Below are 57,671 nucleotides of genomic sequence, written 5' to 3'. Positions count from 1 at the left end.
AGCGGATAAGCTCAGCTTCCCAGTCATGGATAACCCCCATACCCAGGCGGGTGACATACTCTATTGCCGCACCCAGACCAATAATTCCGGTAATATTGGGCGTTCCGGCTTCAAAGCGCCACGGCGGACAGGCATACTGGGTTCCCTCCGTAAGGCTTACAGATTCAATCATTGCCCCACCACCAGACCAGGGTGGCATAGATTCCAGAATATCAGCCCGCCCATATAACACCCCGGTGCCCGATGGCCCGTACAGCTTATGGCCGGAAAACACGTAAAAATCACACCCCATTGACTGAACGTCTACCGGGCCATGAACCGCCCCTTGTGCACCATCAACCAGAACAACCACTCCCGCCTGTTTTGCTTTGGCTATCAGGGCTTCAAGTGGTGCAATAGTGCCCAGCACATTTGAAACCTGAGCAACAGCCAGCAGGCGCGTTCTGCTGTCGATAAGCGTGTCCAGCGCGTCAATCTGAAGGGTTCCATCACTATTAAGGGGAATAACGCGCACAGAGGCGCCTGTGCGCTCACAGAGCATTTGCCAGGGCACAATATTAGCGTGGTGCTCCATCTCACTAATGATGATATTGTCGCCAGCCCTCACATGCTGGTTGCCCCAACTGTTTGCCACGAGGTTAATCCCTTCGGTGGTTCCGCTGGTGAATACAATTTCACTGGGGGTTTGAGCGTGGATAAAATCAACAACCTGCTGGCGTACGGCCTCTACGCGCGACGTGGCCTCTGCACTCAGCGTATGTATGCCCCGATGTACTGCCGCATAGTGGTGCCGCTCAAAGTCGGCCTGAGCTTCTATGACAAACTGCGGTTTCTGTGCACTTGCCGCACTGTCGAGATACACCAGTGGTTTGTCATTCACCCTCTGCGCCAGTACAGGAAAATCGGACCGGGCCTGCGCTATTTGTTCATTCATAATTGCCCCTCTTCCGGCAGCCGCAACCCAATGCGCTCAAGCACTGTGCCATGCAGTGATTCATCGGTGATGGCGTCGGTCAGTTCAGCAGCAAACGCATAAATTATCATGCGCCGTGCTGCTGACCGGCTTATTCCCCGGGCTTGCAGGTAAAACAATTGCTCGTCATCTATGCGCCCGACCGTGGCGCCATGGCTGCATTTCACATCATCGGCATAAATTTCTAATTGTGGTTTGGTATCCACTTCAGCCAGACGACCAAGTAATAAATTGTTGTTGGTCATTTGCCCGTCGGTTTTGATTGCATGGGGTGCGACCGTAATCAGACCGTTAAACACCGCCCGACCAGTATCCTGAACGATTGTTTTATGCAATTGCCGGCTGTTGCCATAGCCTTTGTTATGGGCAAGCCAGCTACGGGAATCGCACACTTCACGCCCCACCGGTAATGCCAGGCTGTTTATCCGCACCGTGGCATTTTCTCCGTCAATGCGCCCACTGGTGTGATGGCGCACTAATTGCCCGCCTAACAGATAACTATTGCTGAATACGCGGCAGTCCTGGTTCACCCACAGGTCATTGTGGGCAAAGTGGCAGGCCTGTGGGTTTTCAAACCCCAGTTTAACGTGGTGCAGTTCACTGTTTTCACCGGCAACGATGCTCAGGCGTGCTCCCGTGAAATGCGCCTGGGTATGTTGACTGGCATAGTATTCAATTACCGTGGCCTTGCTGTTGCGCCCCAACGTAAGGTGACAACGCGTATGGCTGGCTGGCAGAGCGCTATGGTCATTACCACTGCTCGTGCTGATATTCATCAACACCAGTGGTTTGTCAGTAACCCGTTCTGGTGGAACGTCTATGTACAAAACACCCGGGGCCATACTTTCCGTCAGGTGCAGGAAAATTTCTGGTTGTATCGCATCAGGCACGCCTCCCGGATGGTTTTGCCACTGTACTCTGAAGCCACAGGCTGTTGGGTCATCACTTAATTCCGGCGAGTAACGGCCATTCACCAGTACCACACATATGGCATCCATGGGTAATGCCAGGCCGTCACGAACATCACGCCCGGGCAGAGCTGTTTCTGGTGGCACGAATACATAACGTGACAGCGCGTCCAGTGAGGTGTATTTCCAGTTTTCCTGCTTGCGGTCTGGCAACCCTTCTCGCAATAACTGTTGCATGTGCGCCTGTGCTTCGCCGTTTTTACTGTTATCACTGGCGGCGAATAAATGGTGCCACTGTTGCAGTGGATTATTTCCCTTCGCTAAGCCAGCCATAACCCTGCTCCTCCAGTTGTTTTACCAGACTAAAATCGCCAGATTTAACAATGCGCCCCTGGTAGAGCACATGCACTTTATCTGGCTGGATGTAGTCCAGGATCCGTTGGTAATGGGTAACAATAATGAAGGCACGTTGCCCGTCACGCAGTGCATTAACACCTGCCGCGACAATTTTCAGCGCATCAATATCCAGCCCGGAGTCAGTCTCATCGAGGATACATAAACTCGGTGCAAGAACGGCCATTTGCAGAATATCGTTACGTTTTTTCTCCCCCCCGGAAAAACCGACATTTACCGGGCGAGTCAGCAAATCTTCCGGCATGCCCAGTTGCTGAATTTTTTCTTCCAGTAAATCCTGGAAATCAAAACGATCCAGCTTATCCTGCCCGCGGTATTCTCTGACAGCATTCAGCGCAGTTTGCAGGAAGAACTGGTTACTCACCCCCGGGATCTCAACCGGGTACTGAAAAGCCATAAAGACCCCTTCTCCGGCGCGATCCTCCGGTGACAGAGCTAATAAATCCTTTCCTTTAAACAGGACGCTTCCTTCAGTAACTTCATAATCCTCACGCCCGGCGAGAGTGGCTGACAAGGTACTCTTGCCCGAACCATTCGGGCCCATAATGGCATGGACTTCCCCAGGTCTGATGGACAAACTCAGCCCTTGCAGAATCGCTTTCCCTTCTGCGCTCACGTGGAGATCTTTAATTTGCAACATACTTTTTTCCTTACCCTTGAGTTTTAGCCAACGCTGTGTTCAAGGCTGATAGCCAGTAATTTTTGTGCTTCGACGGCAAACTCGAGAGGCAACTCGGAGAACACATCCTTACAAAAACCATTCACAATCATTGAGATAGCATCATCTTCGCTAATCCCTCTTTGGAGACAGTAAAACAACTGATCTTCGCCAATGCGTGATGTCGTCGCTTCGTGCTCAAGTTGTGCACTGTTATTGCGGCACTCCACATAAGGGAAGGTATGTGCGCCACAATCAGGGCCAATCAGCATGGAGTCGCATTGGGTGTAATTACGGGCGTTAGTGGCTGTAGGCATGATTTTCACCAGCCCCCGATAACTGTTCTGGCTCTGCCCGGCGGAAATACCTTTTGAAATAATGGTCGAACGGGTATTTTTCCCGATGTGGATCATTTTGGTACCGGTATCCGCCTGTTGGTGCCCGCTGGTCAGGGCCACAGAGAAAAATTCACCAATGGCATTGTCGCCTTTAAGAATGCAACTGGGGTATTTCCAGGTGATGGCCGAGCCCGTCTCTGACTGGGTCCATGACATTTTGCTGTTTTGGCCTTCGCACAATGCACGCTTGGTAACAAAATTCAGGATGCCACCGGTATTGTTGTCCCCGGGAAACCAGTTTTGTACCGTGGAATATTTCACTTCAGCGTCTTTGAGAATAATGACTTCCACCACAGCCGCATGCAGCTGGTAACTTTCGCGAACTGGCGCAGAGCAACCTTCGATATAGCTGACATAACTGCCTTCATCGGCAACCAGAATAGTTCGCTCAAATTGCCCGGTCTTTTCCGCATTAATGCGGAAATAGGTGGAGAGCTCCATTGGGCAACGCACACCTTTGGGTATATATATAAATGTGCCATCGGAAGCGACTGCCGCATTGAGTGCCGCAAAGAAGTTATCATTGGCCGGAACCACCGTTCCCAGGTACTGTTTTACCAGCTCCGGGTAGTGCGCGATGGCATCACCAAAAGAGCAGAAGATGATGCCCTGCTCTGCCAGCGTTTCACGGTAAGTGGTGGCTACAGACACCGAATCAAAAATGGCGTCAACCGCCACCGCCTGGCCTTCACGCACCGGAACACCCAACTGGTTAAACGCAGCTTCAACTTCCTCAGTCAGAAAATTCTCACCACTGGCCTGCTGAACAGCCCCCGGCTGGGAGGCACAGTTATCATCGCAGTGCCCGCAAGACGGGGCTGAGTAATAACTGAAATCCTGGTAATTCAGTTTGTCATAATGGGCTTTCAGCCAGTGCGGCTCTTCCATTTTCTGCCAGGCACGAAAGGCATTAAGGCGAAATTCCAGCATCCAGTCAGGTTCATTACGACGCGCTGAAATCGCCCTGACTACCTCTTCGCTCAGGCCTTTGCCCAGCTCATCGGTTGGCAACTGTGTAAAAAAACCTTCCTTGTAATTCAGTTTCCCTTGCCAGTAGCCTGTTGCTTGTGTGTCTCGTGCCATAATTACTCCGCTTCAACCCCAAAGCTTTCGCCACATCCACATTCATGCCGTGCTTTTGGGTTGTGAAATTTAAACACCTGATTCAGGCCTTCACGCACATAATCCACATGGGTACCATCGATAACAGGCAAGGCTGCCAGTTCAACCCAGAGTCTGGCGCTGCCATGCTCACACAGCAGGCAGTCTGGTGGTGGAGCCATTACCTCGGACAGTACATAAGCAAAACCCGCACAACCCGATACTTTGATACCAAGCCGCAACCCCTGAAGACCGGGGGTCACTTCAACTAAGTGCACTATCTGTTGCGCTGCAGCATTTGTCAGTGTTATGCCCTGCCAGTTCATCTCTGCAGGGTCGAATAAACCGGAGTCTGTTGCCATGTATCACCTCAACTTATCTTTAGCCTGTAAAGCTAATGTTAATGATACGTATTATCACTTCAACCCTGAAATGCCAGGGGTATTGCCGGGTTATCATTTTTTGGTGCTTTTTAATAAGCATAGACGCTCAAAAAACGTACTACCTGATGTCAGTCACGTTTTTTAATTGATTGATACTCAAGTTTTTTTTGCTTACAGAAAGGCATCAGTATGGGGGAAATAAAACATGTATAGGCAATACCTATTTATGCAATATTTTTTCAAAGTATTGTCAAAACAGAAAGTTAGCGTTAAATCAGGTTCTTCGTGGCAGTGGCATCGTAACGCCTGCAAGATCAGGCTAAATAAATATTCTCTGGCATAAGCTGGAAGGGTTTCAAATGCGCCTGTACTGATACCCGCAGCGCCCCAACAGGCGCATACTAGCTGGCATTTTCATCAGGCTACCTTACTTACCATATCTGCGTAGTAATCCGTCACCAGAGCGCTCTTCACTCTACTGAATCTTCCCAGTAATCCAGGTACATCCGTTCACTGAACACTACCTTAGCCCTGAATTGATCATGGATTGCTAATGATTACACCACAAGGTGATTTAGCCGTCTGATCTGGTTGAAAATCAATGGCCACTAAACTCAGGTATTTCTTCCCCCCGGACTGTTCCCCGACTTCGGCTTTTGCTATTCTTTCCGGCTGGACTACTTCCAGCCGCATTAGCGTTGCCGGTTAAGGAGTTTCCATGCCGCCTTTCAACAAACACCGCCCTTTCATTTCCCTTTCTCGTCGTCAGCGCCGTAAAAAAGTCATTGAGCTTAAAAACCTTATCTACCGTGAACGTTATCGCTGTGGCGGGATGTTCTATGATGATTGCGATATCCAACACTACAAAGATAACCCTGACTCTATTTGGGCATGGAGTGACATCTATTTCGTCGGCCGCAATCCTGCCGACCTCTGGAATGCTGAAATCATCACGACTAAGTTGATGTTTCAGAATATTGTGCACGATCGCGCATTCAATGAAGCCTGGGCGATGCTCAGTCAGCAGGAACAAGAAGAAGAGGCGCGATGTGAAACAACACCCAATATGAATAACAAAGGTAAAATCGTTAGCCATACTTTGGTGCACCGAAAAGAACGGGCCTATGCGATTTTTGGCGGGCTGACATTTTGGCAGTTTATTGAGAAGCGCGAACGGGAAATAGCGCAAGATGAACCACCGGAGGTTGGTTGTGGTTATCAGTTGCTGCCGGGGTACGCTTATGGGCATGGGCTACGGATGGTTGTTGATGCTGAGGCTCTTAGTGTGCCTGTTATTGAGGCAGCGATTGGGGATTTTTTGAAAAAGGTGAAGGACATGGCTTAGGGGACAGCGATTTATAGGTGGGATGATTTACAATGCGGGTGTTCATATGTATTAGTCGCGACTTGATCTGACACATGGCCTTTTTCAGGCAATCCGTATTCTTCCCGTGCATTATCAATGAACCATAACCCTCTACTGGCAAGCAAAAACTGCACCCGGTGAACGTTTTCACACCAGGTGCAGTTAAGTAAACAGCGGGTATTATCAGACGACTGCAGTTGTCAGGCGAGCAGTACAGCAGTGCTGTTTTTTATCGTTATAGATATCAATTTGCCAGACCTGGTGCCGCCCTCCCAGATGTACCGCCTGGCAGCGCCCTGTAACATCTCCATGAGTGACTGCTCGCAAATGGTTGGCGTTAACTTCAAGCCCCACGACTTTGTGCTCCCCTTCCGTACACAAGTACCCGGCTACTGAACCAAGGGTTTCAGCAAGCACAACGGATGCCCCACCATGCAGTAACCCAAAAGGTTGTTGGGTACGCGAATCAACGGGCATGGTTGCTTCGAGATAATCGTCCCCCAACTGCGTAAAACGAATCCCAAGGTGCCCGACCATATTACCCTCGCCCATGGTATTGAGCGTTTGCAAAGTTGTTGCTCGCAGCCAAATCATGAAAGTATCTCCAATAGAGCCTGTAGGGGATGACGCATACCGCTTCCTTCAATACGTTTTACCTGGCTACGGCATGAGTAACCTGTCGCCAGGCAACGCTGGCGTGGCAGACGTTCAATTGCCTGTTGCCAGGAAAGCGCATAGATATCGAGGGATTTTTGGTGATTTTTCTGTTCATGGCCATAAGTACCGGCCATACCACAGCAACCAACACTGACACCTTCCAGCCGGGCACCAAAATGCCTGAAAATCCCCGCCCACTGGCTGGTGGATGCAGGCAGTGCCGTCACTTCAGTGCAATGGCCAAACAGGTACCAGGCTTCTCCAGCGGGCTCACGAGCGCTGAGTTTATCCAGTGACTGAGACAACCACTCGTGCACGAGCAGCACAGAAAAATCGCCACGGGCATCGCCCAGTGTCTGGCGGTATTCATCGCGATACGACAACACAATCGCCGGATCCACACCCACCATCGGCATACCGAGCGCTGCAATGCGGTTGAGGAAGTCTGATGTCTTCTGCGCTGTCCGGGCAAAACGCTCCAGGAACCCTTTAATGTGCTGCGCTTTACCATTCGGGGAAAAAGGCAGGACAACCGGTTTGTAACCCAGTTTATCCACCAGGCTGACAAAATCCGCCACGACACGCGCATCATAATAGCTGGTGAATGGGTCCTGGACTACCAGCACCGTTTTTTCACGGGCCTCGGCTGGCAGCGCTTCAAGCTGTTCCAGTGTCATGTTGGCAGAACGATGCCCCACCAGTTGTTGTTGCAGTGTAGGGGTCGATAATAACGGCAGGTCAACCATGCCAATATGTTTTGCCGTCAGATCACGCACCCAGTTCTGGCGCAAGAAGAAGTTAAATGTCCTGGGGGCCCGAGCCATTAACGGCGCATAGCTTTCCACACTGGCAACCAGGTGATCCCGCACAGGACGCAGATAGCGGGTATGGTAAAGTTGCAGGAAGCGTGAACGAAATTCAGGGACATCAATTTTAATCGGGCATTGGGTGGAGCAGGCTTTACAGGCCAGGCACCCGGACATGGCTTCTTTCACTTCGTGTGAAAAATCGTACTCACCCTTGTGCGCATGCCAGGTGTGACGAACACGCTCCACCAAATTACGTAAACTGCTGTGCCCACCCGGCAACGCTTTTTCCAGTTTGTTCGGGTCTACGCCTCTGTCGGCCAGTAAGCGCAACCATTCACGTACCAGTGTTGCCCGCCCTTTTGGCGAATGGATCCGGTGCTGGCTGACTTTCATTGACGGGCACATCGGGCTTTTCGCGTCAAAATTGAAGCACAGTCCATTACCGTTACACTCCATCGCCCCACGCCATGACTGGCGCACTGCAACAGGGATCTGGCGGTCAAGAGTGCCACGCTTGGGTGCATCCACTTTCATCATGGGTGCATCCACACCCAACGGTGGGCAAATCTTCCCCGGGTTCAGGCGGTTGCCAGGGTCAAAAGCTGCTTTGATACGCCGCAGCTCATTGTAGAGAACATCACCAAAGAACGCCGGGCTGTACTCCGCACGGAAGCCTTTACCATGCTCCCCCCACAACAACCCGCCATATTTGGCAGTAAGCGCCACCACGTCATCAGAGATTTGCTTCATCAGCATTTCCTGTTGCGGGTCGCACATATCCAGTGCCGGGCGAACATGCAGTACCCCGGCATCCACATGGCCAAACATGCCATAACTCAAATTATGGCTATCAAGCAAGGCGCGGAACTCCACAATATAGTCAGCAAGGTGTTCTGGTGGCACGCAGGTATCTTCTGCAAATGGAATAGGTTTCGCTGCACCTTTGGCATTACCCAGCAAGCCAACCGCTTTTTTACGCATCGCGTAAATACGCTCAATACCGGGTAATTCACTGCATAATTGCCAGCCAATAACACCAGACTCCCCACGGGCAATCAGGCCATCCAGGCGTTCACACAATTCGCTGACCTGGCTTTCTATCAGAGCTTCGTCATCGCCGGCAAATTCAACAATGTTCAGGCCAAGCAGTGTTTTATCCGGCACATCCGTAATAAGCTCACTCACTGAATGCCAGATAATATCTTCACGAGCGAGGTTGAGTACCCGCGAATCGACGGTTTCAACCGACAAAGCACTGGCTTCTACCATGACAGGCGCACTGCGCAGCGCTGAATCGAAACTGTCATATTTCACATTCACCAGGCGGCGCACTTTAGGAATGGGCGTGATATCCAGTTTGGCTTCAGTGATAAACGCCAGCGTACCTTCTGAGCCGGTGAGAATGCGTGTCAGGTCGAACTGTTGCATGTCATCGCTGAATACATGGCGCAAGTCATACCCGGTGAGAAAACGGTTTAGCTTAGGAAATTTTTCGAGGATCAATTCACGCTGATTACGGCACTGATTCAGTACCGTACTGTAGATGCGCCCCGTTGCAGTTGTTTCTTCAGCCAGAGATTCGGCCAAAGCTACGGGCATTGGGCGGGTATCAAGAATATCGCCGCCCAGCAGAACAGCCCTGACACCTAACACATGATCAGAGGTTTTTCCGTAGACCAGTGAACCCTGGCCGGAAGCGTCTGTATTAATCATGCCTCCGAGCGTTGCCCGGTTACTGGTAGACAGCTCAGGCGCAAAAAAATAGCCGTAAGGTTTCAGAAACTGATTGAGTTGATCTTTAATTACCCCGGCTTCGACTCTGACCCAGCCTTCTTCCGGGTTAATTTCAATGATGCGGTTCATATACCGCGACAGGTCGACAATTATGCCGTGGTTCAGTGCCTGCCCATTGGTGCCGGTACCACCACCGCGCGGGGTGAACACCAGGCTCGCAAAACGTTCTTCACTGGCAATGCGGGTAATCAACGCCACATCAGCAGTGGAACGTGGAAAAAGAATGGCATCCGGGAGTAGCTGATAAATGCTGTTATCTGTCGCCATTGTCAGGCGATCAGCATAACTTGTAGCGGTATCGCCGGTAAAACCCTGTTGCTCCAGTGCTTCTAAAAAATTCACCACCAGTTGCACTAAACCTGGCGCCTGAGAAATTTGTGGGATCATTCGCACTTGACTCTGTCTGACGAAAAAAGAGATGAGTTATCGTTTGCGTTGCGCACTCATGGTTTTATCACATTTTTGTATGCCACGCTTGGGGGATTTTATTTCGCTTTTAAGTTGTAAAAAGATAGCGGAATACATCATCATTAGATCTGCAATACCTTATGGACACTTATGCTAATCACGATGCTTTTTACCGGGCATCATGGCGTAATTACCGGCTGATGACACTATTATGGAAACGATAAAGCCTCACCAGGACATTGCACGGGTCCTTATCTCTGTGCTGTTTATTTCGTTAATGATTATCGCGTGTATCTGGATAGTTCAACCGTTCATTCTGGGCTTTGCCTGGGCCGGAACTGTGGTTATTGCCACCTGGCCGGTGTTGATTCGGCTGCAAAAACTGCTGTGGGGAAAACGTATTTTGGCCGTTCTGGTCATGACACTGTTGCTGATACTGCTGTTTGTCATCCCCATTTCGTTGTTAGTCAACAGTCTGGTGGATACCAGTGCACCACTGGTTAAATCAGCCAGTTCCGGCCAACTGTCTCCACCCGATTTTGCCTGGCTGCAAAGCATCCCGTTCTTTGGGGATAAGCTTTATAGTTCCTGGCATGCCTTGCTTGATGGCGGCGGTACAACGCTGCTTGCCAAAGTAAAACCCTATATTGGTACGACAACGACCTGGTTTGTTGGGCAGGCGGCTCACCTTGGGCGTTTTCTGATGCACTGTGCTCTGATGGTGCTGTTCAGCGCATTACTCTACTGGCGTGGTGAAGATGTTGCTGGTGGTTTCCGGCGTTTCGCCCGGCGCCTTGCGTCTGAGCGTGGTGATGCGTCGGTGGTGCTGGCAGCTCAGGCCATACGTGCGGTGGCGTTAGGTGTTGTGGTAACTGCTTTGGTCCAGGGGATTCTGGGCGGTATTGGTCTGGCTATTTGTGGCATCCCTTACGCAACATTATTAACCGTAGTGATGGTGCTGTGTTGCCTGGTGCAGATTGGCCCATTATTGGTGCTGATACCGGCAATCCTTTGGCTGTACTGGAGTGGTGATAATACCTGGGGCACTGTATTGCTGGTCTGGAGTGCAGTGGTTGGTACGTTGGATAACGTGATTCGCCCTATGCTTATTCGTATGGGGGCAGACCTGCCGATGATTGTTGTTCTGTCCGGTGTTATTGGTGGGTTAATTGCATTTGGCATGATTGGCGTATTTATTGGCCCGGTAGTACTGGCGGTGTCCTACCGGTTGTTTGCCGCCTGGGTTAACGAAAAAGTGCCTCCACTGGAAGAAACTTCCACCGACACCCCGCCCTCTTCTTAAGCAGTAATATCCCTCTGAACATTCGGGTTATTTATTACCCGATTGTTCAGCAAAACTTATTGATTCGCTGGTTTTTTACCCACTCCTTGCACTCATCCTTTTTTATCACGCTGAATAACATTTTTTACTATTTATAAACATTTAACTATTGAGACGAATCCGATCGACGGCTCAGGGGTGGGATGACTACTATTAGCTCAGACTTATAAATCACATCTGGTTTATAAACATGAATCCCCTGAGTGAAACAACGAATTGCTGTGTGTAGTCTTTGCCCATCTCCCACGATGGGCTTTTTTTTGCTCTGGCAATTCATCTTACAGGGAGACGCAACACGCCACAGTCTGGTCGACAGGCATGTTGCTGTTCGTTTTACCCTGCGATTTCCTCAGTATGGCTTAACATACGCCAGTCACGCGTCAGGACAACCGGTTTATCTCCCGTAAGGCGAACCGTAACACACTGATGAATAGCTTCACTGCTGGTACCTAACATCAGTTCAAACTCACCGGGTTCAACCACCCTCTGGCCCATTTTATTGGTGAAATTCAGCATATCGGTTGGTAGCGAAATCGTTAACCGGGTAGCCGCCCCGGCAGCCAGCCTGACACGGTGGAATGCTTTTAATTCCTTCACCGGGCGTACCAGCGAGGCAACTTTGTCATGAACATAAAGTTGGATAACTTCACTACCAGTGCGCACACCGCGGTTGGTAACTGGTACAGTGATGTTAATAGTTCCTCCTTGTGCTGGCAGCGTTTCCTCACGTAACTCAGCCGGGCCCATAACAAAATCCCCCCAGCCCAGGCCGTAACCAAATGGATAACGGGCGCCAAAATGAAATGCCAGGGGTGTGCCACCACTTTTCAGCTTGTGGTTATAGTAGTACGGCATCGCTCCGGCACTTTTGGGAGCAGATAGTACCAGGCGCCCTTCAGGCTCCCGGGTTCCTGCCAGAATGTCTGCAACAGCATGCCCGCCTTCCTGGCCCGGTGCCCACGCCATTAACAAAGCCGCTACCCGGTGTTCCAGCCCGCCCAGATGGTACGGACGCCCACCGGTCATCACCACAATAACCGGTTTCCCGGTGCTGACCAGAGCTTCAAGTAATGCCTGTTGCACGCCGGGCAATGCCAGGGTATCGGTATCCGAACCCTCGCCGCAGGTGCCGCTTTGAAACAAACCAGCCAGGTCACCCACACAGGCAATCACCACATCTGCTTGCTGAGCCACCGATACAGCCTCAGGAATTAAGCGGGTATCCTGCGAAACCGGGGACGACTGGCGGGGTTTCCCATCACTTTCGCCGGGAAAGACCGGAGCACCCGCCTGGCGGTGCTCAATAATGTGGCACCCTTTGGCGTAACTTACCCGGTTTTCACCAAACTGCTGGCGAATTCCGGCAAGTAATGTCACAACCTGTTCTGCCTGTTCCTGCGCGTCACTGATTATCAGATGTACCGGGAAACTGTAGCCACTCAGCAGAGCCAAAGGATCGTTTGCAACCGGGCCAATTACCGCCAGTGAAGGGGTATCTGTGAGTGGTAAAATGCCCTTGTTCTCAAGCAGAGTGACTGAGCGTGCCGCGCATTCTCTGGCAAGGTGGCGTGTTTCCGGCGCCTGTAAAGCCAGCTTATCCAGATCTGCATAAGGGTGTTCAAACAGACCAAGCCGGAATTTTTCGGTCAACACACGAGTGACTATCTCATCAACCTTGCCCATGGTAATCAGGCCTTCAGCCACCGCTTCGGCAAGATGGCTGGCACAATCCGCTTTAGGGAGTTCAATATCCAGCCCGGCATTGAATGCCAGTGCAGCAGATTCCATGGGATTGTGGCTGACACCATGGTGCTGATGCAGCAGGCTCACACCACCGTAGTCAGCCACAATCAGCCCGTCAAAGCCCCACTGCTCACGTAACACTCTGGTAAGCAGGAAAGTATCACTGTGAGTGGGCTGGTTATCGATATCGTGGTAGGCGGGCATCACTGAACCGGCATTGGCAAGGCGTACCGCCATTTCGAAAGGCAGCAGGAAAGTGTCATTTAATTCGCAAAAACCGAGATGTACCGGCGCGTGGTTACGGGCGCCTTCGCTGAACGAGTGGCCGGCATAATGCTTCAGGGTTGCGAGCAAATCACGGTTTGGCCCCTGTAACCCCTTCACATATTGTGTCGCCATAACCCCAACTAAGTAAGGATCTTCACCAAAGGTTTCTTCTGTTCTTCCCCAGCGAACATCCCGGGAAACATCCAGAACTGGAGCAAGCCCCTGGTGGCAGCCAATAGCCCTTGCCTCCCGGCCAATAGCACTGGCAACCGCATTAATCAGTTGCGGGTCCCAGGTGGATGCGTAATTGAGCGGTGACGGAAATAACGTGGCATCTTTGCACAATACCCCCACCAGGCACTCTTCATGGAACAACGCCGGTATCCCTAACCGGCTCTCTTCCACCAGCGTTTTTTGCAGACGATTCGCCGCCATCACACCTTCTCTCGGTGAGACACTGTGGGTGCCAAGTGGGCGGGTTATTTGACCAATTCCTTTTTTCAACTGCTCTGCCAGAGCCATATGTTGCGTAGCACCTGAAAACGTGTCGCTCATATCCAGACGTTCTTTATGAAAACCTTCTGGCGATAACACCAGCCACATTGCCCCCATTTGGGCGAACTTTTCTTCGGGTGTCATCCGGGCCAGTAAGTCAGCCACCCGAGCCTCAACAGACTGGCGGGGATCAGTATAAATCGTCATGGGTTACTCCTGTATTGCCGGGTTTAAACCGGGTTCCGGGTTAGAAATATGCTGGCGTTTGGCGGCCAGTTCATTAGCGATGGCAGCAACTTTGCGGTTATTCAGTTGGTAAAAGCACAACAGTACGACGATGGAGAAAAACAGCGCGGCAGGAATGAAAGTAAATAGTGCGTTGATAGTATGCAGAACAGCCGGAGCCTGTACGGTGACATTAGCCTGGTAACTTACCAGCCCAAGGATCCAACCAACGACCGCGCCCCCCAGTGCCAGCCCCATTTTGATGGCGAACAGAGCCGTGGAGAAGACCAGGCCATCCAGCCTGCGGCCCGTGCGATGTTCTTCATAATCTACGACATCTGACAGCATGGTCCACTGCAGAGGGGTGGTAAGGTTCTGAACAAAGCTGAACACAATATTCAGGGCCAGTATCCAGCCGATATACGCCGCAGGGATAAAAAAGATAGCGATACACGGCACCATAAAGGCCAGGGTAGTACACTGATATGCTCTTACCCGGTCCACCCGGCCGAGTACCCAGCCAGACAGTAATGCCCCAGCCAAAGCAGCTACCATCCCACTGACAATAAAGGCAAACGTCATGTCCGGGCGCATCAACAGATATTTGACGTAATACATCGTGGTAGACCCGCGTACCACAACCGCCGTCAACAACAGAATATTCAGCACAAATACCAAACGCCACTGGCTGTTTTTCGCCAGCGATTTCAGGTCAGCCAGCATACTGCCTGGCGTACTGCTTTCAGGTATATAGCGTTCACGAGTCATGGCAAAACAGCAGAAAAACAAACCAATCCCCAGTAAACCCATCAGGCTCATTGCCAGAAAGAAACCTTTCTGTTGATTACCCTGGCCCAACCACTCCATCAAGGGCAAAGCCAGTACAGTGACAATTAAGCCACCGGTGAATGACAGGCCGAAACGCCAGGACTGCAACGAATGCCGTTCGCCAGGATCCAGTGTTAAGGCTCCGGGCATAGCGCAGTAAGGCACATTAATAGCGGAGTACACCAGGCTCAAAAGTGTATAGGTCACGCAGGCATAGATAATCTTGCCCGTCGGCCCCACATCCGGGACATAAAACGTTATCAGGCAACTCACACCAAAAGGAATGGCAAACCACAGTAACCACGGGCGAAAACGCCCATGCCGGGTACGTGTTCGGTCAACAATGGCGCCAATACAAGGGTCAGTAATTGCATCAATGGCCCGCACCACCAGAAACATCGTGCCCATAATCGCGGCAGGTAACCCAAACACATCGGTATAGAACCAGGCCAGAAACAGCGTTGCTGTTTGCCAGACCAGCGCGCTGGCCATATCTCCGAACCCATAGCCAATTTTATCTTTCAATGTAAGAACCGGCACAGTATTCATGATGCTCCACCTTTCGTCAGTTGAGCTCCTTAAGCCTTCATGTTGCAGGACCCTGGAGCCTGTTGTTTTTGTTGTTTGTGGGTAACACTCAGGTACGCGGTAACTATTTCGCAGCAGGCAAGAAACGACAATTGCCGAAATTTATCCGGCTATTATGTTTTTTTGCTTAAAAGGTGTAAGTGTGAAGTGGCGCGAGGTGTGGAAAAGAAAAACGCCATGCAAATGCATGGCGTTTTACATAACAAGACAACGTGGCGGTTACTTGGCAAGTTCAGCCAGATTAAGCCAGGTTTGCACCACTGTGTCCGGGTTAAGTGACAGGCTGTCTATGCCCTGTTCCATCAACCAGGCGGCAAAATCCTCGTGGTCAGAAGGCCCCTGCCCACATATACCGACATATTTACCCTGTTTCTTCGCAGCTTTAATCGCCATAGCGAGCAGCGCTTTCACTGCATCATTACGCTCATCAAACAGCTCAGAAACTACCCCGGAATCCCTGTCCAGGCCAAGAGCCAACTGAGTCATGTCATTTGAACCGATGGAGAAACCATCAAAGTGCTCAAGGAACGCCTCTGCCAGCAGTGCATTTGACGGAATTTCACACATCATTATCACTTTCAGGCCATTATCACCCCGTTTGAGCCCCTGACTTGCCAGCTCCTCAACCACAGCTTTCGCCTGGTCAACGGTGCGAACAAAGGGGATCATCACTTCAACGTTGGTCAGCCCCATCGTATTGCGTACACGCTTGACGGCCTCGCATTCAAGAGCAAAGCATGCTTTGAAATTCGGCGAAACATAGCGCCCGGCGCCACGGAAACCCAGCATCGGGTTTTCTTCATGGGGTTCATAACGTTCTCCCCCCACCAGGTTGGCATACTCATTGGATTTAAAATCAGACAAACGCACAATCACGCGTTTCGGCCAAAACGCAGCGGCAAGAGTGGCAATGCCTTCCGTTAGCCGGCCAACATAAAACTCAACCGGGGAATCATACCCTTTCATAAGCTCACGGATTTCTGCCTGCAATGCAGGTTCTTGCTGATCGAACTCAAGCAATGCCCGCGGGTGCACGCCAATCATACGGTTGATGATAAATTCCAGGCGAGCCAGACCTACACCTTCATTAGGCAGGCAGGCAAAGTCAAACGCCCGGTCCGGGTTACCAACGTTCATCATGATTTTCAAAGGTAAATCAGGCATGGTATCTACACTGGAACTGCTCACGGAGAAATCCAGCAGATCCGAATACACGTAACCGGTGTCACCTTCAGCACAGGATACCGTAACCCGCTGACCATTCTTCAGCCGCTCCGTTGCGTCGCCACAACCCACTACCGCCGGGATCCCCAGTTCACGCGCAATAATTGCTGCGTGGCAGGTCCGCCCGCCACGGTTTGTCACAATCGCGGCGGCCTTCTTCATAATGGGTTCCCAGTCCGGGTCGGTCATATCCGTTACCAGCACATCACCAGCTTCAACCCGGTTCATTTCACTGATATCGTGGATAACCTTGACACTTCCCGCACCAATACGCTGGCCAATTGCACGCCCTTCCACCAGAACATTGCCCTGGGAATGCAGCGTATAACGCTCCATCACTTTGTTACGCGAGCGAACCGTTTCAGGGCGGGCCTGGACAATAAACAATTCACCGGTGTGGCCATCTTTCGCCCATTCAATGTCCATTGGGCGGCCATAGTGCTGCTCAATCAGCAGCGCCTGATGCGCCAGCGCTTCAACTTCTTCACGGCTCAGGCAATAAACCGACTGTTGCTCTGGTGCCACATCTTCAATGCGCACCTGCTTACCATGTTCCTGCGTTTCGCCATAGACCATGCGCACTTTTTTCGACCCCAGGGTGCGGCGTACAATAGCCGGACGCCCTGCATTCAGAGTAGGTTTATGCACATAGAATTCATCAGGGTTGACCGCGCCCTGCACCACCATTTCCCCCAACCCCCAGGCGGCAGTAATAAATACCACCTGGTCGAAACCGGATTCCGTATCAATAGAGAACATCACCCCGGAGGCCGCAAGGTCTGAGCGCACCATGCGTTGCACCCCGGCAGACAAAGCAACACCACGGTGGTCATATCCCTGATGTACCCGGTAGGAAATGGCGCGGTCGTTGAACAACGATGCAAACACATGTTTTACCGCAACCATTACGGCATCAATGCCCTGCACATTCAGGAAAGTTTCTTGTTGCCCGGCAAACGAGGCATCAGGCATATCTTCTGCCGTTGCCGATGAACGAACAGCAAAAGACGCTTTATCGTTATCAGCCGCAAGCTGGGTATACGCACCGCGAATCGCCTCTTCCAGTGCGGGTGGGAAGGGTGTTTCGACAATCCACTGCCGAATTGCAGAGCCTGCTTTTGCAAGTGCCTGCACATCATCTATATCGGTTTCATCCAGCAGAGCATAGATGCGCTGGTTGACACCACTTTGATCCAAAAACTGGTTAAAAGCATCGGCCGTTGTCGCGAACCCATTAGGAACGCAAACCCCCGAACCGGAAAGGTTGGTAATCATCTCACCCAGGGAGGCGTTTTTCCCCCCAACCTTTTCTACGTCGTTCATGCCAAGCTGGTTATACCAAAGAACGAGCGGTGACACACCATGATTGGACATCGAAACAATCCTTTTTTGATTATGAACAGGTACAGAAATAATGGAAATGTTCAGGCTCATTCACTGATCTCTAATCAATCAGATGTTTCTATTGAGTTAGTGACAACACAAACAAAAACATCTTTCCAGAAATCACCAGCCGGACGCTGCTTATTTTGAATGGGCCACAAATTTAGTCTGGCACAATTATTGGAGAGTTAAAAACAGTGAATCGTTCAAGCAAATAAAAAACAATCATTTCAGAACAACCTTAAATAGATGAAATGCCTCAGCTCAGGAAAATAAACAGCCGGTATTATTTGCACGCAAATCAACAGGATAAAAAATGAAACGCATCATTCATTTTTATTAAAAATACCGTTTCTCTTTTATTAAAGCTATAATTAAATTCTCAAAAAACCAGAATAAACAACGATCTATTTATTAGTTACCCTAAGCCTCAACTGTAGCACCCGGGGCTATTCTCATTTGCCCATGACAATTTTTCACATCCCGATTATAGGGTAACCGCTATGAAAACGTTGGCAGGACTATGGTAATGCACTCACCACGCAGCTCCGTGAGGAGTACGAGGAATTTCACGGGAAAAACTCACACCCTGAGAGGTTTTCCTTTATGCTTTATCCTGTAAAAACTACCAGGATACGCAAAGAGTGAATATACCAAACCGACATGTTTTTTATATTTCAGATGGTACTGCAATTACAGCGGAAGTGCTTGGTCATGCGGTAATGTCGCAGTTCCCGGTAAGCGTACACAGTGTAACCCTGCCATTTGTTGAAACAGAACTACGGGCTCGCGCGGTGAAGGAACAAATTGATGCTATTTACCAGCAAACAGGTTGCAGGCCGTTAGTGTTCTATTCCATTGTTTTGCCAGAGATACGCACCATTATTTTGCAAAGTGCAGGCTTCTGCCAGGACATTGTCCAGGCACTCGTCGCACCGCTTCAGCAAGAACTTGAAGTTGACCCGGTGCCAATCGCTCACCGTACACACGGGCTGAACCCGGCTAATCTTGGGAAATACGATGCCCGTATTGCCGCAATTGATTACACGCTGGCTCATGATGACGGTATCTCGATGCGCAACCTCGACCAGGCACAGGTTATTTTGCTGGGCGTGTCGCGTTGTGGGAAAACCCCCACCAGTCTTTATCTGGCAATGCAGTTTGGGATTCGTGCCGCCAACTACCCTTTTATTGCCGATGATATGGATAACCTGCGCCTGCCAGCAGAATTACAGCCTCTGCGTTCGCGCCTGTTTGGCCTTACCATCAACCCCGAGCGGCTGGCCGCTATCCGAGAGGAACGCCGTGAAAACAGCCGCTATGCATCGTTGCGCCAGTGCCGTATGGAAGTCGCGGAGGTCGAAGCGCTTTATCGTAAGCATCAAATCAGGTACATCAACAGTACCAACTATTCCGTGGAAGAAATCGCAACCAAGATCCTTGATTTAATGGGACTGAACAGGCGCATGTACTAACAAGCTAGTTCACTAGTACCCATTATTGTGACATACTGTGGGTTTAACTGCACAGCCAGTTTATCGATTTTGCTGAAGGCGGTATCGCCAACCAGCCCAGTATTGAGATTGTAAATGAATAAAACAGATGAATTGCGCATAGCGCAAATTGGCTTTCTGGTCACACCGGATGAACTTAGCCAGCGTTACCCGGTAACAGAGCCCCTCGCACACCATATTACACATTCCCGCCAACGTATTGAGCGTATCCTCTCTGGTAAGGACTCCCGGTTGCTGGTGATTGTCGGCCCCTGCTCAGTACATTCCCCTGACGCCGCACTGGACTACGCTCGCAGGCTAAAAATTTTGCGTGATCAGTACCAGGATACCCTGGAAGTAGTGATGCGCACCTACTTCGAGAAACCGCGAACTGTCATTGGCTGGAAAGGGTTGATTTCAGACCCGGACCTCAATGGTAGCTGCCGCGTAAATAAAGGCCTTGAACTGGCACGCAAGTTCTTGCATGAGGTCAATCTTATTGGGTTACCTGCAGCAACGGAATTCCTTGATATGGTGGTTGGGCAATATATTGCCGATTTGATCAGTTGGGGAGCCATTGGTGCCCGCACGACAGAAAGCCAGGTACACCGTGAAATGGCTTCAGCGCTGTCCTGCCCGGTTGGTTTTAAAAATGGGACAGACGGTAATACACAAATTGCTATTGATGCCATTCGTGCCGCACGTGCCAGCCATATGTTTTTGTCCCCTGACAAACACGGCAAGATGGTAGTCTACCAAACCAGTGGTAATCCTTACGGGCACATAATTTTACGTGGTGGTAAACAACCCAACTTTTACCCTGAGGATATCGACGCGGCCAGCAGTGCACTGGGAAGTTTCGAATTGCCGCAGCGGTTAGTGGTTGATTTCAGCCATGGGAATTGCCAGAAACAACACCGCCGCCAGTTGGATGTTGCTCAGAATATTTGCCAGCAAATTCGCGACGGTTCAACGGCAATTGCAGGTGTCATGGCTGAGAGCTTTATTGAACCCGGCAACCAGGCGATTGAGCCTGGTAAACCGTTAGTTTATGGCCAGTCCATCACTGACCCGTGCCTGGGCTGGGAAGATACCGAAACACTACTGGCCATGTTGTCCGATGCGGTGAAGCACCGGTTAAACAAACCCTGAAGCCATGCTGTCAGCTTGAACAGCTGACTTCAAGCCGCCTTCCCCAGTCGGGTGGGCGTTTTACATAATCATCCCCCCGGTCAGTGAACGGGTTGCGCAACACAGCAAGCAGGCGATTCATTTCGCCTGCATCACCTTGTTCTGCTGCTTCAATAGCACGTTGTGCCAGCCAGTTACGCAGCACCACGGCCGGATTGACAGCCTGCATCCTGTTCTGGCGTTCAGCATCATCCAGTGGCTCCATCTGTAAGCGCTGCCGGTAACGGGCAAACCACGAATCAAAGGCAGCACGGTCAATAAATTCATCACGCAGTGGTGACAGAGCCGATCCTTTCTCTGTATGGCTGAGTAACCGAAAAGTTCTTGTATAGTCACTCCCTTCCCGGGTCATTAAGCTAAATAACTCCGCCAGAAGAGGGTTATCTTCGGCCTGGACATGAGTGAACCCCAGTTTGGCGCGCATCTGGCTCGCCCAGGCCTGTTGCAAGTGCTGCCCATATGTGTCCAGTACCGTATTCAGTGTATCGGCGCTAATAAAGGGTGACAGCGTCTGCGCCAGGCGTTGCAGGTTCCACAGGCCAACTCCGGGTTGGTTTTCAAACGAATAGCGGCCCTGATAATCAGAATGGTTACAAATAAAACCCGGCTGGTAATCATCCATAAAACCCCAGGGGCCATAATCAATAGTCAGCCCCAGAATCGACATATTATCTGTATTCATCACACCATGAGAAAAACCGCAGCATTGCCATTGCGCAATTAGCCTGGCTGTGCGGGCAACCACGTCCTCAAACCATAACCGCCATTTATCTTGCTCCGGTTCATCCTGCAAATGGGGCCAGTGCCGCGCAACCACGTGCTCAGCAAGCCGCCGGACATTCTCTGGTTCACGCCGGTAATAAAAATGCTCAAAGTGACCAAAGCGCACATGGCTTTCGGCAAGGCGCATCATCATGGCACCTTTTTCAGGCCGCTCCCGGTATACCGGGGTTTCGCTGATAACCATGCTCAGTGCGCGTGTGGAGGGGATCCCGAGATAGTGCATCGCCTCTGAAGCCAGGCATTCACGCACGGTTGAACGAATAACCGCCCGGCCATCACCCATGCGTGAGAATGGCGTTAACCCGGCGCCTTTCAGGTGCCACTCAAGTTGCCGCCCGTCATCCAGTTGCTGTTCGCCCAACAACAGCCCGCGCCCGTCGCCCAGTTGCCCGGCCCAAACACCAAACTGGTGACCGCTGTATACCTGAGCAACCGGCAGCATGCCAGGCAGCAATGCTTCTCCGCCCCACACTCCGGCAGGCCCGCAATAGTTGAATAAATCTTCTGCCAGCCCCAGTTCTGCTGCCAGTTCGCTGTTATGCCATAACAAACGTGCAGACAACAAAGGTTGTGGGGTGACTTGCTGCGAAAAGCCTGGCAATAAATCATGCCAGGCATGGGTAAATACAGGTTGTTCAGCCATAGGCCCTCCTGCCTATAGTGTAGTGGCAGTTGCGCCGGCTAAATACGGGCAATTATCAGGGGTATAAGGGATTACCATACAGCAACAACATCAGGTCCTCTGGTATTACCGGGGGCCAGAGCGCACCCTGCATGGCTGTAACCGGTAAAGGGCGAGTACGGGTAAAACTTTTTTCGTCATCAATACCATTGATGACTAACCCATGGCAGGCAGAACCCACCTGGTTAAGGATGGCGTACATCACTGGAAGGAAAGAAGCCTTTTTAAGGCAAGACTGAACGAACTGCTTATCCAGCATAATGGCATTAAATTGCCGCTGAAAAATCAGCTGTCCTGAAATATGACCAGCACCATAATTTAGTAATGCCAGTAAAAAATGACGCTCAAGTGAGGAAAAAAGATTCGCTAAATAATGGTCGCCAGATGCAATAAATTGCTCTGTTATTCCCAAATGCAGCCCTGGAACACTGGTTAAATAACCGACAAGACTTGTATCCGATAAAATACAACGAGCACTATTTTGCTCAACCGGCATCCATATCACCAGACGATGCTTTAAAAATGCAGACTGGCAACTGCGTAATAATGATACTTTTTCATCCAGAAGCTGGCTGTGCTGGAAGGGAGATAACCTGGTACTGACCAGAGCCTCAGGCATCTGTACGACGCCATCTTCAGTTACAAAGCGGGTGACCAGTTCAACGCCATACAGAGACCCATCGCTCCGCCTGAGTGGCTGGAACAAGCACTGAGAATAGTATGCGCACTCCAGAGTCACGACCATGGCAACAGTTCCACTACCCGGTGGTTTGCTTCATCCTGACTGAAACAGGGACAGAATTCAATCGTGTAACCGGTTTTCTCGCCACCCGCATTCTCCCCTGCAGGCATTCGGTTTTTTGCCGGAATTTGCAGCTAACAGAAGAAGCAGGCATTAAATTGAAGAGTGGCTGGCAGGTAAATAACGAAAAATAGCCACTGAGAACCGCAACCAATAACCCCACATAAGGGTAAATGAAGGACACACAGTATTAGGATTTGTAACCTGAATTAAAAGTGTTTGGATTGCCACGAATGAATTAAATGCGCCTGGCTTGCCAGTATTTCTCTCGCCAATAAACATTATTCAGAGATGAGCGCATAACACCATGGCTACTGGAGGCATGAATGAACTGATTATCGGTATCATAGATACCAACATGTAAACCTTCTTCACCAGAGCCGGTTTTAAAGAAAATCAGATCACCCGGTAATAATTCGTCTTTATCAATACGGGTGCCAATTTGTGCCTGAGCCCTGGTACTACGCGGTAGTTGAAGTGCAAACTGGTCACGAAAAGTTAATTGCACGAATGCTGAGCAATCAATACCTTGCCTGGATATTCCACCATACCGATAAGGTGTTCCCCGCCATTCACTTAATTGTGAATCAAGCCTGGCAATAACCATAATAGGGTCAGATAACTGGCCCGCAGGTGCAGGCGCACGGTGGTGACTGCACCCAACTAATAATAAAGATAACAGGACAAGCCCCCATAGTTTCATGACCGGCTGTTGCCTCCAGGCTATTTTCTACCAGTGTAATGTAGCTCTTCAGTATTTAATTTGGCAAGCATTTCAACTCGTTCAGGAACAAATAAGAACTTTATGGTTATCCACATCAAGCCGCCGAAATGGCAAAGCATAAACAGTATGCAAATGTTCGGGCGTTAACACTTCACTGGCCTTTCCCTGGGCTACAACGTTGCCTTTCAGCATTAACCAAACCTGGTGAGCATGTGCCAGTGAGTAATTAAGATCATGGCTGCTCATAATAATCGCCACCCCTTTTTGGGTGAGCTCATTAAGTAAATGAGTGAGAGCCGATTGCTGGGTAACATCAAGGCTGTTCATTGGTTCATCGAGCAATAACAGCCTGCCAGCCGGATTAATATCCGGGTGGATCTGAGCGATAACGGCAGCCAGACGCACCCGCTGCCATTCACCGCCCGATAGATTAGCAACTTGCCGCGGCAATTTGTCTGCCAGCCACAATGCATCAATAACCGGAGCCAGTTTTTCCAAAGGGGCGCCATGAGCATGCAGTAACAGGTAGTGCCAGACTGGCATCGCAAACGGGGGAACTTGCTGTTGCGGCAACCATGAGCGCAGCATTCCAAGTTCAGGGCCGGACCAGGCAGATACAGACTGCCCGGCCAGTTTTACATCACCCGGCCCTTCGCTCATACCGGAAATACGAGCAAGGAGAGTGCTTTTCCCTGCGCCATTTGGCCCCACCAGATGCAACCAACATCCCGGTGCAACCCCGGCAGATATTGGTGACAGCCGGCCTTTTTCCGCTACATGGTTTAACGACAGCAGTGACATCTATTGTTCCAGAGCACGTTCAATTGCAGCTACCAGTTCTGGCGCATCGGGCAGCATATCGGGAGAGAAGCGCCCGGCCACTTTACCTTGCCGGTCAACCAGGAATTTTTCAAAGTTCCACAAAATATCACCGGGCTGTTTTGGTGCCCGCCCTTTACTGGCCATTCGATCATAAAAACCGCTGCCTTGTGGTGCCTGAGCCACAGGAGCCAGAGCAATCAGCTTTTGGTACAACGGATGGCGACGCTCACCGTTAACTTCAATTTTGCTGAACATGGGAAAGGTGACACCATATGTGGTGCTGCAGAAGGCCTGAATCTCTTGTTCACTGCCAGGTTCCTGTTCCAGAAACTGGTTACACGGGAACCCCAGTACAGTAAACCCCTGGTCTGCATACCGTTTTTGTAAGGCTTCCAACTGCTCATATTGCGGTGTTAAACCACATTTTGATGCGACATTCACAATCAGCAAGACTTTCCCTTGCCAGGCAGTTAGCGTGCCGGGCTGCCCATCTATAGTTACGACATCAGTAGTAAGAACATCAGCCTGCATCGTTTTCTCCTTTATTCATGCCTGACTTTTAAAAGTAGCCAGATAAACAGGGGCGCGCCGAGTGACGCAGTGACAACACCAACAGGTAATTCGGCTGAAGCCAGTACCAGGCGGGCCACCATATCTGCAATTAACAATAACACGCCTCCCGCAAGTGCGCTGGCGGGAAGCAAGGTTTTATGGTCTGTTATGCCGCAAAGGCGTAACAAGTGAGGGATAACCAGACCAATAAACCCAATGGACCCGGCCAAAGCCACGCTGGCTCCTACCAGCCAGCCAGTCGCGACCACTAATACCCAGCGCCAGCGATGCAAAGCCAGCCCCAGTTGCCTGGCCGGAGTTTCGCCCAGCGCCAGCATATTCAAAGGCCGCCACTGGCGTATTACCCACCACAGCACGGGTACTATCGCCAGCATGAAGCCTTTTGCCCGCCAGTCAACACCACCAAATCCGCCCATCATCCAGTACATTAACTGACGCAGGTCAGCACTGGTTGTGAAATAAACAGCCCAGGTCATTAGTGCACTGCAAATGATACTCAGGGCAACACCCGCCAGTAATAAACGGCTGGTAGTGAGCCGCCGCCGGGCAAACCGCAACAACAATAATGTGATGAGCAGAGCCCCCACCATGGAACTGATTCCCAGAACCCAGTCAGGCATATGCCCCTGCCCTAACAGCATTGCAGACACTAACCCCAGGCCTGCTCCATTTGAAACCCCCAGTAAACCGGGCTCGGCAAGTGGGTTATCAAATAATGCCTGCATCATTGTGCCAGAAACGGCCAGTGCAGCCCCTGTAAGTACAACAGCAACCATGCGTGGTAACCGAATTTGCCAGACAAACAGCGTGTTATCTGCAGATAACCAGTGCCATGGCGATATCCAGCGCTCACCGCTGGACAAACTGATAACAGCCACAACCAACAGGACACTTAGCAAACCGGCCAGTACGTAACGCGCCCGCCGCTGTTGCTGCTCAACTAATGAGTGCATGTGCAAAAAAACGTTCCCAGTGAATAACCTGCCATGATTCTACGTGTTCACAGAATACAGGTGAAGCCTGCCGGGCTCTGTTATCGTGTTTTAAGCTTTTTTTGCGCGCCTGCCCGCAACCGACTAACGCGAGCGGGAAAAGCACCGATTCAACACTGTAATGCGGATAAATTATTTTGCACGATGCATTTGAACGTGAGGCGTTATTGGTGGATGCCTGTAACGCACCATGTGGGATAATTGCAGGCAAAGAAAAAGGCCGGTAAAAACCGGCCTTTTTAAAACATGTCAGATTAGTCGTTCTGGGGGGTTGCATTCTCCACTCGGCTTTTTAACTTCTGGCCGGGGCGGAACGTAACAACGCGACGGGCGGTGATAGGAATATCCTCTCCCGTTTTGGGGTTACGCCCCGGGCGTTGGTTTTTGTCCCGCAGGTCAAAGTTACCAAAGCCGGAGAGTTTAACCTGTTCGCCATTCTCCAGAGCGCGACGGATCTCTTCGAAAAACAGCTCAACAAGCTCTTTGGCATCCCGCTTGCTAAGCCCAAGCTTATCAAACAGATATTCTGACATTTCAGCTTTTGTAAGCGCCATAGGTTCAATCCCTCAATGATGCCTGGAATCGCTCTTTTAATGCCGCCACACATTTTGCAACGGTAGCAGCAATCTCCTCTTCTTCCAGTGTACGGTTGGTATCCTGAAGAGTCAGGCTGATAGCAAGGCTCTTATAACCCTCTGCCACACCCTTACCGCGGTACACGTCAAATAAGTTTACGCCAACTACCTGATTTACGCCAACTTTCTTACACTCTGCCAGAATATCTGCTGCAGGCACGTTTTCAGCTACCACAACAGCGATATCTCGCCGGTTCGCAGGGAAGCGTGAAACCCCCTGAGATTGAGGCACGGCGCGGTCTGCGAGCTTGTTCCACAACAATTCAAACACCAGTGTGCGGCCGTTCAAATCAAGTTTACGTTCCAGCTCAGGATGAACAACACCAATAAATCCAACATAATCACCGTGTAAATAAATTGCAGCACTCTGCCCCGGATGCAGGGCTGAATGCCGTTCTGCCCGAAATTCAATTTCAGACAATTTACCGGTAAGTTCGAACAGTGATTCCAAATCACCTTTGAGATCGTAAAAATCGACACTGCCTTTTACCAGATCCCAGTGTTCTTCATTACGGTTGCCACAGATTGCGCCAGCCAGCATAACATCCTGACGGATCCCCAGGTCTGCCTGTGTATCAGGGACAAACCGCAAACCGGTTTCAAAAATACGCGCACGGTTTTGCTGGCGGTTCTGGTTATACACCAGGGTGCTGAGCAGGCCGGTTAATAAAGAGAGGCGCATCGCTGACATATCGGCTGAAATCGGATTAGGCAGAATCAGTGCGTCTTCACCCGGGTGCAGCATTTGCTGAATTTTTGGGTCAACAAAACTGTAGGTGATCACTTCCTGGTAGCCTTTATCCACCAGCAACGTTTTCACTCGTTTCATTGACAGATTCGCTTCACGATGCTCACCCATAATCAGGGATGCATTGACTGGCTCGTCCGGAATACTGTTGTAACCATAAATACGGGCAACTTCTTCAACCAGGTCTTCTTCAATTTCCATATCAAAACGCCATGATGGCGCAACAGCCTGCCACTGGCCTTCAGATTCAGTTACCTGGCAACCCAGACGGCGCAAAATATCTCCGACCTGCTCATCCGGCACATGGTGACCAATCAGGCGATCCAGTTTGCTACGACGTAAAGTAATCGTCGCTGGCTGTGGCAATTTGTCCTGTGCAGTGACATCAATTACCGGGCCGGCCTGACCACCACACACTGCCAGTAACAGCGCTGTCGCACGTTCCATGGCTTTATACTGCAGTTGTGGGTCAACGCCACGCTCATAACGGTGAGATGCATCTGTATGCAAGCCATAGCGGCGGGCACGGCCAGTAATTGCCAGTGGATTAAACCAGGCACACTCCAGCAAAACATCCTGGGTTTCACTGTTCACGCCAGAGTGCTCACCACCGAAGATCCCGCCCATTGCCAGTGCCTTGCTCTGGTCAGCAATAACCAGAGTATCACTGTTGAGTTTCGCTTCTGTGCCATCAAGCAGTACCAGGCTTTCATCTTGTTTAGCCATACGCACCACAATACCACCGTCGATCCGGTTAAGATCAAACGCATGCATTGGCTGGCCCAGTTCAAGCAGCACGTAGTTGGTCACGTCAACAACGGCATCAATAGAGCGAATACCGCAACGGCGCAATTTTTCACGCATCCACAATGGTGATGATGCAGCGACATTAATACCTTTAATCACACGCCCAAGGTAGCGTGGGCAGGCATCAGTAGCTTCAACAGTAATCGGGAAAGAATCTGCAATGCTTGCAGCCACGGGCGTAATGTCTGGTTCAGTAACCGGTAATTGGTTCAGTACCGCTACATCACGGGCCACACCTGCAATACTCAGGCAATCGGCACGGTTCGGCGTCACACTGATTTCAATGGCAACATCGTCAAGCTTCAGGTAGTCACGCACAGGCGTACCAGGCTGAGCATCAGTTGGCAATTCGATAATACCGCTGTGGTCTTCTGAAATACCCAGTTCGGAATAAGAACACAGCATCCCTTCTGAAGGTTCACCGCGTAATTTTGCAGCTTTGATTTTAAAGTCGCCCGGCAATACTGCACCCACGGTTGCCACCGCAACGCGCAGGCCCTGACGGCAGTTCGGCGCGCCACAAACGATATCAAGCAAGCGTTCGCCGCCAACATTCACTTTTGTAACCCGCAGCTTATCAGCATTGGGATGCTGGCCGCATTCCACAACTTCACCAACCACGACGCCAGTAAATGCTCCCGCAACAGCCTCAACACCATCCACTTCGAGACCTGCCATGGTTATCTGACCGGCAAGCGCGTCACTGTCTAGTGCCGGGTTAACCCATTCGCGTAACCAAAGTTCACTGAATTTCATTGCAGAGTCCCGCCTTATTTAAACTGTTTGAGGAAACGTAAATCGTTTTCGAAGAATGAACGCAAGTCAGTTACGCCATAGCGCAACATGGTCAAACGCTCCATCCCCATGCCGAACGCGAAGCCGGAATAGACTTCTGGATCAATGCCCACATTCCGTAAAACGTTCGGGTGCACCATGCCGCAACCCAGCACTTCAAGCCATTTACCATTTTTACCCATTACATCCACTTCGGCAGAAGGTTCAGTGAACGGGAAATAAGACGGGCGGAAACGAATTTGCAGGTCTTCCTCAAAAAAGTTACGCAAGAAATCATGCAGCGTACCTTTCAGATTGGTAAAGCTGATGTTCTTATCGACAATCAACCCTTCCATTTGGTGGAACATCGGCGTGTGAGTCTGATCGTAATCATTACGGTATACACGGCCAGGCGCAATGATACGAATCGGCGGCTGTTGGTTTTCCATAGTACGGATCTGCACACCAGATGTTTGTGTACGCAACAGACGCGTTGCGTCAAACCAGAAAGTGTCGTGGTCAGCACGTGCCGGGTGGTGACCCGGAATGTTCAGGGCATCGAAGTTGTGGTAGTCATCTTCAATTTCCGGGCCGGTTGCCACGGTAAAGCCCAGCTCACCGAAGAAACTTTCAATGCGGTCAATCGTGCGGGTTACCGGATGCAGCCCGCCATTTTCAATACGCCGCCCCGGTAAGGTCACATCAATAGTTTCTGCGGCCAGGCGGACATTTAATGCTTCGCTTTCCAGAAAATCTTTGCGTGCATTAAGTGCCTGCTGAACCTGTTCTTTGGCTTCGTTGATTACCGCGCCAGCTGCAGGGCGTTCTTCGGGGGGAAGTTCACGCAGGGTTGTCATTTGGAGGGTCAGGTGCCCTTTCTTGCCCAGATATTCAACGCGTACATTATCTAACGCGGCGACATCCTGGGCATCGTTTATGGCTGCCTTTGCACTTGCAACCAGCTCTGCGAGATGTGGCATGGTATTCCTCTTGTGCCGGCACAATTGCCGGAGTAGTTAGTCTCGGTTCGAAAACGACAAGCCTTAGCCTTTATTTACCCGGCCATCATAATGCTGTTCAAAAGCCTGGCAAAGGGGCCGGAAAAGGTAAAAAAAAAGCCTCCAGCTGGAGGCTTTTAGCGCTTATTTTCCGTTTCTTTTCTTACGCGCAAAGCCCCCCTGAATCAGGCGCTAAAGTAAAAAAAGAAGCGGAAAATAGCAGCATTCATGCTTGCAGTTACCTTTTTAGTCAGGTGTAACGGTTCTATTCAACTGATTTTGTTGCGAAATGTCAATCCCGTTTGCAACAAATGAAAAGAGGGAGCATACGCTCCCTCTCCATCTGGCTTACGCCAGAGCTGCTTTCGCTTTTTCAACCAGTGCAGTGAATGCCACTTTGTCGAATACAGCGATATCAGCCAGGATCTTACGGTCGATTTCAACAGAAGCCTTTTTCAGGCCGTTGATGAATTTGCTGTAAGAAATACCGTTCTGACGTGCTGCTGCGTTGATACGTGCAATCCACAGTTGACGGAACTGACGCTTTTTCTGACGACGGTCACGATAAGCGTACTGACCTGCTTTGATAACAGCCTGGAAGGCAACGCGGTATACGCGAGAACGCGCACCGTAGTAACCTTTAGCTTGTTTCAAAATTTTCTTATGACGTGCACGTGCAATCACACCACGTTTTACGCGAGCCATGGCTCTCTCCTGTATCTATATTCTGTAAGCCCGGTTTACATATTCACTCGGCCAGACTAATTCTCTTCCTGCAGACTATTGTCTGAACAGACCGGGAATCAGTGACTGTTACCGGAAAACACCAACCTGTTGGGCGATAAAAAGTTTAAAGTTAACGACTTATGCGTACGGCAGGCACGCAATTACCAGACCCAGATCGCCTTTGGAAACCATGGCTTTCGGACGCAGGTGACGTTTACGTTTGGTCGCTTTTTTAGTCAGAATATGACGCAGGTTAGCGTGCTTATGCTTAAAGCCACCTTTACCGGTTTTTTTGAAGCGCTTAGCAGCACCGCGTACGGTCTTAATTTTTGGCATCTTTTTACTTCCACTTCGCATTGTTAATAAATGAAACAAAGGCGAACCGGGCCAGCGGAGCAAGCTCTACCGGCCTGGTTACTTGGTAGCCTACTGTTTCTTCTTCGGCGCAAGCACCATAATCATCTGGCGGCCTTCGATCTTCGTTGGGAAGGATTCGACTACTGCCAGTTCATTCAGATCGTCTTTCACGCGGTTAAGCACTTCCATACCGATCTGTTGGTGTGCCATTTCACGCCCACGGAAACGCAGGGTGATTTTAGCTTTGTCGCCATCTTCGAGAAAGCGAATCAGGCTGCGGAGTTTTACCTGATAGTCACCTTCATCAGTACCAGGACGGAATTTAATTTCCTTAACCTGGATAACTTTCTGCTTTTTCTTCTGTTCCTTAGAAGACTTACTCTTTTCATAGAGGAATTTGCCGTAATCCATAATACGGCAAACTGGCGGCTCGGCGTTAGGGCTGATCTCTACTAAGTCGGCTCCGGCTTCTTCAGCTTTTTCCAGAGCTTCTCTCAGACTCACTACACCAATCTGCTCGCCATCGATGTCTGTTAAGCGAACTTCCTGAGCGCGAATCTCGCCATTAATACGATTCGGACGCGCCGTTTGAACTCGTTTTCCGCCTTTAATACCTTATTCCTCCATTTGATGAAGACTGCGGCTGCGAATTTCTTGTTGCAGCTTCTCGATCACTTCATTTACGTCCAGACTGCCAAGGTCTTTACCACGGCGGGTACGAACGGCCACTTTGCCAGCTTCGACCTCTTTATCACCGCAGACCAACATATAGGGCACCCGACGTAAAGTGTGCTCGCGGATTTTAAAGCCAATCTTCTCGTTTCTCAAGTCTGCTTTTACACGAATGCCCGCATTTTGCAATTTTCGGGTCAATTCGTTCACATATTCTGCCTGTCCGTCAGTAATATTCATAACGACAACCTGAACAGGAGCCAGCCATGTTGGGAAGAAACCGGCGAACTCTTCAGTCAGAATACCAATAAAGCGTTCCATTGAACCCAGAATTGCACGGTGAATCATTACCGGCACCTGGCGTTCGTTATTTTCACCCACGTAAGATGCACTCAAACGAGATGGCAAGGAGAAGTCCAGTTGGACAGTACCACATTGCCAGGCACGATCGAGGCAATCGTACAGGGTAAATTCAATTTTCGGCCCGTAAAACGCGCCTTCACCCGGTTGATACTCAAACGGGATCTTATTTTCTTCAAGTGCTACAGCAAGGTCTGCTTCAGCCCGGTCCCACATTTCATCGGTACCAATGCGTTTCTCAGGGCGAGTAGACAGCTTAACGACGATTTTTTCAAAACCGAAGGTGCTGTACATATCGTAGACCATACGAATACAGCTGTTTACTTCATCACGCACCTGCTCTTCCGTACAGAAGATATGTGCGTCATCCTGAGTAAAGCCACGCACACGCATCAGGCCGTGTAGCGCACCAGAAGGCTCATTACGGTGGCAACTACCAAACTCAGCCATACGCAATGGCAAATCACGGTAAGATTTCAAACCCTGATTAAAAATTTGCACATGGCCCGGGCAGTTCATTGGCTTAATGCAATATTCACGGTTTTCTGAAGAAGTGGTAAACATGGCATCTTTATAGTTGTCCCAGTGCCCGGTTCTTTCCCACAGCACGCGGTCCATCATAAATGGCCCTTTCACTTCCTGATACTGGTACTCTTTCAGCTTAGAGCGAACAAAGGTTTCCAGTTCACGGAAAACTGTCCAGCCGTCATTATGCCAGAACACCATACCAGGTGCTTCTTCCTGCATATGATACAGGTCCAGTTGCTTACCAATCTTACGGTGGTCACGTTTTGCCGCTTCTTCCAGGCGTTGCAGATAAGAATTTAATTGTTTCTTATCTGGCCAGGCGGTGCCGTAAATACGTTGCAACATTTTATTATTGCTGTCGCCGCGCCAGTATGCCCCTGCCGTTTTCATCAGTTTAAAATAATGGCAGAAACGCATATTTGGCACATGCGGCCCACGGCACATGTCAATATATTCTTCATGATGATAAAGCCCAGGCCTGTCATCATGACTGATGTTCTCATCAAGAATAGCGACTTTGTAGCTTTCGCCACGATCAACAAATGCCTGGCGTGCTTCGGCCCATGACACTTTCTTCTTAATGACGTCGTAATTCTTCTCTGCCAGCTCGTGCATACGCTTTTCCAGCTGGTCAATATCTTCCTGAGTCAGGGTATGGTCCAGATCAACATCATAGTAGAAACCATTGTCGATTACCGGGCCAATAGCCATTTTTGTTTTAGGCCACAGTTGCTTGATGGCATGCCCCAATAAGTGAGCACAAGAGTGGCGAATGATTTCAAGCCCCTCAGCATCTTTTGCGGTAATGATAGCCAGGGTTGCGTCGTTTTCAATCAAATCGCACGCATCAACCAGTTCACCATTTACCCGCCCGGCGACACAGGCTTTCGCCAGGCCAGGACCGATATCCAGCGCAACATCCAGTGGACTTACAGCATGGTCAAAACTACGTTGACTGCCATCAGGAAGCGTAATTACAGGCATTCTAATTCCTTAATTTGCAGTGGTGACCCACACGAAAGATCACATACAAACAAAAATTCATTAATTTTCATAAAATTACGTGCATATCTGGCCAACAATTGCCAAATAAGTACACTCTCGAACATATTTTAAAGCATTAGCAGAAGACAGATTTAAAATACGCCAGCGGATGGTAACACTATCAATAAGATGAATCACCCCTTTGTTTCCCCACGAAATCGTGATCTCCTGGGGAGCCAGTTATATGGATTGCTTATCAAAGGTAATAAATGATGTATTTTGGGAACCAAAAGACTGTTTTGAGCCAGTCTGTTCAGGCAGGAGTACGCCCACCGCTTTTCTAAATCGGGTATGGGAATGCCAGCAGCCACTTAATAAAACAATGTCTGAACCCGGGCTGATACACCAAACCCTGTTCACTTCTGCGTATGATTTTAGTCGTTGCGATTCAGCAAATATTCCCTTAACCAACGCCCCGCCACTCCGGGTGGCGCATTTTTATTCCACACGACATCAACAGACAGAGCTCTGGGCCAGCCAGTAACAGGTAGTGCCACCAGTTTGCCGTCGCCCGCGAATTCATCTACCAGCGCACAGGGCAGCATACACCAGCCAAACCCCTGAACCGCCATACTCAGCAGTAATAAATAGTTTGGTGCAGACCAAACAGGCCCACGCCCGGCATTGCCACCTCTGTCGATATAAGTGGTTAGCCGTAACTCCCGCCAGGCAGGTAGCTCATCAAACACCAGGCTCTCACGCATTGCCAGTGGGTGCCCGGGGGCAGCATAAATTCCCATATAACTCAGTAAAGGCATACGGCTGGCACCGATAACATGAGGATAATGGTCGCGTGCTTCCATCAAACCAATATGCGCTCTTTCTGTTTGCAATAAATCAATGACATCTTCGTTCTCACCAATCAGGCATTCAAATTCAGTGTGAGGGAAATGTTCAGCAAACCCGGACAGTAAATTTTCAAGAACATCAGCATCCAGCGTGTCGGAGAGCACAAATGACAATTTTGCTTCCGTTTCTGCTACCAATGACACCGCAAGATCATCCAGGCGGTTACTCGCGGCAAGAATAGCCTGAACATAGCTCAACACCTGCTCACCCTGTTGTGTCAAAACTGGCTGCCTTGCTGAACGGTCGAATAACGTGATACCCAGGTCTGTTTCTAAATTTGCCACGGCAGTGCTGACTGTTGACTGGCTCTTTCGCAGACGCCGTGCCGCAGCAGAAAATGAACCTGCCGAGACAGTTTCGACAAAGGCAAGAAGGGCTTCCGGGGAATAGCGCATAATGTATCGATTTTCCAGATGGTATCTATCTTTATTTTATCTTAAATACCGATAGTATCGCCAGTCATCGCGTCACACATCCGTGTTGATTATCGTAATGACAAGGAAAATGGATATGAAAAAAGTCAATGCTGTACACCGAACTCTCCCAGAGCGATTGCTGCACGCTATCTGTTTCGAAGGGTTGGCAACGGTAATACTCGCACCACTGGCGGCCTGGATAATGCAACGTGAACTGTTTGAAATGGGGATGCTTTCTCTACTCCTGGCGACTGCAGCTATGCTGTGGAATATCGTTTATAACGCGGTGTTTGATATTTTCATGCCTCATAATCAAACGGCCAGGACATTGAAAATACGCCTTATTCATGCATCCGGATTTGAAGGCGGGTTTCTGATAATTGGCGTTGCTCTCGCTGCTTTTTTTCTCAGTACGACACTCCTGAACGCATTTCTTCTTGAGGCCGGTTTTTTACTGTTCTTTTTGCCCTATACACTTTTCTATAACTGGGGTTATGACACACTACGAGCGCGTTTTATCGGGCTGCACGTGTAGTCCTTCAATTACCCGCCGAGCCCGGGCAAGCCGGGCCAGATGCAGGAATCAGTGCAACGCACAACTGTTATAGAATAAAGCCCCGTTTTGCAAATATAAGCTATGATATTCTGTGAGGTGTTTACTACGGTGATTATCGTGGTATCACCATCGTAATAAACAAAGATCTGCTTCTGTCTTTTGGGTTATAGCGAAAATTACAGTAATTTCCCTGCCCTAATGAAATAAGACAGCTCAATCACTAATAGCGCCAAAATTGCAACAAATAGTGAATTATGCTAATATAGCCGTGCATCCTGGCATTTTGTCAAATGGAGAAAACCACCTAACTTTAACTTAACGGACTATACACCACTATGTCTCAGACTGAACTCAATACGAGTGTTCCCCGAAAGCAAATTAATCCTCCCGTGTTTTATACTTCTGCTGCACTCATCGTCATCGTAGTGGCTTTCGCCGCACTATTTCCTGAACTTGCGGATCAAAAATTTAAAGCGCTGCAACAACAAATATTCACCAATGCCAGTTGGTTTTATATTCTGACCGTCGCACTGATCCTCCTGACAGTAACCTTTCTCGGGTTATCTCGCTATGGCAACATCAAACTCGGGCCAGACCACGCATTGCCTGATTTCAGCTATGTTTCCTGGTTCGCGATGTTGTTCTCCGCAGGTATGGGAATAGGCCTGATGTTCTTCGGTGTTGCCGAGCCGGTAATGCACTACCTTTCGCCACCGGTAGGTACACCGGAAACCGTCGAAGCGGCCAAAGAAGCTATGCGGCTTACTTTCTTCCACTGGGGGCTGCACGCCTGGGCTATTTACGCCATTGTTGCGCTCATTCTGGCATTTTTCAGTTACCGTCATGGCTTGCCACTGACATTGCGCTCAGCACTCTACCCCATCATTGGCGAACGTATTTACGGCCCAATGGGCCATGCTGTTGATATTTTTGCCGTCATCGGTACGGTATTTGGTGTTTCAACCTCACTCGGTTATGGCGTACTGCAGGTCAACGCCGGGATGCATCACCTGTTTGGTGTGCCTATAAATGAAACAACCCAGGTGATTCTGATTGTAGTTATTACCGCACTGGCAACAATCTCTGTTGTATCCGGTCTGGATAAAGGCATCAGAATATTATCAGAGCTAAACCTCGGCCTTGCAGTATTACTGCTGCTGTTGGTCGCTATTCTGGGCCCCACAGTTCTGTTGCTGAAATCCTTTGTTGAAAATACCGGGGGTTATCTTTCGGAAATAGTCAGTAAAACATTTAATCTGTATGCCTACGAGCCAAAATCCAGCAACTGGCTGGGTGGCTGGACCTTGCTTTACTGGGGGTGGTGGCTTTCCTGGTCGCCGTTTGTCGGCATGTTCATTGCCCGTGTTTCCCGTGGGCGTACCATTCGTGAATTTGTTACTGGTGTGTTGTTTGTGCCTGCGGGCTTTACATTAATGTGGATGACATTTTTCGGGAACAGTGCCATTCATCTGATTAAAGACAAAGGTGCCATTGACCTCGCTAACACTGTGCAACAGGATGTGTCGCTCGCTCTGTTTAATTTTCTTGAACATTTTCCATTTTCGACGGTGCTGTCCTTTATTGCTATGGCGATGGTAGTGGTCTTCTTTGTCACATCAGCCGACTCTGGCGCAATGGTGGTTGATACACTGGCATCTGGCGGTGCTGAACGTACGCCTGTCTGGCAACGTATTTTCTGGGCAGCAACCATGGGAATTGTCGCTATCGCTTTGCTGTTAGCTGGCGGGTTAAGTGCATTGCAAACAGTGACAATAGCCAGTGCCCTGCCTTTCTCAATTATTCTGCTGGTTTCCATCTATGGGCTACTGAAAGCGTTGAGAGTGGATATCACCAAACGCGACAGCCAGACTTTGGCAACTATTGCGCCGACGGCATCACGTAACCCGATTCCGTGGCAGCGCAGGTTGCGGAACATCTCTTATCTTCCTAAACGCTCTCAGGTGAAACGTTTCCTTGATGAAGTCATTCAGCCGGCAATGGTACTGGTCGAAGAAGAACTGGGCAAACAAGGCACCCGGAGTGTCATCGATTCATCTTCTGACGACCGGCTGCACCTGGAAGTTGATTTAGGTGAAGCACTCAATTTTATCTATGAAGTCCGGTTACGCGGTTACAGCCAGCCAGCTTTTGCTATGTCGGGTCTTGATAATGACAGTCAAAATGCTGAGCAGCACCGTTATTATCGCGCTGAGGTTTACCTGAAAGAAGGTGGGCAGGATTACGACCTGATGGGCTGGAACCAGGAGCAAATCATTCACGATATTCTTGATCAGTATGAAAAGCATCTCCACTTCCTTCACTTAGTGCGTTAATGCACCGGCCCCTTTACCCGATAAAGGGGCCTTATCTGCCAGCAAGCATATTCGCTCTGCCCTGCCCGTATAAATACCCCCGTTTAGCGACGCGAAAATTTAGCGCCTGCTTTATAGCCCCGGTCACACCGAAACCAGTTCTGGTAAGATTTATATAACAATCTCTTTGAAAAACCAGTCACTTAATTAAAATTATTTCATCAATGCCATGAGTTATTTTCTTTTTATAAACTCTGTATATACCCCACCATAAATTAAATTATCTGACTGCTATGGCATATCTCACATCTTCATTTTTTTACCACTTGCTTTTTATTGATTTCCCTATCAATCTGTAACTTACATACTGGCAATGTGACATGTTCAGGTGAGTAGTGCAGACATTAATTCGGGTTATTTACAGGCGCCTTCCCATTACACTTGTCACTACAGCTGTGACCTTAGCTGTTGTCATGATTCTGGCAGAAGCTTCGTTTTACTCTGCCAGTAAACAGCGTGTTCAGGCTTTTTCTGAAGCATTGACGAACAGGAGTAATACCCTGTTTAACGAAATTAATACAGTAAAGCACAAAAGCCAGTCATTCGAGTTGTATACCCCGTGCAGTGCCGCCTTTTTACGCCGTTTACGCCTAAGCTTGTGGTCGTTTACGTTGATTAAAGATATCGGCTGGGTGCAGAACAATACCATGATATGCACTGCATTATGGGATAAGTTGTCTCCACCACTGGCAATTAATTTGTATAACCAAAAAATAAAATTGAAAGACAGCACCTGGGTTATAAATGCAGGCATTGATGAAAATATCTATGGTGACCTGGTGCTGTTTGGTAATTATGTTATTGTTTTATCTCCATACGTTTTCAGTTCTTTTAAAGATGACTCTGACCTCCACCAATTCAGTTTTATTATCAGTAATAAAAACCAGCAACACAACATCATCACCTATGGTAGTGATATAAGCAAACTGGCAGGCGATAAACAAAGCACCAGTAGCCTGCGTTTTCTGGCATGGAAAACCTGTTCACAGCAATACAATTTTTGTGTTATCGCCGGAGGAAAGCCAGACAGTATTCTGAATACCAGCGCAGTACTTATTTCATCTCTCACTTTTATCTCTCTTTTTATTGGCCTGCTTATTTCATTAAGCATCAACCTGTATATTGATAAAAAACGTTCTCTGGAAAAAAGACTGCTTGATGCAGTCAACAAAAACCGACTGCACCTGGTTTACCAACCCATTTACCACCTGAAGAAAAATGAAATAATTGGTGTTGAGGCCCTGCTTCGCTGGAAAGACCCGGATATAGGTTTCATTTCTCCAGATATCTTCATCCCCCTGGCGGAAGCAAAAGGGTTAATGACGCAGATCACACAATTAGTTACCCGGAAAGCTATTCATGATACCCGCGAACTGGTCAGGAAACATAACCTCTATATCAGTATCAATATTAGCTCGCATGACTTGTGCTCCACTGACTATCTCCTTTTTTTACAACATGCCATCACAGATGCACAGTTCCCGGCCAGCAACCTGATTCTTGAGATTACTGAGCGCCAGGGCGCAAATACCAATTCGCTTAAAGAAATGGTTGAGCGCTTCAAACTCAGTGGCTTCAATATCGCTATTGATGATTTTGGCACCGGGTATTCCAACCTGAACTGGCTTTCGCACCTGTCTATTGATGAAATAAAAATTGATAAGTCGATAACAGATTCTATTGAGACTGATTCACTCAATAAAGTGTTGCTCCCTAACCTGATTAACTTATTAAAAGACATGCACCCTACAGTGGTATTCGAAGGTATTGAAAAACAAGCACAAGTTGATTACCTGCTGGCACATTTCCCCAATGCCCTAGGCCAGGGTTGGTTTTTTTCAAAGGCACGCGAGTTGTCTGAAATCCAGGAGCTCTTGTCCCAAAATGGTAACGAAGAAAATGCTCCCATACCCCGAGTAGTTTAGCCGGCTTAAGGCAGACTCCGATAGCACCCAGCCCAGCAGGAAGATAGCTGAGCACCAGGTTATCAAGTGAATTATCCGCACCAGGCCCCCTCTGATTTCTTGCTGAGTTTACGTACTACCAGCCTGGGAATCGCTTTCTTCTGTGCCTGTTTTCCCCCATGAGCCTGCGCAGACAGGGTTCCGATGGTTAAGTTTGCTCACATTTTTGTTACTGAGTTGTATGTATTGAGGATTTATTTGTAACGTTATCCAAACAAAAACCGATAACAACAGTAAGGAATACCGCTGCAGGAGCATTTTTGACTTTATTTTTTGGGGGCACCATGGCTCTTATTACAACTCCACCACGGAAAATCAGGACCCGCACACTGATGCTGGTCAGCAGTTTTGTCGCCATCTCACTGGGATTTGTTCTTACAATTGGCTATCTGACCTGGCAATCGATGTCGCAAAAAGAGCTCGTCGCCAAACGTTATATCCAACAGATAGCTCAAAGTGAATCACTCAAGGTTCAAAGGCAACTCAACAATGCCCTGATTACCGCCCGTGATCTGGGGAACAGTGCATGGGCACTGAAAGAGGCAGGGATAACAGACCGCACCGGGCTTGATCAACTGATGAAAACATACCTAGACACCCACCCCAGTTTTTTATCAATGTCTCTCGGCTTTGAACATAATGCATTCGATGGTAAAGACGCTGAGTTCGCCAATAAACCAGACCAGAATAGTTATGGCTCCTATGCAAAATATGTCGACCGTGGGCCTGACGGGAACCCTGCATTACACAACCTGGTTGATTACACAACGCCTGGCGCAGGTGATTATTATTTACTGCCGAAACAGCGGAAAACCGACGTCATCATTGAACCTTATGTTTACCCTTACAACGGGGTGGATGTCATGCTGACATCTATTGCCGCACCCATTGTGCGTAATGGCGAGTTCATGGGGTCAGTCACCTCCGATTTCTCACTGGATACGCTGCAAAAAACCATCCATGCCATTAAGCCCTGGGATGGCGCAGGTTATGCCGTACTGTTGTCAGCCGGGCAACTGGTCGTGGCAAGCCCAGTGCCTGCACAAACAGGAAAAAAATGGCAAGGCCAGCCATTTAGCGAAAAGGTTACACAGTTTGATGATCCTGTACTGAAAGAGCCGGTGTTTATTGCCTGGGAACCCATCATGGTCGGCAACAGTGATACGCCATGGAAACTGGCAATCGTCACTCCGGTAAGCGTAGTAATGGCTAAAGCGTGGCGCGACCTGACACAGTCACTTTTGCTGATGCTGGCCAGCATTATCGTAGTCAGCCTGGTGATTGGCTTAATATTTACCCGCAAAGTAGCCCGCCCGGTCGGTGGTGAACCTGGCGATGCAGCAATGATAGCGTTGTCAGTATCCCAGGGAATACTGAGTAATTCTATTCCCGTCACCCCATCAGATAAACAAAGCATTTTCTACGCACTGAATACTATGCAAACACGTCTGCATGACATGGTCAGCAATATTAGCGTTGCCAGCGACTCGGTACGTACCGGCAGTGCCGAAATCGCCGCCGGAAACCTCGACCTGGCTTCACGTACAGAGCAACAGGCTGCGGCAATTGAACAAACTGCGGCCAGTATGGAAGAACTCACATCAACGGTAAAAAACAATGCGGATAATGCTCATACAGCGACTTCGCTGGCAAATGATGCGACACGCATAGCTGCCGAGGGCGGCACCCTGGTGAGTGAGGTTGTCACTATCATGTCGCAAATTGATGAGAGCTCCAGCAAAATCAACGATATTACCAATATCATCAATGGTATTGCCTTCCAGACTAACATTCTGTCACTCAACGCTGCCGTCGAAGCGGCCCGGGCCGGTGAGCAAGGCCGTGGCTTTGCGGTTGTTGCCGGGGAAGTAAGAAACCTGGCACAGCGCAGTGCCAATGCCGCTAAAGAAATTTCGGAATTAATTGATGAGTCTGCGCAGCGAGTCACTCATGGTGTCGAGCTGGTTAACAATACCGGCAGAATGATGAAGCAAATTATGACGGCAGTCGAAGATATTCAGCACGTTATAACTGGCATCGTTCAGGCTCTGGATGAACAGACTCAGGGTATCAGCCAGGTGACCATCGCAGTCAATGAAATGGACACAGCAACACAACAAAACGCCTCTTTGGTGCAACAAATCTCAGCGGCCGCAATGTCACTGGAAGAGCAGGCAAAAGTACTGGAAGAAACGATGGCCTTTTTCCAGTTAACCGTTAATTCGCATGCAACGGAGTCTCAGGAGGCACTAATGCTGGCTGGCACAACTTACTAAGTTTACGCACATCAACAGCAGGGGGAGTGCTTTCAGGCTACTCCCCCTGCCTTTTGTTATGCACACATTGTATGCATGTCGTTTACTGGCAGGGCGTTAACTATGCCACCGGGTCCAGCAAACAATCAGTAGCCAGGCAGCCACTCCCCAGCATAATACAGCGCTCACTAAGGCCAAAGGCACCCGCATTAGCGAGCTGAGGTACCATAACGCCACCAGGTAAACAAAGTAGGGAATGATTGCCCACATACCGAAAATGACAGTGGTGCGCAACGCTGCCGTTCCACGTTCAGAGGCAACAATGTAATGAGCCAGCAGCGCAAAGGTTGGGAACAAGGGAACTAACCCCGCGATATAGTAATTGCGGGTGCGAGACAGTAAAGCTATGAGGACAACAACCGCAGCGCCAATCACCGATTTAAACAATAACCCCATCTACCCCACCAAACATTTGGTATAAAGACAACAGCATACCAACAGGGGGGTACCAATACCAGAAAACAATAAATAACGAATGGTATCGGGTAAACAATCTAAATAACCGAATATATAAAACATTTCCATGTATTGGTTATCGAAATTACTTCGTAGAGCCAGGATGTTTCTATGTGAGTGGGAATAAATTTTGAATAAGCAAAAACCGGGACAGCATTCTCCGGTTTTATTTTGCTTAAGATAATTTAATATCAATAAGCAATGTTATTATGACCAACCACCGGCAACCAGTGTGTATACGTTAAATGCATCATCCATTGACTGCCCGGTGCTTTGTGACCCCGGAGCTATATTAGAGCCGGCTTCAATATCACTGGCGTGCTGTACGTTAGCAGTTGTTGCTGCAACGTTTGTATTTGATGGTGTGGTTTGTGTGGTCTGCGCAGCGAATGCACCAAAAGACATCGCTGACAGCACCAACGCTGCGACGGTAATGTTTACAGTTTTCATAATATTTTTCTCGGTTAATTCACTTATTCTGGCCTGAAAAGCCATACCTTTATGTTAGATCCAGATCACACTTTTTGCCAGTGTAATTATTTGGCTATTTGTGCCAAAAATAACTCACACAGAAACAGTAACGATAAAAAATGAAGGAAGGATGGAGCGAAGTGTAAGGGTATTTAAAGAAAACAATTCGGACTTACTTTTTAAAACAATTAAAACAATAACAGTGAAAAATAAAAAAATGGGCCGGAATATTCGGCCCACTGATTTACATTTTATAACCCAATGTGACTGATGTTTTGGTATCAGTGTGATCAGGTGCAGTTGAGGGTGGATTGGAGTTCCAGGTCACGTTATACGCCACCTTCAAAGAGAAATGTGCGTTAATCGCTACTTCCAGACCCGTTTCAGAGTTGACGGTGGTGTCATCACTGCCCAGGACAGAAACACCCTGGATAAACTTCGCATTGTCAGTGAACTGCCAGGAATACGACCCGGCGGCATAACCTAATGCCTGGGTTTTATCCGTGCCATCAGTATACTCGTCATAACGAACACCAGGACCGAATTCCAGCCGCAAGCTGTGAACAGGACCATTCAGGATCTGACGACCGTAACCTGCTGTCAGCACGTCACGTTCATGGTAGCCGTTATAACGGTCTGATAACCAGCTTGCCTGACCAAACAGGTAGTCTCTGCTGGTCATATTATACCGGCTACGCCCACCGACTGCGTACTTCTCAGAAGAACGTTCGTCGTTGGAAGACGTATTATTCGCTGTGCCCCACAGGGACCATGCGGTGGACGTTTGGTACCAGGTTAACGTGCTGTCAGCCGTTAACGAAGAGTTGCGACTGTTACCTGTCTGCGCTAAGTAACCTGCATTAATCGATCCTTCAAACGGTTGTTTTGCCGTCGAAGGGTCATCCATGACAGTAAAAACAGAATCATCTGCGCTGGCGATATGGCTTACCAGCATTCCCCCTGCCAGCAACACTGCTGCAGGTACTGTCTTAAAAAGCTTCATTATAATGTCCGCACAACAAAAAAAGAGACCACAAAGGTCCCGGAAACTTTCCCGGGGATCAACGGATTATGTGCCCAGGAAAGGTTACAAATTATAAAAATCTCCGAATAACATAGCAATGAATTCTTATTTCATTTTTTGAATAAGGCGCGTCTTAAAAAGAGATTATATTTATATATAAACCCGTGGGGTTTTTTACAATTCTATTGATAAATCATTGAGTTATTTTCAGCATACCTTTTAATGTAGTGCTACCATTTAGGATAAACCGCAACAGGAGGAAAAAAGTGAACATATATACACTCACGCTGGCCCCCTCTTTGGATAGTGCAACCCGAACCAGTCAAATCTATCCTGAAGGGAAATTACGCTGTAGTGCACCAGTGTTTGAGCCAGGAGGCGGCGGTATTAATGTGGCACGCGCAATCAACCATTTGGGCGGTAGTGCGACGGCTATTTTCCCAGCAGGTGGTGCAACAGGCGAGCATCTGTGCCATCTGCTAAAAGAAGAAGATGTGGACATCATCTCCGTCCCTTCACAGGAATGGACCCGGCAGAATCTGCATGTTCACATTGATAGCAGCGGTGAACAGTACCGTTTTGTAATGCCTGGTGCCGCGCTCAGCAGTGCTGAATGCCAGCAACTGGCAGGAAAAATCAAATCTATACCTGCTGATTCACTGCTGGTTATCAGTGGGAGTTTGCCGCCGGGAACGGATACCGACTATTTATGCAGCCTGATTCAGCTGGCTCAAAAGCAAAATATTCGCTGCATTATAGACAGTTCCGGCGATGCCCTGAGCGCGGCGCTGGAAGTAGGTAATATTGCGCTGGTTAAGCCGAACCAGAAAGAATTAAGCGCTCTGGTCAAACACCCACTCACTCAACCTGATGACGTTCGGCTTGCAGCACAAGAAATTATTCGCAGTGGCAAAGCGCAAAACGTAGTTGTCTCACTGGGGCCACAAGGTGCAATGGGCGTAAGCAGTGATGCCTGTGTCCAGGTGGTTCCACCACCGGTTCGTAGCCAGAGTACAGTTGGTGCAGGCGACAGTATGGTGGGTGCGATGACACTCAAACTGGCAGACGGAGCCGGTCTGGAAGATATGGTGCGTTATGGTGTCGCGGCTGGTAGCGCAGCCACATTAAACCAGGGAACACGTTTATGTTCCTTTGAGAATACCGAAAAAATTTACCGTTACCTGCTACAAAGTTAAGTAGTCCCCCATGCGGGTAGTCATTATTCTTTTAAGGGTTCTCTTCAGCAGGCCACGTATAAGCTGTGCTTTACGTGGCTTTGCCGTACAGATGTGCGTTGTATCGCCTTTTATTGGTAAGAAATACACTAACCTTATGATCTATCGGACGACACGGGAGAGATGCTATGTGGCAGGCCATCAGTCGTTTACTCCAGGACCCTCTGGGCGAATCCACGTTCGAAGACCAACGCCCTCTTCCCGGTGGGGAAGTACACAGTGCATGGCGTGCCCGCTATGCCGGCCATGATTTATTTATTAAATGTGATGACCGGGCATTATTGCCGCTTTTTACTGCAGAAGCTGATCAGTTAATACTGCTGGCCCGCAGCCAGACAGTCAATGTTCCGCGAGTGTGGGCAGTGGGCAGTGAGCGTGAACAAAGCTTTTTAGTGCTCGACTACCTCGATCCCCGCCCTTTTGATGCACACAATGCATTTTTACTGGGCCAGCAGCTGGCAAAGCTTCACCAATGGAGCGAACAACTGCAGTTCGGGCTGGATTACGACAACCATCTTGCCACCACACCCCAGCCCAATACCTGGCAACGGCGCTGGTCAACATTTTTTGCCGAACAGCGCATTGGCTGGCAACTTGAGTTGTCAGCCGAAAAAGGGATAACGTTTGGCAATATAGATGTCATCGTTGAAAAGGTTCGTGAGCGCCTTTCCTCTCATCAACCCGCTCCGTCATTACTCCATGGTGATTTGTGGTCCGGAAATTGTGCGGTAGGGCCAAATGGCCCTTATATTTTCGACCCTGCATGTTACTGGGGCGACAGGGAATGTGACCTGGCAATGCTTCCGCTGCACCCAGAGCAGCCAGCACAAATTTATGATGGCTACCAGTCTGTATGCCCACTCCCCACTGATTTTATTGAACGCCAACCTGTTTACCAGTTGTATACATTACTCAACCGGGCGAGGTTGTTTGGCGGCCAGCATCTGCCAGTCGCTCAACAGGCACTCGAACAGATGCTGGCTGATTGACCCGGCTATCAGATATAGCCCAACAGAGAGAAAAAGACATAACCAATCACAATAACGACGACGGGCAATATATACAGCGGGAAAAACTGCAGAAGAATAGTATGGTGTGGCACAATAATTTTTTCTTCCAGCGCGTTTTTAGTCAGCCCGCTGTCACCTTTTGCTTTTTCCAGAATCAGTTGGTCTTCAAGCCCTTCGCGAATAAAACGCACTTGCCGGCTCATGCGAGCACCTGAAGCCTGTAGTGCCATACCGACAAATACCAGCACAAAAATAACCCAAAACAGCACATTGAGCTGGTGAGCAAAATCTGGCGATGGCGAGTTATACCAAAAGAAGTTCAAAAATGGTGTGTTAAACCGAATCATATCAATCATGACATGAGCAAAATCTGACATAACAGCATTAATGCCCGCTTTTTTCTCGCTGTGTTGATCCATGAACTTCAGCAGCGAAATCAACGTAGAGATAACCGCAGGAATGAAAATTACCCACCCTGCAATGCGTTTTACAATCGCCAGGCGTCCAGCTTGTTGGTAAGTCATTTGTTCCCCTCACCAGCTTCCATACTGAAAGCTGAAGTATTCACGTTACGTCATCAAGTCTACCCAGACAGACAAATTATGCCTGTTTTTTTGATGCTCTCATCCAGGGTCGTGAATTATATGTTACTTTTCATGGAAATCGTATCGTAAAAAGGAGCAATAGCGTATGCCTGGTGTAACCGGAACCCTCGCAGCAATATTTGACATGGACGGATTACTGATAGATTCAGAACCTTTGTGGGACCAGGCTGAACTGGAGGTTATCGCTTCTCTGGGCGTAGACATTACACGCCGCCACGAACTCCCCGACCTGCTGGGTTTACGCATTGATGTGGTTGTGGACCTTTGGTATGCACAGCAGCCCTGGCAGGGCGCATCTCGCGAAGCAGTGACACAACAAATTATACGTCGTGCTATTGAGTTAGTTGAACAAACCCGCCCGCTGTTGCCCGGCGTCCGGGAGGCGCTGGACTTATGCCAAAACCTTGGACTGAAAATCGGCCTGGCATCCGCCTCCCCTTTACATATGCTCGAACAAGTATTGGAAATGTTTTCATTGCGCCCCTATTTCTCTGCGCTGGCCTCTGCCGAACATCTTGAATGGAGCAAACCGCATCCACAAGTTTACCTCAACGCAGCTGAAAAGCTGGGTATCAACCCGCTCAATTGCGTCACTCTGGAAGACTCAGTGAATGGGATGATTGCCACCAAAGCAGCCCGTATGCGCTCCATTGTGGTTCCCGCAAGAGAGAATGCAGGCAACCCGCGTTGGGTCCTGGCCGATACACATCTGGGCAGCCTCGAAGAACTGAACGCGGCGCATCTCAAATAAAAACAAAACAACGTTTCATTTTATTTGAATTAACCGTTCAGCCGGACTATGCTGTGTCTGTATAAACACCTGCACAGCATAATCCGAGGTAAATATGATATTAAACGCGTTTAACCTGGCCGGGAAAGTTGCCATGGTCACTGGCTGTGACACGGGTCTGGGTCAGGGAATGGCGCTGGCGCTGGCGGAAGCCGGATGCGATATTATCAGCGTCAACCGTAAAATCCCCCACGAAACAGCCGAACAGGTTACCGCGCTGGGCAGGCGTTTTCTGGCTTTACAGGCAGATCTGAGCAGCCAGGAACCTATTCCCGGCCTAGTGGCACAGGCTGTCAGTGAAATGGGTCGTCTGGATATTCTGGTTAATAACGCGGGTATGATTCGCCGTAACGATGCCATCGACTTCAGCGAAAAAGACTGGGACGATGTCATCAATTTGAACCTGAAGTCAGTCTTCTTTCTTTCTCAGGCCGTTGCGCGGCAATTCATAGCACAGGGTTCAGGAGGAAAGATCATCAATATTGCCTCCATGCTCTCTTTCCAGGGGGGTATTCGTGTTCCGTCATATACTGCGTCTAAAAGTGGTGTTCTGGGGTTAACTCGTTTAATGGCAAACGAATGGGCCATTCACGGAATAAATGTGAATGCGATCGCTCCGGGTTATATGGCAACCAACAATACCCAGCAACTGCGTGATGACGAAGCACGTAACCAGGCCATTCTGGAGCGCATTCCTGCTGGCCGTTGGGGCACACCTCAGGATTTAAAAGGACCTGCCGTTTTTCTGGCCTCGGGTGCTTCTGACTATATCAATGGTTACACACTGGCCGTGGATGGTGGCTGGTTGGCACGATAATTAACCACTTGAGGTGATATTGACAAAGTGTTACAACGTCACCTCTTTTTCCCACTGTATAAAAACCCTATACTGGATGAATTGACAGTTATACCGGGTTTTATCATGACGGCCGAAGGTCACCTGCTCTTTTCTATTGCCTGCGCCGTGTTTGCAAAAAACGCGCAACTGACACCTGTACTCACCGATGGTGACTGGTGGCATGTCGTGCCCGCAGCAGTGCTGACCTGCTTACTGCCCGATATTGACCACCCAAAGTCATTTCTCGGCCAACGGCTCAGTTGGTTATCCAAACCCATCGCTCGAGCTTTTGGGCACCGTGGGTTTACCCACAGTTTGTTGGCTGTATTTGTTACCCTGGCTTTGTTTTATTTAAAAGTACCCCAAAGCTGGATTATCCCTGCGGATGTGTTGCAGGGGATGGTAATCGGTTACCTCAGCCATATCCTCGCTGATATGCTGACCCCTGCTGGGGTACCACTATTGTGGCCGTGCCGCTGGCGCTTTTGTCTGCCGGTTATTCGCCCTCAAAAAGGTAACCAACTTGAGCGTGTACTATGTATCGCCCTGTTCAGTTTTGCTTTATGGATGCCACAATCACTACCAGAAAACAGTGCTGTGCGCTGGTCATCACAAACCATTAATGCGCTACAAAATGCATTTTACCGCTATGTAACCGCACATAAAGAAGAATAATTCGCCAACAATACCGCAAAAAACATAATAAATAACGTTTAGTTATAATCAACGCTAAACGTCATCTGCTATTCTTCGTGCGAGCCCGGAAAAGGGTAAAAATAGAATCAGGAGAATGGAGATGAATCTTCCACTTATAGCAAACCTTGTTGTGTTTGTTATTTTACTAATGGGACTTGCCACCACTCGTAAAACTAACTGGAGCCTGGCGAAGAAAGTCTTGCTGGGGCTGGTTCTGGGCGTATTTTTCGGCCTGGGATTACAACTGATTTATGGTGACAACAGCCCCGTCCTCAGTCAATCAGTACAGTGGTTCAATATTGTGGGTAATGGCTACGTGCAATTACTGCAAATGATTGTAATGCCGCTGGTGTTTGCATCGATTCTGAGTGCAGTTGCCCGTCTGCATAACGCGTCTTCTCTGGGTAAGATAAGCGTTCTCACTATCGGCACTCTGCTGTTTACTACGCTGATTGCCGCACTGGTGGGCATTTTTGTCACCAACCTGTTTGGCCTCACTGCCGAAGGTTTGGTTCAGGGAGCAGCTGAAAGCACCCGATTAAGTACCCTGGAAACCCAGTACATGGGCAAAGTGGCCGATCTCAGTGTCCCACAGTTGTTACTCTCGTTTATTCCCAAAAATCCTTTTGCCGACCTGACCGGTGCAAACCCCACGTCCATTATCAGCGTTGTCATTTTTGCTGTATTTCTGGGTGTGGCGGCACTCAAGCTCCTTGCCGATGATAAACCAAAGGGTGAGCGGGTTATCGCCGGCATTGATGTCATGCAAAGCTGGGTTATGAAACTGGTACGTCTCGTGATGCAACTGACACCTTATGGTGTCCTGGCCTTAATGACAAAAGTCGTCGCCGGGTCAAACATGCATGACATCATCAAACTGGGGAGTTTTGTGGTGGCTTCCTACCTTGGGCTTGCCATTATGTTTGTGGTGCATGGCATTATTTTGAGCATTGCAGGTGTCAGCCCAGTTAAATATTTCCGTAAGGTATGGCCGGTACTGACTTTTGCGTTCACCAGCCGCTCCAGCGCGGCGTCCATTCCACTGAATGTTGAGGCACAAACACGCCGCCTGGGTGTTCCTGAATCTATTGCTACATTCGCTGCTTCTTTTGGGGCAACGATTGGTCAGAATGGTTGTGCGGGCCTGTACCCGGCCATGCTTGCGGTGATGGTCGCGCCAACTGTCGGCATCAACCCAATGGACCCGGTATGGATTGCCACACTGGCAGGCATTGTTACACTAAGTTCTGCTGGTGTGGCTGGCGTTGGGGGTGGTGCAACATTCGCAGCGCTAATTGTTCTGCCTGCAATGGGGCTGCCGGTAACACTGGTTGCGCTGCTTATCTCAGTTGAACCACTCATTGATATGGGCAGAACCGCTCTGAACGTCAATGGTGCCATGACTGCAGGAACAGTGACCAGCCAGTTGATGAAACAAACAGATTCCAGCCGTTTGCACAGTGATGACGATGCTGAACTGGCCAAACTTTAAGCACTGGCTGAACGGTTGCTGAATAATTAAAGAAACTCTCTCACGAGAAAACCGCCCCTGAACCGGGGCGGTTACAGATTCATAATGTATCTGCCCGCTTATTTAAATATCATTATCCTGTCGTACCTGGTTTGCCCAGCGCTGAGCAGATTCCGGTAACGTGAAAACAGGAGAGCGCTGGAAACTACTTCCCACCAGAACAAAAGCGACATAGTTGCCACGCAATAAATAGACATCTTTGAAACCTTCTACACGCCATGCGTGATCAGGCGGAGCAGGCTCCACTCGCGGTTTATACGTAATAATCGCTTTATTTGGGTGACGAAATGTTTTCATAACGGGAAAATACAATAAAACACGTTAACAGTAGCACCCATAATAACGGATTTTTCTCTGCGGTGCTTTCTCTGAAAATGGCAACATCAGTATTCTCTGGCACACCAGCTCACAGATTGGGCAGGAAATGCCAAAAAACGGTCTCAAAATTGTTTTTTGGCATTTTAGGTAAAAAACTGACAGAGCCAGAAAAGATTATTTATGGGTTTGCGGGTCTGAGTCGTATTCCGCACAGGTTTGATACCCAGAGTTCATCACATGACCCGTATCATCCAGCGCCACAAAGTAGGTTTCCATTTGCCCGTCACGTTTGCCGAGAATATACGTCTGGCATGTGCCACGTGCATGGATCATAGTGACTTCAGAAGCGGGTTTACCGGCAATCTGGCTTACCTGCTCACGCGTCATACCTTTTTTGACATCTTTCACGACAGGTTCGGAAAATTGATCTTTTGCTCTGTCATAAGTTGTACAGCCCGCCAGAACTACCAGTGCCGCCGCTATTGTGACTAACCCTGTTACATTTTTGTTCATATTTTATCCTCCTTTCGTTGCGGTTCCAGTCAAGCCTGGTTGACCGCCCCCGTTTTTTCAACCTGATAGCAGAAATTGAACCACTTTCAGACTATTCTTTTCCAGGGAAATTTGCATAAAACTGCTTTAATTTCCAGCACTCAGAGGTTTTTACTATTGCACACAGCTTGTTGTTTTAATGGCAAAGCGGTAGTTTTAGCGTATCTGTTTTTTGCCACCAGGCCTTATCAGGCCCGCGGACAGGAGAGGCTCAAATGACTCTGCAACAAGAAATTATTCAGGCGTTAGGCGTACAACCACAAATCGACCCTCAGCAAGAAGTTCGCCGTAGCGTCGACTTTCTCAAAGCTTACCTCTTGCGCTACCCGTTCTTAAAAAGCCTGGTTCTGGGACTGAGTGGCGGTCAGGACTCCACTCTGACAGGCACGCTTTGCCAAATGGCAATTCGTGAATTGCGAGAGGAAACGGGTGATAACAGCTACCAGTTTATTGCTGTACGCCTGCCTTATGGTGTCCAGGCCGATGAACAGGACTGCCAGGATGCTATCAACTTTATCCAGCCAGACCGGGTATTGACGGTGAATATCAAAGCAGCCGTACTGGCAAGCGAACAAACATTGAAAGACGCCGGCATTACGCTGAGTGATTTTGTGCGTGGCAATGAAAAAGCCCGTGAACGCATGAAAGCACAGTACAGCATTGCAGGCATGACGCACGGTGTTGTTGTGGGCACGGACCACGCAGCAGAGGCTGTTACTGGCTTCTTCACCAAATACGGTGATGGCGGCACTGATATCAACCCTATTTTCCGGCTGAATAAGCGCCAGGGCAAACAGCTACTGAAATTACTGGGCTGCCCGGAACATTTATATATCAAAGCCCCAACTGCAGACCTGGAAGATGACCGCCCTTCTCTGCCCGATGAAGCTGCTTTGGGCGTGACCTACGCACAAATTGACGACTACCTGGAAGGCAAAACCCTCGACAGCGCAGTCAGCCAAATTATTGAAGGTTGGTATATTAAAACCGAGCACAAACGCCGCCCACCAATTACAATATTCGACGACTTCTGGAAATAAGCCGCCTTTAATGACCACCGGTTATTGTTTCAGCACGCGCTACCAACGACTAAAGCAATAACCGTTTTTCTCCCGGCTGGTTATTTCTTCTCTTATCCAGGCCTGCGAACAGGCCGCTACTCCATTCAGGATGACGATTATGCCGCGTTTAACTGGCTCCCGGGCCACTATTGCCGGGTTGCTGGCAATATTACTTTGGAGCACTTCTGTCGGGTTACTGCGCAGCATCAGTGAGGCACTTGGCCCGACAGGTGGGGCGGCACTTATCTATACAATAAGCTCTATTTGCCTTGTTATCAGCAACCGGCGGACATTGCCTCAGTTGGTACTGTCAGGGCGCATGCTTGCCGCAGGTATACTCTTTGTGGTGTATGAAATCAGCCTGGCGTTGGCTATTGGCCTCGCCAGCACCCGTACGCAAGCACTTGAAATGGGCATGATCAATTATTTATGGCCCGGCCTGACATTGTTGTTCGCACTGTATATTAACCAGCAACGGGCACAGTGGTTTATTGTGCCTGGTTTATTACTGGCACTTGGCGGTGTCATACAAGTTATGCGCGGCGATACTGACTGGAGCCCGGCGATGCTGCTGCATAACCTGGCTGGTAACCCGGTCGCATACGGGCTGGCGTTTGGTGCCGCCATTATCTGGGCACTCTATTGTAATCTTACGCGGCGCTGGTCTGACGGGCAAAACCCTGTACCCCTTTTTTTCTGTGCTACGGCGCTGGTGCTCTGGGTGAAATATTTGCTTTTTCCACAACCTCCCATGCATATCACTGGCGGAGCAACGCTTGAATTGCTGTTTATGGGAATTTCAACCGCTGTCGCCTACTCAGCCTGGAACCAGGGGTTACAGCATGGCAACCTGACATTGCTGGCAACAGCCTCGTATTTCACGCCGGTGCTTTCGGCCTTCATTGCTTCATTATGGCTGGGGCTGACGCCTGGATGGGGTTTCTGGCAGGGCGTATTTTTGGTTGTGGCAGGGTCGCTGTTATGCTGGCTGGCGACACGGAGAGCCTCAACACATTCAGGCCTTGTATCCGCCTCTTCAACCAAAGAATGAATAATACCTGACTCCGGCGCGCATGCCGGAGTCGTTGCAGGCTAAAGATAGGTGATTTCGCTATAAAGCAATGTGCCGGTATTTTGTAATAACCTGACTGTGTGTAACCCATCGCTCCACCAGGCGCCCTGGTCCGGGCGTAACAGTTTGTCACCAAACTGCCACTCACCACTTAATACGTAGGCTATTCCGCCCCTGGTACCAAGTGTGCTAAAGGTTCTGTCGGCTACACGTGTTCGCGCCTTGCAACGCGCCCGTTGAGTAATCAGGTTAAAGTTCATTGACATCATTCCCTGGGTTAATTCCGCATAAACACGTTTATCCCCTGGGAAAAAAAAGGGCTGATGGCGCTTTAACACATGCCCGGAATTCCCCACACCATCCAGCAACACTTCCCCACCTTCCAGTAAGGTTATCGCCCGGTCCACATCGTCAAAAGAAGCAAACTCACCACTACTGGCCAGGGAAGCAATACTTGCTCGCCAGTTGAAATTGCCTGTATCCGGAGGAAAACAACAAATCTCCCGGGACTCACCCGCGCCATTACGCCACAAGTTAACCGGGAGTTTGCTTAGTTCGAAAAATTCCATTGTGACTCCTGGAGCCTGCCGCCATTCTTAGCCGGCTCTCATACCCACCATCAAAAAAACACGTATCAAACGTGCGAAATCCCCTGAAGCCCAGGTATTGCCATTCCTGGCACCGAGTGCAGCGTACTTTTATCGCATTCCCCGCCGCCATATTACCTGGCGTACAAAATGCTACCGGCATAGTCAGGGTATGCTTTATTTGTGCTATTGGCATGGCCGGAGAAGGTAGTTGTTTGTATACCAGACCGCCATGCATGCTGTGTCGCTGATATATGAGAATATCTATAAAAAATCTGCTGGCAATAGGCACTATAAATCAGTGATGTTTTTTTGGACACCGGTGTCGTAAAAACACGATCTGGGGCAAATTCTGGGAAGGTGAAGGACTGGAAAGCGCAACCCACAGGAATGAGGCTATCCTCACCCTGTGGGAAAAAGATCAGCGAGTACCTAACTGAAAAATCAGCGTTTCAGCCTGGCAGCTGAACACAAAACTCATATCAAGTTGGTAAGCATCGCCCGCCTGGGTTAAATCAGCAGAAATCTGGCAAGGTTCGGATTCAATGCCCCGGGCTTTAGCAACCAGGGACTCCTGTGCTGCCAGCGCGTCCTCTTTAGTCGCAAATTGTTTGCTGTAAGTTGCGATGCAATCTGTATTGTCGAGAATGGTGCCGACATCCATGCAGCCGCAGGTCTCTTTTTCACGTGTTGACGTGCTATCACAGGTTGTTTTCATCTGCTATTCCATGGTTATTGTTGATACAGTTATTAATACAACACGCCGGATGGTGCGAAAGGAGCCAACCTGAAGCCACCGGCATATAAACATCGCGTTAGTATAAACCGCAATGCCTTTATGTGTAGATTGACCAGGATCATAATAACCCGCGATTGCCCACAATTATCCAGCGCTGTTTTTTGATCTGGGTATGCCGCCATGTTTTGCTAATGACAACAGATAAATAAAGTGGACAGGGAAATAAGAATAATCTGCCATTAAAAGAGTAGAACCGCCACCCATGCCCACCAGTACTGATTTGATGGGCAAAAATGACGGTTCTGGATAGGTTCAGCTTGCATATTTATGGGTGTGCGCCACAGTTGAATATTACCAGAGCAACACCGCATTCAATCTGGCTCACTGGCTGTGGGTTAAGCCTGGTTACTCACCTGCTGGTGGAGGTGGCATTCTACCTTCTGCAGGGCCTTTATCTTTAAGATGCTTCTCAAAATTGGCATTAAATTGTTTTTTCTGCTCAGGGGTCAGGATGTTGTACATCTTGTTCTGCGTTTCCATACGAGCCAGCATACGCTGTTTGTTTTGCTGTGACATTTTATCGACCTGAGCCTGTGCTTTCGCGCTGTCGAATGTATCACTGGCAATAATATCGTGCATTGCCTGGCGCTCTTCCACGGACGGACGTTTCATTTCTTCGCGTTGCGCTTTCATGATGTCGCGAACTTGCTGTTTCTGGGCATCTGACAGATTCAGCCCACGGAACATCATCTCTTCGGGGCCACCAGGGTGACCACGGTGGTGTTTCATCACAGGACGGCCATTATCTGAAGTCTGTGCAGAGGTATCATTAGCGTGGGCCAGATTAGCTGCGCCAAGGGCCAGACCAGATGCTACTAAAATCGCAGTTAACTTACGCATATATTATCCTTTCTTTATAGAACGAACCCGAAGTTACGGATTCATTTAAATAAGCAACAACGTTCTGTTGCGTTGACGAAAATAATCTTACGCGCTAATTCGTCAACAAACCAAAGCGTGCGTAAAACCATGAAAGGATAAAAAACAAAAACAAGTCAATTATGATGAAAATAAGGAGAATTAATGAGGATATATTTAAAGCATGGCGAAGACTTCATAATTGATTATTAATTTAGCATAGAGAGGAAGCATATTCACTGATTTATTTATTCCCAAACTGTGCTCAATACCAGAATAGTGCTGGTTGTCTGTTCCTGGTATGTGGTTATCAGCAACAACACTGGCTCAGAGAAATAGCTGCACCATCCATGGTACATAGTAGCAAGTACAGAAGGCTCCCTAAGGATGAGGTATCTCGGCCAGCATCAGCCCGGCACGCAGGCCAGGTGCCACCAACCGGTTGGGGAATAACACATACTCAGTTTCTTGCTGAACCACCTGTTTATTGTCGCCATCCTCTGCTAATAACTCCCCTTTACTGAACGGCGTGAAATTTACCGTATCATCAGGAATGTGCAGAATAAATGCCTCTCCTGTTCGAGTCAGCTGCTGGCTCACTTTGTAGCAACGCGCAACAGGTTGCTGCACTACCGGTACTGCTTCCGGGCCCTTGCCTAACAATTCTCCCAGCGCATGCCGGGCAGCAGAGAACGCATTCAAATTATTTTGCCCGAATGGCATTGCTTTACCCAATTCCATTGTGCAACTAAGGGCATCATAATATTGCGCCGTGAAATGTGTGAAGGTTCCCCCCGGGGTCTGGTGAAAGACCAGTGCTTCCAAACCAGCCATCTCCAGCCACTGCAAAAAAGCCGCGGGCCAGGCGGCATTACGGGCAGGTAAAACCCCAAAACGCGGGTGGAGTGAGCCACGAATGGCTGTGTGCATATCCAAATGCCAGCGTACTGGTGGGCTGTTTTCGAAAAAGCCGCCAACCACCTGTTCAAGCAGCTCAGCTCGCGCGCGTTCGGTTCCAGGTTCAAATGCTTCCCAACGCCCACCAAACATGCGGTTAAGGTCGCACGCCTGGTAGCGCTTGCCGGTTTGCAGTGCCAGTGGATTACCCAGCACAACCAGGACATCCCAGCATAAAGCAATTTCACCACTCCACAGAGCATCAAGTACTTGCGATAATATTTCCACCGGCGCGGTTTCATTACCATGGATTCCGGCCGACAACACTAAAGACCGTGTCACCTTGCTGTGTGGCGTTAACCGGATAACGCCCTGCTCCAGCCATTGCCAGCGAAACCCGGGGCCTTCTCCTTTTTTCTGTGCAGGAACCAAACCTGCCAGTGTTGTTTGTACAAACTCATCCATTGTTACATCTCACTGTGGTGGTTATTGCTGAAATGGGTAAACAGCACCCAGGTTAAGTATCCGGGTCAGTTCATCAAGCGCATCCTGCCCTTCTTGCAACAATTGTGGGTCCACCAGGTCGGCCTGAGTCAGGCGGTCACGATACCACCGGTCAACCCACTGATTCAGCGCAGTGAACAGAGTATCATTCATAATTACTGCCGGATTAACCGCCTGGTATTCTTCTTCGGTCAAAACCACTCGCAGGCGCAGGCAGGCA

52 protein-coding genes, 1 other RNA gene and 1 other annotated feature (2 of these 54 only partly in view) are annotated in these 57,671 nt (G+C 49.2%); of the genes, 17 read left to right on the top strand and 36 right to left on the bottom strand.

The window, feature by feature from the left end; all coding sequences use genetic code 11:
- The 5 genes in view from sufS to sufA are tightly spaced (at most 23 nt apart) and all read right to left on the bottom strand, a layout consistent with a single transcriptional unit that may run on beyond the window.
- Positions 1 to 934, bottom strand: partial view of a cysteine desulfurase SufS gene (gene sufS / locus DT73_RS11695; RefSeq protein ID WP_036108604.1) — the 5' portion only. It extends 287 nt beyond the left edge of the window; the window shows 934 of its 1,221 coding nt (coding positions 1-934); the start codon lies at positions 932 to 934; the stop codon falls past the left edge of the window.
- Positions 931 to 2,214, bottom strand: a complete 1,284-nt coding sequence (sufD, locus tag DT73_RS11690) for a Fe-S cluster assembly protein SufD (RefSeq protein ID WP_036108601.1) — start codon at positions 2,212 to 2,214, stop codon at positions 931 to 933. The genes sufS and sufD overlap by 4 nt, the downstream gene beginning before the upstream one ends.
- The gene (gene sufC, locus DT73_RS11685) at positions 2,189 to 2,935 is read right to left on the bottom strand and encodes a Fe-S cluster assembly ATPase SufC (RefSeq protein WP_036108598.1); all 747 of its coding nucleotides are present in this window, start codon (positions 2,933 to 2,935) and stop codon (positions 2,189 to 2,191) included. The genes sufD and sufC overlap by 26 nt, the downstream gene beginning before the upstream one ends.
- A 23-nt stretch (positions 2,936 to 2,958) precedes the next feature.
- Complete coding sequence (gene sufB, locus DT73_RS11680) at positions 2,959 to 4,434, bottom strand: Fe-S cluster assembly protein SufB (RefSeq protein ID WP_036108595.1); 1,476 nt, start codon at positions 4,432 to 4,434, stop codon at positions 2,959 to 2,961.
- 2 nt (positions 4,435 to 4,436) lie between these two features.
- Complete coding sequence (gene sufA / locus DT73_RS11675; protein WP_036108593.1) at positions 4,437 to 4,814, bottom strand: Fe-S cluster assembly scaffold SufA; 378 nt, start codon at positions 4,812 to 4,814, stop codon at positions 4,437 to 4,439.
- A gap of 739 nt (positions 4,815 to 5,553) precedes the next feature.
- On the opposite strand from sufA, the gene DT73_RS11670 reads away from it, so the two are divergent.
- Entirely contained in the window at positions 5,554 to 6,180 is a 627-nt protein-coding gene (locus DT73_RS11670) for a hypothetical protein (protein ID WP_036108592.1), read from the top strand.
- 204 nt (positions 6,181 to 6,384) lie between these two features.
- Here the strand turns inward: DT73_RS11670 and menI are convergent, their stop codons facing one another.
- Together menI and DT73_RS11660 are read right to left on the bottom strand one after the other, a co-directional pair.
- Entirely contained in the window at positions 6,385 to 6,795 is a 411-nt protein-coding gene (menI, locus tag DT73_RS11665) for a 1,4-dihydroxy-2-naphthoyl-CoA hydrolase (protein WP_036108590.1), read from the bottom strand.
- The gene (locus tag DT73_RS11660) at positions 6,792 to 9,848 is read right to left on the bottom strand and encodes an FAD-binding and (Fe-S)-binding domain-containing protein (protein WP_036108588.1); all 3,057 of its coding nucleotides are present in this window, start codon (positions 9,846 to 9,848) and stop codon (positions 6,792 to 6,794) included. Before DT73_RS11660 ends, menI begins: the two co-directional genes overlap by 4 nt.
- Before the next feature lie 232 nt (positions 9,849 to 10,080).
- Between DT73_RS11660 and ydiK the strand changes: the two genes are divergently transcribed.
- Together ydiK and rprA are read left to right on the top strand one after the other, a co-directional pair.
- A complete protein-coding gene (gene ydiK, locus DT73_RS11655) occupies positions 10,081 to 11,172 on the top strand; it encodes an AI-2E family transporter YdiK (protein WP_036108580.1) in 1,092 nt (363 codons plus the stop codon).
- Between the two features lie 197 nt (positions 11,173 to 11,369).
- Positions 11,370 to 11,475: antisense sRNA RprA (gene rprA, locus DT73_RS25540), an RNA gene on the top strand.
- 69 nt (positions 11,476 to 11,544) lie between these two features.
- Here the strand turns inward: rprA and DT73_RS11650 are convergent.
- The 3 genes from DT73_RS11650 to ppsA all read right to left on the bottom strand — a co-directional run bounded on the left by DT73_RS11650 (position 11,545) and on the right by ppsA (position 17,955).
- The gene (locus tag DT73_RS11650) at positions 11,545 to 13,923 is read right to left on the bottom strand and encodes a glycoside hydrolase family 3 N-terminal domain-containing protein (RefSeq protein WP_036108578.1); all 2,379 of its coding nucleotides are present in this window, start codon (positions 13,921 to 13,923) and stop codon (positions 11,545 to 11,547) included.
- A 3-nt stretch (positions 13,924 to 13,926) separates the two neighbouring features.
- On the bottom strand, positions 13,927 to 15,318 hold the full coding sequence (locus DT73_RS11645; protein WP_036108575.1) for an MFS transporter: 1,392 nt from the start codon (positions 15,316 to 15,318) through the stop codon (positions 13,927 to 13,929).
- Positions 15,319 to 15,576: 258 nt separating this feature from the next.
- Positions 15,577 to 17,955, bottom strand: a complete 2,379-nt coding sequence (gene ppsA / locus DT73_RS11640) for a phosphoenolpyruvate synthase (protein ID WP_036108574.1) — start codon at positions 17,953 to 17,955, stop codon at positions 15,577 to 15,579.
- A gap of 653 nt (positions 17,956 to 18,608) precedes the next feature.
- On the opposite strand from ppsA, the gene DT73_RS11635 reads away from it, so the two are divergent.
- Positions 18,609 to 19,439, top strand: a complete 831-nt coding sequence (locus DT73_RS11635) for a pyruvate, water dikinase regulatory protein (protein ID WP_036108572.1) — start codon at positions 18,609 to 18,611, stop codon at positions 19,437 to 19,439.
- A gap of 114 nt (positions 19,440 to 19,553) precedes the next feature.
- The gene (locus tag DT73_RS11630; protein WP_036108570.1) at positions 19,554 to 20,609 is read left to right on the top strand and encodes a 3-deoxy-7-phosphoheptulonate synthase; all 1,056 of its coding nucleotides are present in this window, start codon (positions 19,554 to 19,556) and stop codon (positions 20,607 to 20,609) included.
- Between the two features lie 10 nt (positions 20,610 to 20,619).
- On the opposite strand, the gene DT73_RS11625 is transcribed toward DT73_RS11630, so the two are convergent.
- The 15 genes from DT73_RS11625 to DT73_RS11555 form a co-directional block, all read right to left on the bottom strand.
- Complete coding sequence (locus DT73_RS11625; RefSeq protein ID WP_036108568.1) at positions 20,620 to 22,074, bottom strand: protein adenylyltransferase SelO; 1,455 nt, start codon at positions 22,072 to 22,074, stop codon at positions 20,620 to 20,622.
- A 55-nt stretch (positions 22,075 to 22,129) separates the two neighbouring features.
- Positions 22,130 to 22,858 carry an EAL domain-containing protein gene (locus DT73_RS25130; RefSeq protein WP_051691352.1) on the bottom strand — a complete coding sequence of 243 codons (729 nt, stop codon included), beginning with the start codon at positions 22,856 to 22,858 and terminating at the stop codon, positions 22,130 to 22,132.
- 295 nt (positions 22,859 to 23,153) lie between these two features.
- Positions 23,154 to 23,618, bottom strand: coding sequence for an NlpC/P60 family protein (locus DT73_RS11615; RefSeq protein ID WP_036108567.1), 465 nt, complete (start codon positions 23,616 to 23,618; stop codon positions 23,154 to 23,156).
- Positions 23,619 to 23,699: 81 nt separating this feature from the next.
- Positions 23,700 to 24,440: a vitamin B12 ABC transporter ATP-binding protein BtuD gene (btuD, locus tag DT73_RS11610; RefSeq protein ID WP_036108565.1), complete on the bottom strand. Its 741-nt coding sequence runs from the start codon at positions 24,438 to 24,440 to the stop codon at positions 23,700 to 23,702.
- Complete coding sequence (locus DT73_RS11605; protein WP_036108562.1) at positions 24,441 to 24,992, bottom strand: glutathione peroxidase; 552 nt, start codon at positions 24,990 to 24,992, stop codon at positions 24,441 to 24,443.
- 11 nt (positions 24,993 to 25,003) lie between these two features.
- Entirely contained in the window at positions 25,004 to 25,987 is a 984-nt protein-coding gene (btuC, locus tag DT73_RS11600; RefSeq protein ID WP_036108559.1) for a vitamin B12 ABC transporter permease BtuC, read from the bottom strand.
- Between the two features lie 293 nt (positions 25,988 to 26,280).
- Complete coding sequence (gene ihfA, locus DT73_RS11590) at positions 26,281 to 26,580, bottom strand: integration host factor subunit alpha (protein ID WP_036108549.1); 300 nt, start codon at positions 26,578 to 26,580, stop codon at positions 26,281 to 26,283.
- Positions 26,581 to 26,584: 4 nt separating this feature from the next.
- The gene (pheT, locus tag DT73_RS11585; protein WP_036108547.1) at positions 26,585 to 28,972 is read right to left on the bottom strand and encodes a phenylalanine--tRNA ligase subunit beta; all 2,388 of its coding nucleotides are present in this window, start codon (positions 28,970 to 28,972) and stop codon (positions 26,585 to 26,587) included.
- A 14-nt stretch (positions 28,973 to 28,986) separates the two neighbouring features.
- Entirely contained in the window at positions 28,987 to 29,970 is a 984-nt protein-coding gene (pheS, locus tag DT73_RS11580) for a phenylalanine--tRNA ligase subunit alpha (RefSeq protein WP_036108544.1), read from the bottom strand.
- A 128-nt stretch (positions 29,971 to 30,098) separates the two neighbouring features.
- Positions 30,099 to 30,223: a sequence feature (Phe leader region), on the bottom strand.
- Entirely contained in the window at positions 30,174 to 30,218 is a 45-nt protein-coding gene (gene pheM, locus DT73_RS26190) for a pheST operon leader peptide PheM (RefSeq protein ID WP_106120997.1), read from the bottom strand. It overlaps the preceding feature by 45 nt.
- A gap of 113 nt (positions 30,224 to 30,336) precedes the next feature.
- The gene (rplT, locus tag DT73_RS11575; RefSeq protein WP_013366084.1) at positions 30,337 to 30,693 is read right to left on the bottom strand and encodes a 50S ribosomal protein L20; all 357 of its coding nucleotides are present in this window, start codon (positions 30,691 to 30,693) and stop codon (positions 30,337 to 30,339) included.
- Between the two features lie 159 nt (positions 30,694 to 30,852).
- Entirely contained in the window at positions 30,853 to 31,050 is a 198-nt protein-coding gene (gene rpmI, locus DT73_RS11570) for a 50S ribosomal protein L35 (protein ID WP_001124225.1), read from the bottom strand.
- 90 nt (positions 31,051 to 31,140) lie between these two features.
- Positions 31,141 to 31,683, bottom strand: a complete 543-nt coding sequence (gene infC, locus DT73_RS11565) for a translation initiation factor IF-3 (protein ID WP_072006946.1) — start codon at positions 31,681 to 31,683, stop codon at positions 31,141 to 31,143.
- A 3-nt stretch (positions 31,684 to 31,686) separates the two neighbouring features.
- Positions 31,687 to 33,615 (bottom strand): threonine--tRNA ligase, encoded by a 1,929-nt coding sequence (gene thrS, locus DT73_RS11560; protein ID WP_036108535.1) that lies wholly within the window; start codon positions 33,613 to 33,615, stop codon positions 31,687 to 31,689.
- A gap of 434 nt (positions 33,616 to 34,049) precedes the next feature.
- A complete protein-coding gene (locus tag DT73_RS11555; RefSeq protein ID WP_036108533.1) occupies positions 34,050 to 34,919 on the bottom strand; it encodes a LysR family transcriptional regulator in 870 nt (289 codons plus the stop codon).
- Between the two features lie 115 nt (positions 34,920 to 35,034).
- Here DT73_RS11555 and DT73_RS11550 point away from each other — a divergent pair, with 115 nt between their 5' ends.
- From DT73_RS11550 to DT73_RS11535, 4 genes are all read left to right on the top strand, one after another.
- Positions 35,035 to 35,475, top strand: a complete 441-nt coding sequence (locus tag DT73_RS11550; RefSeq protein ID WP_036108531.1) for a multidrug/biocide efflux PACE transporter — start codon at positions 35,035 to 35,037, stop codon at positions 35,473 to 35,475.
- Positions 35,476 to 35,831: 356 nt separating this feature from the next.
- On the top strand, positions 35,832 to 37,829 hold the full coding sequence (gene betT, locus DT73_RS11545; RefSeq protein WP_036108529.1) for a choline BCCT transporter BetT: 1,998 nt from the start codon (positions 35,832 to 35,834) through the stop codon (positions 37,827 to 37,829).
- A gap of 374 nt (positions 37,830 to 38,203) precedes the next feature.
- Positions 38,204 to 39,793 carry an EAL domain-containing protein gene (locus tag DT73_RS11540; protein WP_036108527.1) on the top strand — a complete coding sequence of 530 codons (1,590 nt, stop codon included), beginning with the start codon at positions 38,204 to 38,206 and terminating at the stop codon, positions 39,791 to 39,793.
- Between the two features lie 323 nt (positions 39,794 to 40,116).
- Entirely contained in the window at positions 40,117 to 42,108 is a 1,992-nt protein-coding gene (locus DT73_RS11535; protein ID WP_084172276.1) for a methyl-accepting chemotaxis protein, read from the top strand.
- A 96-nt stretch (positions 42,109 to 42,204) separates the two neighbouring features.
- On the opposite strand, the gene DT73_RS11530 is transcribed toward DT73_RS11535, so the two are convergent.
- The 3 genes from DT73_RS11530 to DT73_RS11520 form a co-directional block, all read right to left on the bottom strand.
- Positions 42,205 to 42,543 (bottom strand): GlpM family protein, encoded by a 339-nt coding sequence (locus DT73_RS11530; RefSeq protein WP_036108525.1) that lies wholly within the window; start codon positions 42,541 to 42,543, stop codon positions 42,205 to 42,207.
- A 267-nt stretch (positions 42,544 to 42,810) separates the two neighbouring features.
- Positions 42,811 to 43,053, bottom strand: a complete 243-nt coding sequence (locus DT73_RS11525) for a hypothetical protein (protein ID WP_036108827.1) — start codon at positions 43,051 to 43,053, stop codon at positions 42,811 to 42,813.
- 265 nt (positions 43,054 to 43,318) lie between these two features.
- Complete coding sequence (locus DT73_RS11520) at positions 43,319 to 44,077, bottom strand: YdiY family protein (RefSeq protein ID WP_036108523.1); 759 nt, start codon at positions 44,075 to 44,077, stop codon at positions 43,319 to 43,321.
- A gap of 287 nt (positions 44,078 to 44,364) precedes the next feature.
- Between DT73_RS11520 and pfkB the strand changes: the two genes are divergently transcribed.
- Positions 44,365 to 45,294 carry a 6-phosphofructokinase II gene (gene pfkB, locus DT73_RS11515; RefSeq protein ID WP_036108521.1) on the top strand — a complete coding sequence of 310 codons (930 nt, stop codon included), beginning with the start codon at positions 44,365 to 44,367 and terminating at the stop codon, positions 45,292 to 45,294.
- A 167-nt stretch (positions 45,295 to 45,461) separates the two neighbouring features.
- On the top strand, positions 45,462 to 46,322 hold the full coding sequence (locus tag DT73_RS11510) for a fructosamine kinase family protein (RefSeq protein ID WP_036108520.1): 861 nt from the start codon (positions 45,462 to 45,464) through the stop codon (positions 46,320 to 46,322).
- An 8-nt stretch (positions 46,323 to 46,330) separates the two neighbouring features.
- On the opposite strand, the gene DT73_RS11505 is transcribed toward DT73_RS11510, so the two are convergent.
- A complete protein-coding gene (locus DT73_RS11505) occupies positions 46,331 to 46,867 on the bottom strand; it encodes a YniB family protein (RefSeq protein WP_036108519.1) in 537 nt (178 codons plus the stop codon).
- A 166-nt stretch (positions 46,868 to 47,033) separates the two neighbouring features.
- Between DT73_RS11505 and hxpB the strand changes: the two genes are divergently transcribed.
- The 4 genes from hxpB (at position 47,034) to DT73_RS11485 (ending at position 50,764) form a co-directional block, all read left to right on the top strand.
- Positions 47,034 to 47,699, top strand: coding sequence for a hexitol phosphatase HxpB (gene hxpB, locus DT73_RS11500; protein WP_036108517.1), 666 nt, complete (start codon positions 47,034 to 47,036; stop codon positions 47,697 to 47,699).
- A 94-nt stretch (positions 47,700 to 47,793) separates the two neighbouring features.
- A complete protein-coding gene (gene kduD / locus DT73_RS11495; protein WP_036108516.1) occupies positions 47,794 to 48,555 on the top strand; it encodes a 2-dehydro-3-deoxy-D-gluconate 5-dehydrogenase KduD in 762 nt (253 codons plus the stop codon).
- 105 nt (positions 48,556 to 48,660) lie between these two features.
- Positions 48,661 to 49,251, top strand: a complete 591-nt coding sequence (locus tag DT73_RS11490; protein WP_036108825.1) for a metal-dependent hydrolase — start codon at positions 48,661 to 48,663, stop codon at positions 49,249 to 49,251.
- 121 nt (positions 49,252 to 49,372) lie between these two features.
- Positions 49,373 to 50,764, top strand: coding sequence for an L-cystine transporter (locus tag DT73_RS11485; protein ID WP_036108514.1), 1,392 nt, complete (start codon positions 49,373 to 49,375; stop codon positions 50,762 to 50,764).
- Between the two features lie 102 nt (positions 50,765 to 50,866).
- Here DT73_RS11485 and cedA read toward each other — a convergent pair whose 3' ends face one another.
- A complete protein-coding gene (cedA, locus tag DT73_RS11480) occupies positions 50,867 to 51,100 on the bottom strand; it encodes a cell division activator CedA (protein ID WP_036108512.1) in 234 nt (77 codons plus the stop codon).
- Positions 51,101 to 51,295: 195 nt separating this feature from the next.
- Entirely contained in the window at positions 51,296 to 51,634 is a 339-nt protein-coding gene (osmE, locus tag DT73_RS11475; protein WP_036108511.1) for an osmotically-inducible lipoprotein OsmE, read from the bottom strand.
- A 254-nt stretch (positions 51,635 to 51,888) separates the two neighbouring features.
- Between osmE and nadE the strand changes: the two genes are divergently transcribed.
- A complete protein-coding gene (gene nadE / locus DT73_RS11470) occupies positions 51,889 to 52,713 on the top strand; it encodes an ammonia-dependent NAD(+) synthetase (RefSeq protein WP_036108509.1) in 825 nt (274 codons plus the stop codon).
- Between the two features lie 139 nt (positions 52,714 to 52,852).
- Positions 52,853 to 53,785 (top strand): aromatic amino acid DMT transporter YddG, encoded by a 933-nt coding sequence (gene yddG / locus DT73_RS11465; RefSeq protein WP_369792604.1) that lies wholly within the window; start codon positions 52,853 to 52,855, stop codon positions 53,783 to 53,785.
- Between the two features lie 41 nt (positions 53,786 to 53,826).
- Here yddG and DT73_RS11460 read toward each other — a convergent pair whose 3' ends face one another.
- From DT73_RS11460 to astB, 5 genes are all read right to left on the bottom strand, one after another.
- Positions 53,827 to 54,375, bottom strand: a complete 549-nt coding sequence (locus DT73_RS11460; protein ID WP_036108508.1) for a HutD family protein — start codon at positions 54,373 to 54,375, stop codon at positions 53,827 to 53,829.
- A gap of 439 nt (positions 54,376 to 54,814) precedes the next feature.
- Positions 54,815 to 55,111 (bottom strand): YfcZ/YiiS family protein, encoded by a 297-nt coding sequence (locus DT73_RS11455; RefSeq protein ID WP_036108506.1) that lies wholly within the window; start codon positions 55,109 to 55,111, stop codon positions 54,815 to 54,817.
- Positions 55,112 to 55,537: 426 nt separating this feature from the next.
- Positions 55,538 to 56,032, bottom strand: a complete 495-nt coding sequence (gene spy / locus DT73_RS11450) for an ATP-independent periplasmic protein-refolding chaperone Spy (RefSeq protein WP_036108505.1) — start codon at positions 56,030 to 56,032, stop codon at positions 55,538 to 55,540.
- A gap of 399 nt (positions 56,033 to 56,431) precedes the next feature.
- Positions 56,432 to 57,412, bottom strand: coding sequence for a succinylglutamate desuccinylase (gene astE / locus DT73_RS11445; RefSeq protein ID WP_036108504.1), 981 nt, complete (start codon positions 57,410 to 57,412; stop codon positions 56,432 to 56,434).
- A 21-nt stretch (positions 57,413 to 57,433) separates the two neighbouring features.
- Positions 57,434 to 57,671 carry the 3' portion of an N-succinylarginine dihydrolase gene (astB, locus tag DT73_RS11440; RefSeq protein ID WP_036108503.1) on the bottom strand. It continues 1,091 nt past the right edge of the window, so 238 of the gene's 1,329 nt are visible here — the last part of the coding sequence; its start codon lies beyond the right edge, outside the window; it ends in the stop codon at positions 57,434 to 57,436.

Origin of the sequence: Mangrovibacter sp. MFB070 (assembly GCF_000705335.1) — a bacterium.
In the GTDB taxonomy this organism is placed as follows: Bacteria; Pseudomonadota; Gammaproteobacteria; order Enterobacterales; family Enterobacteriaceae; genus Mangrovibacter; species Mangrovibacter plantisponsor.
The sequence above is the reverse complement of the archived record's forward strand: the minus strand, read 5'-3'. Positions and strand labels throughout refer to the sequence as shown.

Coding starts and splice junctions, on each gene's coding strand:
- sufD (WP_036108601.1), bottom strand. CDS start 2,214: ATGGCTGGCTTAGCGAAGGGAAATAATCCACTGCAACAGTGGCACCAT.
- sufC (WP_036108598.1), bottom strand. CDS start 2,935: ATGTTGCAAATTAAAGATCTCCACGTGAGCGCAGAAGGGAAAGCGATT.
- sufB (WP_036108595.1), bottom strand. CDS start 4,434: ATGGCACGAGACACACAAGCAACAGGCTACTGGCAAGGGAAACTGAAT.
- sufA (WP_036108593.1), bottom strand. CDS start 4,814: ATGGCAACAGACTCCGGTTTATTCGACCCTGCAGAGATGAACTGGCAG.
- DT73_RS11670 (WP_036108592.1), top strand. CDS start 5,554: ATGCCGCCTTTCAACAAACACCGCCCTTTCATTTCCCTTTCTCGTCGT.
- menI (WP_036108590.1), bottom strand. CDS start 6,795: ATGATTTGGCTGCGAGCAACAACTTTGCAAACGCTCAATACCATGGGC.
- DT73_RS11660 (WP_036108588.1), bottom strand. CDS start 9,848: ATGATCCCACAAATTTCTCAGGCGCCAGGTTTAGTGCAACTGGTGGTG.
- ydiK (WP_036108580.1), top strand. CDS start 10,081: ATGGAAACGATAAAGCCTCACCAGGACATTGCACGGGTCCTTATCTCT.
- DT73_RS11650 (WP_036108578.1), bottom strand. CDS start 13,923: ATGACGATTTATACTGATCCCCGCCAGTCTGTTGAGGCTCGGGTGGCT.
- DT73_RS11645 (WP_036108575.1), bottom strand. CDS start 15,318: ATGAATACTGTGCCGGTTCTTACATTGAAAGATAAAATTGGCTATGGG.
- ppsA (WP_036108574.1), bottom strand. CDS start 17,955: ATGTCCAATCATGGTGTGTCACCGCTCGTTCTTTGGTATAACCAGCTT.
- DT73_RS11630 (WP_036108570.1), top strand. CDS start 19,554: ATGAATAAAACAGATGAATTGCGCATAGCGCAAATTGGCTTTCTGGTC.
- DT73_RS11625 (WP_036108568.1), bottom strand. CDS start 22,074: ATGGCTGAACAACCTGTATTTACCCATGCCTGGCATGATTTATTGCCA.
- DT73_RS25130 (WP_051691352.1), bottom strand. CDS start 22,858: ATGGTCGTGACTCTGGAGTGCGCATACTATTCTCAGTGCTTGTTCCAG.
- DT73_RS11615 (WP_036108567.1), bottom strand. CDS start 23,618: ATGAAACTATGGGGGCTTGTCCTGTTATCTTTATTATTAGTTGGGTGC.
- btuD (WP_036108565.1), bottom strand. CDS start 24,440: ATGTCACTGCTGTCGTTAAACCATGTAGCGGAAAAAGGCCGGCTGTCA.
- DT73_RS11605 (WP_036108562.1), bottom strand. CDS start 24,992: ATGCAGGCTGATGTTCTTACTACTGATGTCGTAACTATAGATGGGCAG.
- btuC (WP_036108559.1), bottom strand. CDS start 25,987: ATGCACTCATTAGTTGAGCAGCAACAGCGGCGGGCGCGTTACGTACTG.
- ihfA (WP_036108549.1), bottom strand. CDS start 26,580: ATGGCGCTTACAAAAGCTGAAATGTCAGAATATCTGTTTGATAAGCTT.
- pheT (WP_036108547.1), bottom strand. CDS start 28,972: ATGAAATTCAGTGAACTTTGGTTACGCGAATGGGTTAACCCGGCACTA.
- pheS (WP_036108544.1), bottom strand. CDS start 29,970: ATGCCACATCTCGCAGAGCTGGTTGCAAGTGCAAAGGCAGCCATAAAC.
- rplT (WP_013366084.1), bottom strand. CDS start 30,693: ATGGCTCGCGTAAAACGTGGTGTGATTGCACGTGCACGTCATAAGAAA.
- rpmI (WP_001124225.1), bottom strand. CDS start 31,050: ATGCCAAAAATTAAGACCGTACGCGGTGCTGCTAAGCGCTTCAAAAAA.
- thrS (WP_036108535.1), bottom strand. CDS start 33,615: ATGCCTGTAATTACGCTTCCTGATGGCAGTCAACGTAGTTTTGACCAT.
- DT73_RS11555 (WP_036108533.1), bottom strand. CDS start 34,919: ATGCGCTATTCCCCGGAAGCCCTTCTTGCCTTTGTCGAAACTGTCTCG.
- DT73_RS11550 (WP_036108531.1), top strand. CDS start 35,035: ATGAAAAAAGTCAATGCTGTACACCGAACTCTCCCAGAGCGATTGCTG.
- betT (WP_036108529.1), top strand. CDS start 35,832: ATGTCTCAGACTGAACTCAATACGAGTGTTCCCCGAAAGCAAATTAAT.
- DT73_RS11535 (WP_084172276.1), top strand. CDS start 40,117: ATGGCTCTTATTACAACTCCACCACGGAAAATCAGGACCCGCACACTG.
- DT73_RS11530 (WP_036108525.1), bottom strand. CDS start 42,543: ATGGGGTTATTGTTTAAATCGGTGATTGGCGCTGCGGTTGTTGTCCTC.
- DT73_RS11525 (WP_036108827.1), bottom strand. CDS start 43,053: ATGAAAACTGTAAACATTACCGTCGCAGCGTTGGTGCTGTCAGCGATG.
- DT73_RS11520 (WP_036108523.1), bottom strand. CDS start 44,077: ATGAAGCTTTTTAAGACAGTACCTGCAGCAGTGTTGCTGGCAGGGGGA.
- DT73_RS11510 (WP_036108520.1), top strand. CDS start 45,462: ATGTGGCAGGCCATCAGTCGTTTACTCCAGGACCCTCTGGGCGAATCC.
- DT73_RS11505 (WP_036108519.1), bottom strand. CDS start 46,867: ATGACTTACCAACAAGCTGGACGCCTGGCGATTGTAAAACGCATTGCA.
- hxpB (WP_036108517.1), top strand. CDS start 47,034: ATGCCTGGTGTAACCGGAACCCTCGCAGCAATATTTGACATGGACGGA.
- kduD (WP_036108516.1), top strand. CDS start 47,794: ATGATATTAAACGCGTTTAACCTGGCCGGGAAAGTTGCCATGGTCACT.
- DT73_RS11490 (WP_036108825.1), top strand. CDS start 48,661: ATGACGGCCGAAGGTCACCTGCTCTTTTCTATTGCCTGCGCCGTGTTT.
- DT73_RS11485 (WP_036108514.1), top strand. CDS start 49,373: ATGAATCTTCCACTTATAGCAAACCTTGTTGTGTTTGTTATTTTACTA.
- cedA (WP_036108512.1), bottom strand. CDS start 51,100: ATGAAAACATTTCGTCACCCAAATAAAGCGATTATTACGTATAAACCG.
- osmE (WP_036108511.1), bottom strand. CDS start 51,634: ATGAACAAAAATGTAACAGGGTTAGTCACAATAGCGGCGGCACTGGTA.
- nadE (WP_036108509.1), top strand. CDS start 51,889: ATGACTCTGCAACAAGAAATTATTCAGGCGTTAGGCGTACAACCACAA.
- yddG (WP_369792604.1), top strand. CDS start 52,853: ATGCCGCGTTTAACTGGCTCCCGGGCCACTATTGCCGGGTTGCTGGCA.
- DT73_RS11460 (WP_036108508.1), bottom strand. CDS start 54,375: ATGGAATTTTTCGAACTAAGCAAACTCCCGGTTAACTTGTGGCGTAAT.
- DT73_RS11455 (WP_036108506.1), bottom strand. CDS start 55,111: ATGAAAACAACCTGTGATAGCACGTCAACACGTGAAAAAGAGACCTGC.
- spy (WP_036108505.1), bottom strand. CDS start 56,032: ATGCGTAAGTTAACTGCGATTTTAGTAGCATCTGGTCTGGCCCTTGGC.
- astE (WP_036108504.1), bottom strand. CDS start 57,412: ATGGATGAGTTTGTACAAACAACACTGGCAGGTTTGGTTCCTGCACAG.